Annotated in this window: 38 protein-coding genes and 1 pseudogene; 34 read left to right on the top strand and 5 right to left on the bottom strand. The window is 41.6% G+C overall.

Going from position 1 to position 43,323, the window contains the following annotated elements; genetic code table 11:
• The first annotated feature begins 724 nt into the window (after window positions 1-724).
• From RDS42_RS01140 to RDS42_RS01090, 11 genes are all read left to right on the top strand, one after another.
• Window positions 725-1,069 (top strand): fimbrial protein, encoded by a 345-nt coding sequence (locus RDS42_RS01140; protein ID WP_308781979.1) that lies wholly within the window; start codon window positions 725-727, stop codon window positions 1,067-1,069.
• 24 nt (window positions 1,070-1,093) lie between these two features.
• A complete protein-coding gene (locus RDS42_RS01135; protein WP_004223652.1) occupies window positions 1,094-1,804 on the top strand; it encodes a conjugal transfer protein TrbL family protein in 711 nt (236 codons plus the stop codon).
• A gap of 13 nt (window positions 1,805-1,817) precedes the next feature.
• Window positions 1,818-2,741, top strand: coding sequence for a hypothetical protein (locus RDS42_RS01130; RefSeq protein WP_015526852.1), 924 nt, complete (start codon window positions 1,818-1,820; stop codon window positions 2,739-2,741).
• Window positions 2,742-2,743: 2 nt separating this feature from the next.
• The gene (locus tag RDS42_RS01125) at window positions 2,744-4,567 is read left to right on the top strand and encodes a lysozyme family protein (protein WP_308781978.1); all 1,824 of its coding nucleotides are present in this window, start codon (window positions 2,744-2,746) and stop codon (window positions 4,565-4,567) included.
• Window positions 4,568-4,578: 11 nt separating this feature from the next.
• Window positions 4,579-5,202: a DUF5038 domain-containing protein gene (locus RDS42_RS01120; protein WP_308781976.1), complete on the top strand. Its 624-nt coding sequence runs from the start codon at window positions 4,579-4,581 to the stop codon at window positions 5,200-5,202.
• Window positions 5,199-8,381: an ATP-binding protein gene (locus RDS42_RS01115; RefSeq protein WP_308781975.1), complete on the top strand. Its 3,183-nt coding sequence runs from the start codon at window positions 5,199-5,201 to the stop codon at window positions 8,379-8,381. The genes RDS42_RS01120 and RDS42_RS01115 overlap by 4 nt, the downstream gene beginning before the upstream one ends.
• 54 nt (window positions 8,382-8,435) lie before the next feature.
• The gene (locus RDS42_RS01110) at window positions 8,436-12,419 is read left to right on the top strand and encodes a VaFE repeat-containing surface-anchored protein (RefSeq protein ID WP_308781974.1); all 3,984 of its coding nucleotides are present in this window, start codon (window positions 8,436-8,438) and stop codon (window positions 12,417-12,419) included.
• Window positions 12,420-13,289: 870 nt separating this feature from the next.
• Window positions 13,290-13,700, top strand: coding sequence for a zinc-finger-containing protein (locus tag RDS42_RS01105; protein WP_004223692.1), 411 nt, complete (start codon window positions 13,290-13,292; stop codon window positions 13,698-13,700).
• Between the two features lie 14 nt (window positions 13,701-13,714).
• Complete coding sequence (locus tag RDS42_RS01100; RefSeq protein WP_004223694.1) at window positions 13,715-14,284, top strand: sigma-70 family RNA polymerase sigma factor; 570 nt, start codon at window positions 13,715-13,717, stop codon at window positions 14,282-14,284.
• Between the two features lie 13 nt (window positions 14,285-14,297).
• Entirely contained in the window at window positions 14,298-14,984 is a 687-nt protein-coding gene (locus tag RDS42_RS01095; RefSeq protein WP_308781973.1) for a cell division protein, read from the top strand.
• A 13-nt stretch (window positions 14,985-14,997) separates the two neighbouring features.
• Window positions 14,998-15,441: a hypothetical protein gene (locus tag RDS42_RS01090; protein ID WP_308781972.1), complete on the top strand. Its 444-nt coding sequence runs from the start codon at window positions 14,998-15,000 to the stop codon at window positions 15,439-15,441.
• Between the two features lie 79 nt (window positions 15,442-15,520).
• Here the strand turns inward: RDS42_RS01090 and RDS42_RS01085 are convergent, their stop codons facing one another.
• Together RDS42_RS01085 and RDS42_RS01080 are read right to left on the bottom strand one after the other, a co-directional pair.
• Window positions 15,521-16,312: an Rpn family recombination-promoting nuclease/putative transposase gene (locus tag RDS42_RS01085; protein WP_308781971.1), complete on the bottom strand. Its 792-nt coding sequence runs from the start codon at window positions 16,310-16,312 to the stop codon at window positions 15,521-15,523.
• An 89-nt stretch (window positions 16,313-16,401) separates the two neighbouring features.
• A complete protein-coding gene (locus RDS42_RS01080) occupies window positions 16,402-16,587 on the bottom strand; it encodes a flagellar export protein FliJ (protein WP_308781970.1) in 186 nt (61 codons plus the stop codon).
• A 235-nt stretch (window positions 16,588-16,822) separates the two neighbouring features.
• Here RDS42_RS01080 and mgtA (RDS42_RS01075) point away from each other — a divergent pair, with 235 nt between their 5' ends.
• The 16 genes from mgtA (RDS42_RS01075) (at window position 16,823) to RDS42_RS01000 (ending at window position 34,358) form a co-directional block, all read left to right on the top strand.
• Window positions 16,823-19,486, top strand: coding sequence for a magnesium-translocating P-type ATPase (gene mgtA / locus RDS42_RS01075; RefSeq protein ID WP_308781969.1), 2,664 nt, complete (start codon window positions 16,823-16,825; stop codon window positions 19,484-19,486).
• A 14-nt stretch (window positions 19,487-19,500) separates the two neighbouring features.
• Window positions 19,501-20,004, top strand: coding sequence for a winged helix-turn-helix domain-containing protein (locus tag RDS42_RS01070; RefSeq protein ID WP_004223723.1), 504 nt, complete (start codon window positions 19,501-19,503; stop codon window positions 20,002-20,004).
• A gap of 167 nt (window positions 20,005-20,171) precedes the next feature.
• Window positions 20,172-20,411 (top strand): conjugal transfer protein, encoded by a 240-nt coding sequence (locus RDS42_RS01065; RefSeq protein ID WP_308781977.1) that lies wholly within the window; start codon window positions 20,172-20,174, stop codon window positions 20,409-20,411.
• 15 nt (window positions 20,412-20,426) lie between these two features.
• Window positions 20,427-20,738, top strand: a complete 312-nt coding sequence (locus tag RDS42_RS01060) for a DUF3784 domain-containing protein (protein ID WP_055151546.1) — start codon at window positions 20,427-20,429, stop codon at window positions 20,736-20,738.
• A 165-nt stretch (window positions 20,739-20,903) separates the two neighbouring features.
• Complete coding sequence (gene mgtA, locus RDS42_RS01055) at window positions 20,904-23,669, top strand: magnesium-translocating P-type ATPase (protein ID WP_308781968.1); 2,766 nt, start codon at window positions 20,904-20,906, stop codon at window positions 23,667-23,669.
• Between the two features lie 12 nt (window positions 23,670-23,681).
• Window positions 23,682-23,861: a hypothetical protein gene (locus tag RDS42_RS01050; protein WP_092072782.1), complete on the top strand. Its 180-nt coding sequence runs from the start codon at window positions 23,682-23,684 to the stop codon at window positions 23,859-23,861.
• A gap of 294 nt (window positions 23,862-24,155) precedes the next feature.
• Entirely contained in the window at window positions 24,156-24,800 is a 645-nt protein-coding gene (locus RDS42_RS01045) for a single-stranded DNA-binding protein (protein ID WP_308781967.1), read from the top strand.
• Between the two features lie 99 nt (window positions 24,801-24,899).
• A complete protein-coding gene (locus RDS42_RS01040; RefSeq protein WP_308781966.1) occupies window positions 24,900-25,685 on the top strand; it encodes a hypothetical protein in 786 nt (261 codons plus the stop codon).
• Window positions 25,686-25,696: 11 nt separating this feature from the next.
• The gene (locus RDS42_RS01035; protein ID WP_308781965.1) at window positions 25,697-27,514 is read left to right on the top strand and encodes an AAA family ATPase; all 1,818 of its coding nucleotides are present in this window, start codon (window positions 25,697-25,699) and stop codon (window positions 27,512-27,514) included.
• Window positions 27,402-27,779, top strand: coding sequence for a helix-turn-helix domain-containing protein (locus tag RDS42_RS01030; RefSeq protein WP_225084396.1), 378 nt, complete (start codon window positions 27,402-27,404; stop codon window positions 27,777-27,779). Before RDS42_RS01035 ends, RDS42_RS01030 begins: the two co-directional genes overlap by 113 nt.
• Window positions 27,776-29,905 (top strand): nitric oxide reductase activation protein NorD, encoded by a 2,130-nt coding sequence (locus RDS42_RS01025; RefSeq protein WP_308781964.1) that lies wholly within the window; start codon window positions 27,776-27,778, stop codon window positions 29,903-29,905. The genes RDS42_RS01030 and RDS42_RS01025 overlap by 4 nt, the downstream gene beginning before the upstream one ends.
• Window positions 29,906-29,922: 17 nt before the next feature.
• Window positions 29,923-30,666, top strand: coding sequence for a hypothetical protein (locus RDS42_RS01020; RefSeq protein ID WP_308781963.1), 744 nt, complete (start codon window positions 29,923-29,925; stop codon window positions 30,664-30,666).
• 62 nt (window positions 30,667-30,728) lie between these two features.
• Window positions 30,729-31,277, top strand: coding sequence for an AbrB/MazE/SpoVT family DNA-binding domain-containing protein (locus tag RDS42_RS01015; RefSeq protein WP_308781962.1), 549 nt, complete (start codon window positions 30,729-30,731; stop codon window positions 31,275-31,277).
• Between the two features lies 1 nt (window position 31,278).
• Entirely contained in the window at window positions 31,279-32,334 is a 1,056-nt protein-coding gene (locus RDS42_RS01010) for an SAM-dependent methyltransferase (RefSeq protein WP_308781961.1), read from the top strand.
• A gap of 294 nt (window positions 32,335-32,628) precedes the next feature.
• Entirely contained in the window at window positions 32,629-33,189 is a 561-nt protein-coding gene (locus RDS42_RS01005; RefSeq protein ID WP_308781960.1) for a hypothetical protein, read from the top strand.
• A 71-nt stretch (window positions 33,190-33,260) separates the two neighbouring features.
• Window positions 33,261-34,358, top strand: coding sequence for a hypothetical protein (locus RDS42_RS01000; RefSeq protein WP_227209925.1), 1,098 nt, complete (start codon window positions 33,261-33,263; stop codon window positions 34,356-34,358).
• Between the two features lie 72 nt (window positions 34,359-34,430).
• Here the strand turns inward: RDS42_RS01000 and RDS42_RS00995 are convergent, their stop codons facing one another.
• The 3 genes from RDS42_RS00995 to RDS42_RS00985 are packed head-to-tail and all read right to left on the bottom strand — an operon-like array spanning window position 34,431 to window position 36,658.
• Window positions 34,431-35,018: an SOS response-associated peptidase family protein gene (locus tag RDS42_RS00995; RefSeq protein ID WP_308781959.1), complete on the bottom strand. Its 588-nt coding sequence runs from the start codon at window positions 35,016-35,018 to the stop codon at window positions 34,431-34,433.
• Window positions 35,019-35,061: 43 nt separating this feature from the next.
• Window positions 35,062-35,370, bottom strand: a complete 309-nt coding sequence (locus RDS42_RS00990) for a hypothetical protein (RefSeq protein WP_227209924.1) — start codon at window positions 35,368-35,370, stop codon at window positions 35,062-35,064.
• 19 nt (window positions 35,371-35,389) lie between these two features.
• Window positions 35,390-36,658 (bottom strand): DNA polymerase IV, encoded by a 1,269-nt coding sequence (locus RDS42_RS00985; RefSeq protein WP_308781958.1) that lies wholly within the window; start codon window positions 36,656-36,658, stop codon window positions 35,390-35,392.
• Between the two features lie 411 nt (window positions 36,659-37,069).
• On the opposite strand from RDS42_RS00985, the gene ligA reads away from it, so the two are divergent.
• The 7 genes and pseudogenes from ligA to RDS42_RS00950 all read left to right on the top strand — a co-directional run.
• Window positions 37,070-39,085 (top strand): NAD-dependent DNA ligase LigA, encoded by a 2,016-nt coding sequence (ligA, locus tag RDS42_RS00980; protein WP_308781957.1) that lies wholly within the window; start codon window positions 37,070-37,072, stop codon window positions 39,083-39,085.
• Between the two features lie 10 nt (window positions 39,086-39,095).
• A complete protein-coding gene (locus RDS42_RS00975) occupies window positions 39,096-39,512 on the top strand; it encodes a hypothetical protein (RefSeq protein ID WP_004223763.1) in 417 nt (138 codons plus the stop codon).
• Between the two features lie 119 nt (window positions 39,513-39,631).
• On the top strand, window positions 39,632-40,318 hold the full coding sequence (locus RDS42_RS00970) for a DUF3990 domain-containing protein (RefSeq protein WP_308781956.1): 687 nt from the start codon (window positions 39,632-39,634) through the stop codon (window positions 40,316-40,318).
• A 3-nt stretch (window positions 40,319-40,321) separates the two neighbouring features.
• Window positions 40,322-40,567, top strand: coding sequence for a hypothetical protein (locus RDS42_RS00965; protein ID WP_308781955.1), 246 nt, complete (start codon window positions 40,322-40,324; stop codon window positions 40,565-40,567).
• Between the two features lie 76 nt (window positions 40,568-40,643).
• Complete coding sequence (locus RDS42_RS00960) at window positions 40,644-41,105, top strand: NADAR family protein (protein ID WP_308781954.1); 462 nt, start codon at window positions 40,644-40,646, stop codon at window positions 41,103-41,105.
• An 86-nt stretch (window positions 41,106-41,191) separates the two neighbouring features.
• Complete coding sequence (locus RDS42_RS00955; RefSeq protein ID WP_172538619.1) at window positions 41,192-42,550, top strand: ATP-binding protein; 1,359 nt, start codon at window positions 41,192-41,194, stop codon at window positions 42,548-42,550.
• Window positions 42,551-42,688: 138 nt separating this feature from the next.
• Window positions 42,689-43,323 (top strand): annotated as a pseudogene (locus tag RDS42_RS00950) (hypothetical protein); the annotation flags it as partial.

Below are 43,323 nucleotides of genomic sequence, written 5' to 3'. Positions count from 1 at the left end.
AATAATATTTTTTATACTCATTCTTTTTTCCTCTTTTTAATATTATTAAAGAGGAGGTCTTACCTCCGAAGAATGTAAGACCTCTTCTTTCTTACACCAAATCAATCTTTATCGCCAACAAACGGACTACACCACTCAGAATCACATGTTTGACAATGGTCTCTAACATCACATAAGTAGCAAACGTCTTTTGGATCGCAATTGTTGCATGCACATGTTAAAGTTTCTTTATTTTTGGCAGCATTATTTATAGCCTTCATACCGTATCCTCCTTTCTGATTTTTAACATTCTTCGAAGATGTTGCATATATCATATAATCCAATTAATTTCTTGTCTTTATTTATTGTATAAAATGCCCTTTTTTTTGACTAATTGGTATAATCGTGTCCCGTTTATTTCTGACTGATGACACATATTGGCACACTTCTGCGATTTACAGGAAAATCTACCCATGTTAAAATGATACTGTCAAAATTATATGTAGCGAAACGCAGCTTTCCAGGGAATGCCTCTTCTCTGGTGCAAGCTGCGTTTTTTAGTGCATGGAAAGGAGTATCACAACTAAATATGGAATAAGCGTTCCTCCGTATTGACCGGACTGAAGCTTTTATGAGGCAGGAAAACTATAAGCCAGGGCAAAGTGAAAGATCTCACTTTGCCCTCTTTTTATGAAGGAGGTTCATTTACTTGAAAAACCATGTACACAAAGAAGCCCCACCGGGCATGAAACATCATCTGAACTATGGAAAATATCTCTATACTGCCTTCCTTGTCTTCACTCTGATTGCCTGTAATGTACAACCAGTTATGGCTGCTACCATCTGGGACAAAGCTTCAGAAATCATGAAAGACGTATATAACCAGATTATCCTGATTTCCACCATTGCGGCTGTTGTAACTGCATCGGTTGCTTTGCTTTTGATGAATTTTTCCAAATCCGGAAAAACCGTGGATGAATCCAGGGCATGGCTCAAACGAATCATCATTACATGGGCTATTCTCAATGGTCTTGGATTTATCATGGCTTACATCACTCCGTTCTTTGCCGGCGGGCAGTGGAATGGATAATGCAGATAAGGAGGTGGCTCTGTCATGGGAATACTTGACGGAATTGTAGAATGGATTGCCGAACAAGTCATGAACATTCTGGATTTGATTACTACTTCTGTTCTGGGTGCACTGGGATGTTCCATGGATACTTTTCTCCGGTATTTTCCAGCAGCGGAAACAATGTACCAGATTTTTCTGGCATTGGCTATCGGACTCATCCTTTTAAACTGGGTTTGGCAGCTTTTTAAGAATTATTTTATGGGGACAGGGATTGACGCTGAAGATCCAATCAAATTATCACTGCGGACATTTATGTTCCTTTTCCTGACATTTTATGCCAAAGACATTGTGGATCTTCTATTGAATATTGCAGGAACACCGTATAGCTGGATTCTGACTGAAGATCTTCCGCCACTGGAATTTGCCAAATTCAATTCTGTGATCACAGTAATCCTGGGGGTATGTGCCAATGGTGCTGTCGCCATTGTTGCCCTCATACTGGTACTGATCCTTGCCTGGAATTACATCAAGCTGCTTTTTGAAGCTGCGGAACGTTACATACTGCTTGGAGTTCTGGTCTACACCGCACCTGTTGCGTTTTCCACGGGTGCTTCCCAGGCTACCGGAAATGTTTTTAAGAGCTGGTGCCGTATGCTCGGCGGACAGTTCTTTTTGCTTTTAATGAACGCCTGGTGTTTGCGGCTGTTTACTTCCATGGTCGGAACATTCCTTGCAAACCCTTTATCACTCTAGGAAGGAGGAGATTATGAAACATAAGAAAACACTGCTCTGTAGCCTGCTATTGATTTCTTGTCTGATTCTTGTAACTTCCATGCCGGTCTTTGCCGCTGAACTTACAGAAGCAGAGGTACAGCAAGCTGTAGATGCACAGGGAAAAGAAACGGTCACCGGTAATGTCTTTATCTGGTTTCTGTGTGCCATTGCTTTTTTGAAGGTTTCTCAAAAGATTGACAGCTTTATGGCAAGTCTGGGAGTCAATGTTGGAAATACTGGTGGAAATATGATGGCTGAACTTTTAATCGCCGGAAGAGGTCTTGCAAGTTCCTTTCGAGGGCATGGAGGTGGAAGCCATAGTAGTTCCCATTCTTCCTCTCCCGGAAGTGCTGCAGTACAAAGTTCTTTCCTTTCCGGAGGATTAGCCGGAGCCGTTGGAAGGCAGACAGAGCGTTCTGCGGTAAATGCAGCCACCGGATATACCGAAGGACCAAGTATCGGAAATGCACTCTATCAGTCTTCCCTTGAAAAAGGCGGAGATTTTGCCAATAACGTTATCAGCAATATTGCTCAAGGAAACTATGGCCAAGTTGGCTCGATCAAAGGTGATGGAGCTGTTTCTGCATTTCAATCTTACATGGGAATTCAAAATGAAGATAAAACAGATCATTCCTATACCAATGTTGAGATTGGCGGCGGCAGGATAACAGGAGTTGAGTCCGGTTCCAATGGGGACAGCCGGGAATTTGCTATGTACCATGCCGATCAGTATACGGCTCCTACCCAGGGAACCTATGAAACTGTTCAATCTGTAGACGGAGCTACCTGGTACAAACAGTATGCTGAAAATACGGTATCCAAAATTCCTTATGATGCTGGCGATGGAAAGATAGCCTACAACGAATCCATTGTCCAAAAGCTTCCTCCTACTCCTCCAAGAAAGGATCGGATTTAGTGATGGATACAGAACGCTCTGGACTTGACGAAGCAATGGATGTAGGCTCCAGTACCATTTCTCACCTAAAGTCCTTAAAAACAGCAGCCACTTTCTCCAAAGCAGGATATGGTGCAGCCCTTGGCGGGCCTTTTTCAGCAGCGATTGGAGCAGTCATAGCCAACCGGAATCAGCTCGCTAAAATTCTTCTTATTATTCTCGCCATACTGCTGCTTCCGGTTTTATTTATTGTGATGCTCCCTGGTCTGATCTTTGGAAGTCTGACCGACCAAAGCGATGTGCTAAACAGCAACTCTATGATCAGTGAAAACATCCGTGCTTCCCGTGATGCCATCGTTGAAGTGTTAGAAGAAAGCCATGAAGACATTCTGGCAGAGATCCATGCAGCAATTTCCCGTCTTCCACAAGGAGATACTGCATCCATCAATGATCCCTATACATACAGCATCTCCGTCAATGCCAATCTGCTGATTTCACAATTTTGTGCCAGCCAGGATGACTATAAAAACATCAACCTAAACCAATTAAAGAAACTCATCCGTGAAAACAAAGAAGGACTTTTTTCTTATGATGTAGCAACCGAAACAGTTACCATGGAAGTTACCGTTGATGGCGGTGCAGAAGGAGAAGCCGGCACAGAACAGGGACAGGCACAAACACAGACGGTTACTTTTACGAAACACACCTATACCGTTGTTTATGCTGGGGATTCCTATTTTGCAGACCATGTATTCCATCTTACAGACAAGCAGAAAGAACTTGCCAAAAACTATGCAGAAAATCTGACTGCTTTCTTTGGAACTGCTTCTTCCGGCATAGTAGCTGCTATCAATCTTAGTGATGAGGTATTGTCCTACCGCCCTGCTGTAGAAAGAGCCGCTGCGAAATATGGTATGAGTGATTATGTGGATTTAATCCTGGCAGTCATGATGCAGGAATCTGGCGGACGAGGGCTGGATGTTATGCAAGCAGCGGAAGGTGGATTTAATACCCGCTATCCCCATGTGCCAAATGGGATTACAGATCCAGAATACTCCATTGAATGCGGAGTACAGGAATTAAAATATGCCCTCGACAAAGCCGGCTGTACCGGACCTACGGACTTAGACCGGATTAAACTGGCTCTTCAGGGTTACAACTACGGTTCTGCATACATTGACTGGGCAATGGAGCGTGACGGTGGATATACCAAAGAAAATGCGATTGCCTACTCTGATATGATGTGTGCAAGACCAAGCTGGCCTTATGACCGGTATGGTGATAAAGAATATGTGGATCATGTCCTTCGGTATTACCAAATTACTGCCAGTGGCGGCAGCTATCCCGCAAACGGCATGCAGATTCCACACTATCTCCAGACAGACTATGGAAACATTCCATACGGCGGCGGTTCGATTGCATCCAGCGGTTGTGGACCTACCAGTTTTGCCATGATTGCCAGTTATCTTACAGGCACTACCATTACACCTATTGATGCAATATCCTGGTGCGGAAATTCCTATTACAAACCAGGAGTCGGCACTTACTGGTCTTATTTCCAGGCAGCGTCCGATCATTTTGGGTGTGGGGCTGTCACACAGACCAGTGATCCCAACCAGGTACTTCAGGCTTTATCTGAAGGTCATCCGGTCATCAGTTCCCAAAGAGCTGGGCTTTTTACCAGTGGCGGACATTTTATTGTCCTTCGTGGTGTAACGGCTGGAGGTAAAGTATTAGTCAATGATCCCAATGACAGTTCCTCCAAAAACTACATCAACCGGGAATTCGATATGATGACGGAAGTGCATGCAACCGCAAATGCCTATTGGATCTTCGCTAAAAAATAAAGGAGACTCTTATGAACAGAAAAAAAGCAATTCTGGCTATCTTTATGATGGCCTTTTTAATTATCATCGGATTTGTCTTTCCCTCCATCTGGAAATCTCAAAAAGGAAACAAAGAATCCGAAACCGAAAATACGCAGCACGATAATAATGAAAATGCCGAGACAGAACAAGCAGAAAATAACGAATCCATAAGCTTTCAGGATTTTGAAGCTTTGGAATACTTTTTCTCCAAGGAACAGGTGAAACTTTTTCAGGAAGAACTGACCTCCTATCTTAAAAACGTAAAACAGATGTCTCTAACTTCCATCCGTTTCCTTGCTGATGATACTACCTATCCCAATGCTTCTGATATTAATTTTTTGTTCCAGCTTCCGGATAAGTCCGTTCTTCCTGTGTACTACACTTCCTCTACTGGAAGATTCTTTTTCGGTGAGGAACGTACCCCTGATTCTGGAAAAGAAATCATCTATGAACGTCCGACAGATGACAAACTTCCTTCCATCACAACAGAGGAAATTGAACAGTTGCAAGAAGGAGGTTATGACGATACCTCCGTGAATTCGGAAAAAGCTGCCCCTGTCACAGAAGTTCCTGAAACTCCTTCCATGGAAGAACCAAAGGAGGTGCAGCCATGAACAATACTGAAGAACAACATCCTGTCTTCATCCCTCGCAATTTTATAGAAAAAGGGACCTTTATGGGCGGAATGTTTAAAATCCGTAATGCCATCGAAGGCGGTGTCCTGGCAATCCTGATCACCATTCCTGTTATCAATCTGCCTCTGACACTCACTGTCAGGATTATTATTCTCTGTATGACTGCTCTTCCTGCTGCTATGATTTCTTTAATTGGAATCGGTGGGGAAAGCATTACTGCATTTTTAATGAACGCTTTGCGTTTTCTGAAAAACCGCCGGGTTATTTACCGTATGGATGTGCATCCGGAACCGAAAAAAAAGTACCGGATTAAAAAACCCCGCAACAAAGAACCCAAAACCAGAAAACGAAAACGTCATCCAAAGCAACCTGCAGAAGCTTCTTCTGAAGAGAACTGCTCTCAGATGTCTTCCGAAGAGGAGACAAAAGAATCCTCTGCTATTAAAAAAAAAGAACGCCGGCAGTTTGACACTTCTACAAAACGTGGAATACGCAAACAGGCTCGTGAAGACATCCGGATTCTTAAATTTGAGTCCCGACAATTAAAAAAAGAACAAAACGCTACACGTAAAAGTGCGAAAAGGCAGGCAAAACTTGAAAAACAACAGATAAAGCAGCAACTTTTGGAGGAACGAAAAAAAGAAAGAACTGCGAATAAAGCTTCCAACCAGTCATCTGCTGCTTCCGGGAAAAGCAAAAAGAAAAAACGAAAAGAAATCACCTTAGAAGATTATCTTCCTATTGATAAAATTGCCAATGGTGTTATCTACACGACAGACCATCGTTATGTAAAAATCCTGGAGATTGAACCGATCAATTTCCTCTTACGCAGTGCTAGGGAACAACAGGGGATCATTTTCAGCTTCATCTCCTACCTAAAAATCAGTCCTGTGAAACTGCAGATTAAGATGATCTCCAAAAAAGCGGATATCAACAAACATCTGGAACAGTCCCGTTTGGAAATGGAACGGGAATCAGATCCTAACTGCCGGCAGTTACAAAAAGACTATATCCAATTTGTCCGGCAGCTAAGTTCCAGAGAAGCGGTTTCCAGACGTTTTTTCCTAATCTTTGAATACGAACCTTTCAATGTGAATCGGAAGGTGGAGGAAAAGGAAATCCTGGCAGCCTTGGAAACTGCTGCACAGACCGCAAAAACCTTTCTATATCAATGCGGCAACGATGTGCTGGTTCATGACAATGAAGATGAGTTTACAACCGATGTACTCTACACTTTACTGAACCGTACCAAATGTACCGAAACACCTTTGCCAAAACGGATTAACCAGGTACTTACCCGCTATATGGAATCTGGCCGTGAGCAGGAAGTGGATAACATCCATATCAATGAATTCATTACACCAGAGTCTTTGGACTTTAAGCACAGCAACTATGTGCTGGTAAATGGCATCTACCATTCTTACCTGCTGGTGCCGTGCGATGGTTACAAAGCAAAAGTAATGCCAGGCTGGCTGTCCCTGCTTATCAATGCTGGCGAAGGAATTGACATTGACTTTTTTCTGCATAAACAGCCCAAAGATAAGATCCAGCAACGTCTTGGACAGCAAATCCGGATCAACCGTTCAAAGATCAAAGATGCCTCTGATACCAATGCGGATTTTGATGATCTGGATTCTGCCATCCGTTCCGGCTATTTCCTCAAACAGGGACTTGCTAATAATGAAGATTTCTATTACATGAATCTTTTGATTACGATTACGGCAGGTGATCTGGAAGAATTGCAATGGCGGATTCAGGAGATGAAAAAACTTCTCATCTCACAGGATATGGATCTGCGGTCTTGTTACTTCCTGCAAGAACAGGGATTTTTATCTTCCCTTCCTCTTGTAAACCTGGATAAGAAGCTCTATGAACTCTCAAAACGAAATGTCTTAACCACCGGAGCTGCCAGTTGCTATCCTTTCGTCAGCTACAGCATTTGCGATGACAACGGCATCCTATTTGGAGTAAATAAGCATAACAACTCTTTAGTGATTGCTGATATTTTTGACTCCAAACAATATAAAAACTCCAATATTGCGATTCTTGGCACTTCCGGATCCGGAAAAACCTTTACCATGCAGACTATGGCACTTCGTATGCGGCGTAAAGGAATCCAGGTATTTATCATCGCACCGCTAAAAGGTCATGAGTTTTATCGGGCTGCCAGAAATGTAGGCGGAACCTTTATCCAGATTTCTCCTGCCAGCCAAAACTGCATCAATGTCATGGAAATCCGAAAAGTAGATAACTCTGTCAATGAGCTGCTGGACGGTCCAACTTTAGACGCATCTGCCTTAGCCAGTAAGATTCAACGTCTGCACGTTTTCTTTTCTCTGCTCATTCCAGATATGAGCCATGAGGAAAAACAGCTTTTGGACGAAGCACTAATTAAAACCTATGCAAGAAAGGGAATCACCCATAAGAATGAATCCCTCATTGATCCCAAACACCCGGATCATTATAAAGCGATGCCAATTCTTGGCGATGTATATGATGTTTTGATGGAAACCGAAGATACCAAACGACTGGCTCACATCCTGAACCGTCTTGTCCATGGCTCTGCTTCCTCTTTTAACCAGCAGACCAATGTAGATCTGACCAATAAATATACCGTTTTGGACATTTCAGAGCTGACTGGTTCCAGTGATCTCTTAACGGTAGGGATGTTTGTTGCTCTGGACTATGTATGGGATAAAGCCAAAGAAAATCGTACCGAAGAAAAAGCCATTTTCGTAGATGAAGTATGGCAGCTCATCGGTGCCTCCAGTAACCGCCTGGCCGCTGAATTTGTTTTGGAGATTGCCAAGATCATCCGGGCATACTCTGGTGCCGGCATTTTTGCAACCCAGGACCTCAACGACTTTTTTGCTCTGGATGACGGAAAATATGGAAAAGGCATTATCAATAACTGTAAAACCAAAATTATTCTTAACATGGAAGATGAAGAGGCACAACGTGTAAAAACCATTCTTCGTCTTTCCGAAACCGAAGTTATGAATATCACCCATTTCCAACGTGGAAACGGGCTGATTTCAACAAACAACAATAATATCACTGTGGAATTTAAAGCTTCCAACCTGGAAAAAGAATTAATTACCACAGACCGACAGGAACTCCTGGAAATCTTGAAACGCCAGGATAAAAAAGTCGGTTAATGTTACCTGCAGCCCGAATGTGGCTGCTTTTCTTTTTAACAAAGGAGGAGATTTATGTTAAAACCAGCAAAACAACCTCATATCCGGCTAACCGCCCTTTTTCTTTGTGTCACGATGTTTCTTAGCACACTCTTTTTCAATGCCCATACCGCTTATGCTGCAGATGGAACCATTGATTATAAGGCAGGAGCCAAAATTCCATACGGGGACTATTATACTTCCCGCATGAGCTTTGATGGCAATAACACGGCTTATTGCGTAGAACCATTAAAGAAAACACCGGCTTCCGGAAAGTATCCTTATAACCTTTTGGGAAAAAATTCCCCACTCAGAAAAGCTCTTTACTACTTAAACGGTGGATATGGTTATGAAAAGGTAATAAAAGATCAATATTTCCAAGGATGGTCCGATGACAATTCTTATGTCATTGGTCATCTGGTCGTTTCCTATATCCATGCAGGAAATAATGGGGACTCCGGCGCCTTTCATGGTGCACCTCAAAATTATATTGACAAAGCATTGGAAGTTGCCAACGCCATTGAAGGGCTTCCTGCCCCACCAGAATCCTTCCGTGCTTTTATCGTTCCTGGCGATGCTTCCCAAACTTTTGCAGGAAGCTGGTATCAGGTTCCAAACGGCTTTATCGAACTGCAGAAATCCTCTGCCAATACCGATATTTCCGATAAAAATGGCAATTACTCTTTAGAAGGAGCCAAATACGGAATCTACAAAGGGGAAGAACTGGTAGAAACTCTTGTTACCGATAAAAAAGGATATGCAAAATCCAAAGAACTGGCTGAAGGAAGTTACACCGTTAAAGAAATCAGTGCCCCAGAAGGGTTTGCTATAGATGCTTCCGCCCATAATGTTACGGTAAAAGCAGAAGGAACATCTACCGTAAAAGTAAAGGATATTCCTCAAAATAATCCCGTAAAACTGCTCCTTAAAAAGCTGGATGCTGACACCCAGCAAAATTCAGCACAGGGAACCGGCTCTCTCGCCAATGCCGAATTTGCAATAAAATTCTATACAGAGCAGTCAGCTACCGATCCCGGAGCAAATGGTAAGAAACCGGTTCGCACCTGGATATTGAAAACAGATGCCTCTGGAGAAATCCATTTTACAAAAGATTATTTGGTATCCGGGGATGAATTTTTCTATGCCAGTGATGGAAAGACCGTCTGCTTCCCACTGGGTACAGTAACCGTACAGGAAACCAAAGCCCCTGCCGGCTATCTTCCAAACGAATCTGTTTTCGTGCAGCAAATCACCAGTACCGGTACGGAAGAAACTATCTCTATTTATAACGCTTCTTCTGTCGAAGAACAGGTCTTCCGAGGCGGCGTCAAAATTCAGAAGCGGGATCTGGAAACTCAGGGAACACAAGCACAAGGAACCGCATCGCTTGCAGATGCCGAATTTACCATTACCACTTTGAACAAACAGCCGGTATGGGTAGGTGGAAAGCTCTATGAAAATGGTCAGGCAGTACTTACAATTAAATCGGATGCACATGGTATTGCTGCAAGTGCCGCTGATGCCCTGCCCCTTGGACATTACCGGATAGAAGAAACCAAAGCGCCTTCCGGATACCTAACCGATGGTGCAAAGGCTCTTGAATTTGACATCACCCAAAATGGAGAAATCGTAGATTTAACAACAGAAGAGACTTCTGTTTCTAACCAGATTATCCGTGGCGGTGTCAAAATCCAAAAACGGGATCTGGAAACAGGAGAAGCCAAACCACAGGGAAATGCTTCTTTAAAGGATGCAGAATTTACAATCACCAATCTTGGTCCCAATCCTGTTCTTGTGGATGGAACCCTTTACGAAAAAGATCAAGTAGTTCTCACTTTGAAGACAGATGAAAAAGGGCTTGCTTCCACCAAAAAAGATACGCTCCCTTATGGTCATTACCGGATTGATGAAACAAAAGCACCGGAAGGTTATTTGAACGAGGGAAAACTCTCTCAGGAGTTTCATATCACAGAAAATGGGAAAATTTTGGATTTAACTGCAAAAGAAACAGCGATTTCCAATCAGGTAATCCGTGGCGATTTAGAATTCGTAAAGGTCTCTGACGGAGATTTAAACCGGCTGGCAAATGTCCCATTTTCCATTACCTCCAAAACTACAGGAGAAAGTCATACCATTGTAACAGACAAAAATGGCTATGCCAGTACTTCCTCAGAATGGAATAAGCACACTACAAATACCAATCGTGGGGAAACTTCTGAAGACGGAATCTGGTTTGGCTCTTCTAAACCTGATGATGCCAAAGGAGCCCTGATTTATGATACCTATATTTTGGAAGAACAACGCTGCGATTCCAATGAAGGTATGAACCTCTTAAAAATTGAGGTCTCTGTATATAAAAATCACGTAGTCGTGGATATGGGAACTTTAACGGATGATCAGATTACCATTGGAACTACTGCCCTTGACAAAGACAGCAACTCCCACTTTGCCAAACCAGAAGAAAAAATCACCCTGGTTGATACCGTAGAATACGAAGGCTTAAAGAAGGGACAGTCTTATAAACTCATCGGCACACTGATGGATCAGGAATCCGGAAAGCCAATTGAAATAGATGGAAAACCTGTCACAGCAGAAACCACCTTCAAACCAAAAAAATCTTCTGGTTCTGCAAAAGTGACCTTTATGTTCAATGCCTCTTCTCTGAAGGGCAAAACAATCGTAGTATTTGAGGAACTGTACCAGGAGGATTTAAAATTGGCTGTTCATGCGGACATTACAGATCAGGATCAGACTATCTATTTCCCAGAAATCGGGACCACTGCAAAAGATAAGGAAACAGATATGAATCTTTCCCAAGCAGATAAAGAAGTTACCCTTGTAGATACGGTAGCTTACAAAAATCTTCTGCCCGGCGAAGAATATGTTATGACTGGAACCCTTATGGATAAAGAAACCGGAAAGCCTGTCGAAATAGATAAGAAAGAGGTTACTGCCGAAACCATATTTACTCCTAAAGAATCCTCTGGAACGGTAGATGTGATCTTTTCTTTTGATGGAACCTCCCTTGCCGGAAAAACCGTAGTTGTTTTTGAATCTGCTACTTATGATGGCAAAGAATTTGCAACACACGCAGATCTTGAAGATAATGGGCAGACCATCTACTTCCCAGAAATCGCTACTACTGCAAAAGACAAAGCAGACGGAGATCATTTTGCCAAAACCGATAAAGAGATTACTATTGTTGATACGGTTAAATATAGTAACCTAATTCCAGGAAAAGAGTATGCACTTACCGGTACCTTGATGGACAAAGAGACAAAAGAACCTCTTCAGGCAGATGGTAAACCGATTACTGCCACTACGACCTTTACTCCTGAAGATGCCTCTGGCAGTATTGAACTTACCTTTACATTTGATGGCAGCATCCTGTCCGGCAAAACAATTGTTGTCTTTGAGTCTTTAACGTATCAGGAAAAAGAGATTGCTGTTCACGCCGATATAGAAGACCATGAACAGTCTATCTACTTCCCGGGAATTGGAACTACTGCGAAGGACAAAGCGGATGGGGATCAGGAAGCCGTTGCTACGAAAGAAGTAACCATCATTGACACCGTATCCTACCAAAATCTGATTCCGGATACTCCATACAAACTGGTCGGCACACTGATGGACAAAACAACCCAAAAGGAAGTTCTGATTGATGGAAAACCTGTCACGGCAGAAACAGAATTTACACCAAAGGATTCCAATGGTTCTGTCGATGTCATCTTCACTTTTGATGGAAGCACATTGGCTGGACATGATGTAGTCGTTTTTGAAAAACTTTTTTCCCTTGAAGGAGAAACAGCACTTGAAATTGCTTCCCATGAGGATCTGGACGATAAAGGACAGACGATAAAACTTACGGAAGTTCCAAAAGACACACCTGAACCTTCCAAACCAGTCAAGACCGGAGATGAAACAACCATTCTTCCTTATCTTTTACTGGCAGGTGCCGCACTCCTCTTTGCTGCCGGATTTGGTATCTTATATATCCGTAAGCGGAAAAAAGATAAGTAACTATCAATAGATATGCTCACAGGCAGCTTATTACGGCTGCCTGTTATAAAAGGTGATGAATATGGATCAATCTCGTTGTAATGCCGATGCCAAACACATCCGGCATTTTTTAGATATTTGTGATGGAAATTGGCATTCCTGTATTTATGTTCGCTGCGTTTCCTGTAAAACCCCAGGTTATTGTAATGGCCCACACTTCTTATATCATCCAGATGAAAACGGCAGTCCTTGTGTCCTGCCCATGGCAGATGCCCGTATGCTCTTCTCCCGCATACCGGAACCAACGGAATGTCTGTCCGCCATAACACTGGAACAGTTTCAGTCCTTATATGGACTCTACTTTGCAAAAGAAGCATTGACCGATAAGCCATGTCCTTGTTTTGCTTTACTGCGGCATCAGGAAGCATCCCATTATCACTGGTAAAAGGTTGCACTTTTGGCACTTTCTGCGTACAGGATAAGAAAGGAGGCGATTTTATGTTGAATTTCACTGCTATGATTCAAGGAATCGATACAATATTTACGAACTTTATTTTTATTCCTGCACTTTTAATCCTGTACCTGAAGTTTCGTCCTAGAAAGCCCTGGAGCAGACGCACCAGAAATCTGTATCGGCTATGTATAGCTCTGATTTCTGTTTATGTCATCCGGATTTTCTGTGTAGGGTTCATCTTTACACCAGTAAATTATCCACGTTTTGCAGACAGCGGTTTCTTTCCGCTTATCAAGGCACTGTTCTATTCTTAGATTTTCTGCCATTTTGTGCCATTTAGTCCGAATCTGGGAGTAGTTTCTATGCCCATCCTATGGGAATTCATCACCTGCTTTCTTACAATATACGTATAAAACACGTAAGCGAGGTGAATCTTTATGAAACAGAAACAAATCCGCTGCCCGTACTGCGGCAGCATCGCAATTTTAAGGGATGCGTCCTATGTATATGGAAATAAAGCGAAAGATGGAAAACTCTATGTGTGCAGTCACTTCCCACAGTGTAATTCTTATGTAGGAGTTCATCCTGGCACTACCAATGCCAAAGGAAAACTGGCAAACAAAGAACTTCGGCAAAAAAGGATCCAAGCACACCGGGTGTTTGACCAGATATGGCTAAACCACATCTTTACGAAATCGGAGGCTTATCGCTGGATTGCTGATAAATTCTGTCTGACTGCCAAGGAAGCACACATCGGAGAATTTAGCACTTATATGTGTGATCAACTAATTCTGGAATCCATGAAGATTCTGGAGAATAACCATATCCCTCTCAGGGCCATCGGTTGAAAGGGGGGATATGTATGATCATCCCGATGACAGATGATGAACGCCGATTGACAGAGGAGTACTTGTATTTGGTACCTGAAATGGTAAAAAAATTGACTACCCGTTGTGCTTATGTCTCATACGATGAGCAGCAAGACCTTCTGCAAGCCGGAAACTTAGCTTTATGCAAAGCCGCCATGAACTATGACAACACCCGTCCCTTTGCAGTTTACGCCAGAGTTGCCATACGAAATGCCATTTACAGTTATTGGAGAAAACTGCAAAAAGAACGAAAATACACCTGTTCCATGTATGCATCTTCCGAGTTTGACATGGAACCCCTGCTTGTAGACCAAAAAACCGAACTATGGCAGGAACAATGTATGAACCAGGAACCCATTTATAAGCACCTGCAGTCCTTAGAAGCGGGAAGCTGCAATACACTCAGAAAAGGAATACATGCCCTGCTCCTGCAGCAAAAAGGATATACCAACCAAGAAATTTCCAAACATTATGGTGTCCCAATGAATCATGTCCGGGCATGGCAAAGCAAAGCCCGGAAATACTTACAGCAGGATACCAAATTATATACTCTTTTATCTTGAAGGGAGAACGATTATGCTGACACTTTATACTGCAGTCGGAATCCTACGATTCCAGGATTCCATAAAGGAACATAAAACACCGACAGTTATCAATAACCGGCAGGAATACGGACTGACAGAAGAAGAATTCTTTCTGTGGAGCAGCCTCGCATTTCAAATCCGACAGATCCATGAATTGCAGTCTGCTTTTTCTGAACGCTTGAAAAAACATCACCGTTCGGAAAATATCCCCATTGAACCTTACCTGAATCGCCTGCAACTTCGGGGACTAATTGTAAAAGGGGATGGTTTAACTGGTGTGGATGCCCTGTACCGCCTCTTAGGAGAACTTTATATCAGCCCATTGCAGGACAGTTTTTCAGTACGGCTTTTTACCTGCATCTATCTCTGCATGAAGAAAAAACTGCACACAAAGGAACTGATCCATTATCTAAAAAAGCCGGCACGGACTGCTATAGAGGACACGGTACTCCAAATAGCAAAAAAAGTACAGATTTCTACGGCAGAGCTTGTAACCTGTGTAGAACAGGGCATCCATCCACAAAATACAGAGCAACTTTTGACGCAGCTCTATGAAACCTCGGATGCAACATTCCGTACCCTGGCACAGGATATCCAATTCACCCATGCCGGTTATCCTGTACTGGAAGCCATCAGTAATTTGTACCTCAATAAACAGATTGCATTTGAAAAATTATAGGAAGGAGCAAATTATGCCAAAACCATTTCTTAATAAGCTGATTGTCCATGGGGCAATCGGCTTTTTCTGTGTCTTATTTGGATGTATTTACGGATTTGTAACAGATGACCAGATATTTCTCCTCATGAGTCTTTGCATCGGTGTTGGAACTGCCATACGAATTGTGAGTCTGCTACATACCATCAAGATGCATGACTATACCGAATTAACTGGAACCTGTACAAAACGTGAAGTCAGTCCACTTACCAAGAAACAGAAAATTATTTTTCGATCCACTGACCAGAAAGAATATCACTTTACATTCGATAATAATATCCGCCTTTTATCTGGACATTATTATCGCCTATATTTCCGGAATCTAGCAAAACTTTCGGGTGAAGAAAAGGTTACTCCGGATTTACTTGCGTATGAGGAATTATCCTCCCTAAACAAAAATATTTCCTCGAAGAACCCTTAAATTTTTTCTAAATATATCAGAAGCGGATATGCTATTTTCACATATCCGCTTCTATTATACTTTTTATCTACTCACACTTTTACACTGTTCGTTTTTCTTTTAGTTTTTTTACTTCTTCAAGAGAAAGGCCGGAAATGTTTGCAATTTCTTCTAAAGCATATTTCCCAGCTGCCAGCATACGAAGTGCTACTTCTTTTAAAGAATCTTTTCTCATATCTTCCATTACTTTACACATAACTGCAATTCCCTCCTTACTTTCTTTGAAAAACCTTACTCGATCTGCCAAAACATCATAATACATATCTGATGGATTTGTACAAGAAAAATCATGCATTAATCTTCCGATAGGTGATTCATCACGATACGCACCATTTACATATAAAATATGCGAACCATCATCAAAGCTTTCTCCCGTTTCTAAAAAACAACGTTCAATACGATATAACGGTTGTCCTTTCCCTATAACATCATTCTCTGTAATAAAAACCACAAATGTCTCAGGAAGAACCTCAAAATCCTCACCCTTTTCAAGAAGATTTGCATCCATCATACTACTGTTGTAACGTGCCCTTTTTCTTCCTGCCCCTTTGTCAGCACGTTGAATTTCTATATTAAATTTATGTCCAACACTATTCGTTGCTAATACATCCAACCTTACAGAACGGTTCAATAAATTCTCCACAAATACCTGTGTACGGACATCTACAACCTTTAGATCTTGCTTATCCAATACAATCTGCAATATCAATTCAATACATTCTGTATCGCCCTCAAAACATTTTGTAAAAAAGTCATCATCCAGCAAGCGAAAACCTCTAAGCCGCTGCAAATCTTCTTGGTGTTTTCGATCTATCTCTTCCGTTACAGTCAAACCTATCACCTGCTTTCTTCACTATCTTTATATGTTCATACTACCATAAGTGTTCCTTCTTTTCAAGTTGGTGAGTCATGGATAAAAATTTATACCTTAATTATCTCTTTATCTGTTTTCAAATATCTCATAACTTCATCAATGGTTTTCCCAGATGCTATCAAAGCCTTAAACAATTCATCTTTCTGCTTCTCTTCTATCTTTTTTCGAATCTCTTTTGCTTTATGACGCAATTCCTTCAAATCGGACTCTTTTGTACGAATCTCCTGTTCCACATACTCCAGTTACTCTTCCAAAGATGTGTTTTCCAGTTTTTTTCGTCTTGCCATAATGCATCCTCCTAATAATTTTTCCTCATTCTACCACATTTTACCGATTCTGAAAAGGTCGTAGCGTTTAGAATAAATCCCTCCATTGAATCGCAAGAAAAAAGCAAGAATATAAATCTGTTATTTTCACAACTCTATGTTAAAATGTTCTTACTCATACTACGAAAGGAGGAACCTATTTTTGTCGAAAGCAACACTATTTGACAGCCGTATCAAAAAATACGCTTACTGTAAGCCGCCAGAAATCTGCCGGGATCTTGGTACATCTGCCCTTGGACTATCCAAAGAACAAGTCGATACAATGCGGGAAAAGTATGGTAAAAACAGTTTTCAGGAACGTAAAACAGATACCACTATCCAGCGATTGCGGCGAGCGTTTATTAATCCATTTCATGTGATCCTATTTATTTTAGGTATTGTTTCTCTTGTCACCGATGTTTTTATGGCCTCTAATTTTACACGGAACGCTACTACTGCCCTTATCATTTTTTCCATGATCGGAATCAGCGGTATCATCCGTTTGATTCAGGAGCTGCGGGCGAAAAGCACCGCCGCACAGCTTGACCGTTTGATTCACGAAAAGGTTACTGTAAGACGGAATGGGGAACTACGGGAAATCCCCGGTGAAGAATTAGTGGTAGGCGATCTGGTTCTGTTTTCTGCTGGTGATCGTGTTCCAGCGGACATCCGGCTGACAAAGGTAACCGATTTATTCATTTCCCAGGCCGCTATCACTGGAGAAAGCGCCATTTTGGAAAAAAGCTGCCGTACACTTTGTTACAAAGAACAGGAACCCATAACACAATTGGAAAATCTTGCGTTTATGGCAACCACAGTTATCAGCGGAAAAGGGGAAGGCATTGTGTTAGCTGTAGGAACGGATACACTGTACGGAGGATTTACCAAACCGGATTCCGAAGATAAAAATGCTTTTCAAAAAGGAGCCAATTCCATTGCCTGGGTCATGATCCGGTTTATGGCAGTTCTGGTTCCCATTGTATTTCTTATATTGGGAATCACAGGTGGAAAGTGGCTGGAATCCTTTGCATTCGCACTGTCTGTAGCGGTAGGGCTGATGCCGGAAATGCTCCCCATGGTCATCACTGCCTGCCTTGCAAAAGGAAGCCTTGCTATGGGTAAAAAACAGACCATCATCAAAGATCTGAACGCCATGCAGAGCTTTGGAAGCATGGATGTGCTTTGTATGGATAAAACAGGAACACTGACCAATGAAAGTATCCTGCTGGAATATTATATGGATATCCTGGGCAATGAAAATACTGAGGTCCTGGATCTGGCTTATCTGAACAGCTCCTATCATTCCGGCGTCCGTAATCCCATTGACAATGCCATTCTTGCCTGTAAATCCATGCCAGGCAGGGAAATCCATTATGCCAAGCTTCTAACAGAATATCAGAAGGAAGATGAAATTCCCTTTGACTATACCCGTAAGTTTGTCAGTACCCTTGTGCAGGACAGTACCGGAAACAGTCATCTGATTATGAAAGGGGATATTGCACACATCCTTTCCCGATGCAGTCATGTAGAATATCGGGGAACACGACTTCCCATGGAGAAAGATGCCAGACAAAGCGTATTTTCTGTGGTAGGGGAAATGCTGCAAGATGGGATGAAGGTTATTGCTGTGGCTCGGAAACATCTGGGAACACGAAAGGAAATCACACCTGACGACGAAAAGGATATGACTTTGGTTGGTTATCTGTCTTTCTTTGATGCCCCAAAACAGACGGCAAGCGAATCCGTAACAGCACTGAAGAGATTAAAAGTAATCCCGAAGATCCTGACCGGAGACCAGGCAGCCATTGCACTCTCCGTCTGCCGCAGGGTTGGAATCTCGGCGGAACATATCCTGACCGGCACTCAACTTGATGAGATGACAGACTGTGAACTGAAAAAGGTGGTAGAAGAAACCCATGTTTTTGCAGAGCTTACTCCCGGTCAGAAAGTGCGTCTGGTTTCTGCACTCAAAGAGAATGGTCATACCGTTGGCTTTCTTGGAGATGGGGTCAACGACATCCCGGCACTAAATGAGGCAAATGTGGGGATTTCTGTAGATACAGCAGTGGACGCTGCAAAAGATGCTGCTGATGTTGTATTGCTGCAAAAAGACTTAAATGTATTGGAGCAGGGTGTCCTGGAAGGGCGAAAAACTTTTACCAATATGCTGAAGTATATTAAAATCACTGCAAGTTCCAACTTTGGAAATATTTTTTCCATCATTTGTGCCAGTGCATTTTTACCGTTTCTTCCTATGACCTCCATCCAGATCCTGCTTCTGAATCTGTTATATGATACGCTGTGTATCGTACTTCCCTGGGACAATGTAGATGAGGAAGAAATACTGTCCCCAAGAGACTGGTCCGGCAAGACACTGAAACAGTTTATGCTTTCTTTCGGACCGATCAGTTCCCTGTTTGATATTGTGACTTTCCTGTTTTTGTATTATTTCCTATGTCCTGCACTGTGCGGAGGGACAACTTACCTGCAGCTTACTGATCCTTCCCTGAAACTTCAGTACGCTGCTTTATTCCAAACAGGCTGGTTTTTGGAGTCCATGTGGACACAGGTTTTGATCTTGCATTTCCTTCGTACTGCCAAAATTCCGTTTCTCCAAAGCAGGGCATCTGCACCGGTCATCTCTATCACTCTGGTAGGGATTCTTGCTTTTACAGCCCTTACGTTTACCAGCGGGGCATCACTGTTTGGACTGACAAAATTACCGCTTTGGTATTTTGCCTTTTTGCTGCTTGTGGCATTTTTCTATATGCTGCTAAGTTCCGTAACCAAATATTTTTATAAGAACAAATATCAAGAGTTGATTTAAAGGAGGCGTTCATGATGAAAAAGAATATCAGTTATATTCCCATGGATCATGCCCTTGAAATCTGGCTCTTGGAAAAATTATTAAGGGAACCGCCGGAAAGTGCTTATACAAAAGAGCTGATTTCCGGTATTCAGGACATGATAAGCGGTGAAGTATCCTCGCTGTTATTAGGAGCCTTAGAAGATACAGAGGTGGCTATTGGTGTACACTCGGATGAACTTCTGATCGGTGATCTGGAAATTCATCCAAGGAGCCGGAAAGTCCTGATGAAAGGTTCTGAAATCAGCCTGACACCAAAGGAATTCGATATTTTATATTTTCTTGCTAAGAATCGTGGAGAAGTATTTACAAAAGAACAGATTTATCGTGCAGTATGGGAGGAGGATTATCTTCTGGATAACAGTAACATCATGGCTTTTATCCGGAAACTGCGAAAAAAGATTGAACCTGCCCCGGATTCTCCCACATACATTTTAACGATCTGGGGGATTGGTTACAAATTTAATGATGAGTTATGAAAAAGGCGGACTGAGACCATTTTAGGTTCCAGCCCGTCTATTTTCTTGCCAAATCGCAAGAAAATCGCAAGACTTTAGCCATAGGATTCCCCTGCTGTTTTTTATATACTTTTCGTGGTCAAAGAAACGTATCCACAAATACGGTAATGATTCATACCAATTGGGAGGTGTTGCAATTGAAGCGAAAACGAAAAGATTTGAAAGGAGCAATCCTTTTTGCTCCCTACCCCATATTTACAGTCCTATGCAGCTATCTGGGCTGGCATTTCTCTGGATATAGAATGATTATCTTTCAGTTTTGGTATCAGGTAAGTGCTGTGGTCTGGGTTATTCTTGCTACCACCATGATTGTACTTATCACCAAACTTTTGAAACTGACAAAACGAAGCAACCGCTTCTATCACTAAAAGGAGGATCAGACAATGGACTTTACCTGCATTTTTTTTGGAATCCTATTTACCCTTGCCGGTCTTTGGTTTGCCTTTGGAAAAGGCTACCTTCATCTTTCCCTATGGAAAAATATGCCGCAAAAAGAGAAGGATAAACTCCGAATTATCCCTCTTTGCCGCAATATCGGAGGAATCATTACCTTAAACGGTGTCATCTTTCTGGTAAAAGGATTTTTGCCCTTATTTTCAAACCACTGGTTTGTATCTGCAATGATTGTATGGATGATACTTGCCGGCTTAGATGTCTGGTATATCGAAAAAAGCAACCGATACCGCAGACCGTAATTCCCATTGCGGTTTTACATAGATAGCTTTTAAAGATTGTGAGGTGAAAGACATGGACTCTGAAGGCAGTCCACGAAGGAAGAGAATATTGTATGAGTGTCCACAGATTCCGTGTCCCTCATATAATCTTCCTTGCCCCTACAAAAATTCAAGGAGGTAAGACCAATGAACAAAAAAGAAAATCGTATGGCTGTTCGCCAGACTGTAGAAAAGGCAGTCATCCGTGACGAACAGAACCGTCGCATCCAATCTGCAGCAACCAACCCGGTAAAAGAGGTTTTGAAAATCCTTCATACCACACTTAGGGGGTTAGAAGCAGATACCGTATCCGTAAACCGTTCCAAATACGGTACGAACAAAGTCACCCATGAAAAAAAGAAATCCCTGGCAAAACGTGTGGCGGGTGCATTTATCAACCCTTTTACTGCTATTTTATTTTGCCTTGCTTTTGTTTCCACGATTACGGATATGATTTTCCCGTATTTTTCACTCTTTGGAAGCGTACCGGAGGACTTTAATTTTTTGACAGTCGTTATCATTTTAACTATGGTATTTATTTCCGGTACCCTTCGCTTTGTGCAGGAATCCCGCAGCGGAAATGCGGCGGAAAAGCTGCTTGCAATGATCACAACGACCTGTACCGTCACCCGCATAGGGCAGGAAAAAACAGAGATACCCATGGATGACTTGGTGGTAGGTGATATTGTCCACTTATCTGCTGGGGACATGATTCCGGCGGATGTCCGTATCCTGGATGCAAAAGATCTATTTGTCAGCCAGGCAAGCCTTACCGGAGAAAGTGAACCGGTTGAAAAGCTCCCTCATGTAAGCCCACATAAGGACAGTGTAACGGATTACACCAATATTGCATTTATGGGCAGCAATGTAATCTCCGGAAGTGCAACGGCTGTCGTTATCTGTGTCGGTGATCATACGCTTTTTGGCTCTATGGCCGCTGCTGTTGCCGGAGAAGCTGTGGAAACCAGTTTTACGAAAGGTGTCAATGCTGTGTCATGGGTACTGATCCGTTTTATGCTGGTTATGGTTCCGCTGGTATTCTTTGTGAATGGCATTACAAAGGGGGATTGGCTGGAGGCTTTCCTATTTGGGATTTCCATTGCAGTAGGACTCACACCGGAAATGCTTCCGATGATTGTAACCACCTGCCTTGCAAAAGGCGCTGTTTCCATGAGTAAAAAGCAAACCATTGTAAAAAACCTCAATTCCATTCAGAATTTTGGTGCTATGGATATCCTCTGCACAGACAAGACAGGGACACTGACACAGGATAAGGTGGTATTGGAATATCATCTCAATGTAAATGGAGAAGATGATACCAGAATCCTTCGCCATGCCTATCTGAACAGTTATTTTCAGACAGGATATAAAAATCTCATGGATCTGGCTATTATCCATAAAACAGAGGAGATGGAAGCGGCAGATAAACGTCTGATTGACCTGTCCGAAACCTACGTCAAGGTGGATGAGATTCCCTTTGACTTTAAACGCCGCCGTTTATCCACTGTGGTACAGGATAAAAACGGAAAGACACAGATGGTAACAAAAGGTGCTGTGGAAGAAATGCTTTCGATCTGTAGCTTTGCAGAATGTGACGGGCATGTACAACCTCTGCGTGATGAAGTGCGGAGCCGGATTTTGAAAACTGTAGATGGATTAAATGAAAAAGGCTTTCGTGTTTTGGCTATCGCCCAAAAGAGCAATCCATCTCCAGTGGGAGCTTTTGGTGTCAAAGATGAATGCGATATGGTGCTGATTGGTTATCTGGCATTTTTAGATCCGCCGAAAGAATCTACTGCCGATGCTATCCAGGCATTGAAAAACCATGGGGTCCTTACCAAAATCCTCACAGGCGATAATGAAAAAGTAACCCGGACCATCTGTAAACAGGTCGGGCTGAAGGTCCGCAATATGCTCCTGGGTTCTGATCTGGAACACATGAATGATGCGGAACTTGCCAGGGCGGCAGAAACCACCGATGTCTTTGCGAAACTGACACCGGAGCAGAAAGCCCGTATTGTTTCTGTTCTTCGTGAGAATGGTCATACCGTTGGATTTATGGGTGATGGAATCAATGATGCTGCTGCCATGAAGTCTGCGGACATCGGCATCTCCGTAGATACAGCGGTAGACGTGGCAAAAGAATCGGCAGACATCATTCTTTTAGAAAAAGATCTGATGGTTTTGGAACAGGGTATCATTGAAGGACGGAAAACCTATGCCAATATGATCAAATACATCAAAATGACGGCTTCTTCCAATTTTGGAAATATGTTTTCTGTGCTGGCTGCTTCTGCTCTTCTGCCATTCCTGCCAATGGAAAGTGTACATTTGATTTTCCTGAACCTGATCTACGACCTGTCCTGTACAGCAATCCCATGGGACAATGTAGATGAAGAGTTTATTGCCAAACCACGGAAATGGGATGCCTCCAGTGTAGGCAGTTTTATGATCTGGATCGGACCAACCAGCTCCATCTTTGACTTTACCACTTACATTTTCATGTACTTTGTATTCTGCCCGTTCTTTGTATCCAAGGGTATCCTGTTCAATGACCTGCCGGCTCATTTTAGTGGAGCAGAGCTGACGGCGATGCAGACACAGTATATCGGAATGTTCCAGGCTGGCTGGTTTGTAGAATCTATGTGGAGCCAGACATTAGTAATCCACATGATCCGTACACCGAAGCTCCCATTTATCCAGAGCCGGGCATCTGCTCCTGTGACATTGCTTACAATGACAGGGATTACGATTCTAACCGTCATACCATTTACGATATTTGGAAAACTTCTTGGGTTTGTGGCACTGCCAGCAGCATACTTTGCATATCTGCTTCCGTGTATCTTATTGTATATGGTTTTGGCAACAAGCTTGAAAAAGGCTTATGTCCGTCACTTTGGCGAATTGCTTTAAGGGGGTGTAACAATGAACTGGAAAGAACTTTGGATGACACTTTTTGGAACTACAGAATGGCTTGGCCTGAACATAGGATTCTGGGTGGCTTTAGCTGCCGTATTACTGATTGTAATTCTTATGAACGTCCTATTTTGGTCTATGAAGCCGAAAACAGACACCAAAAACTGTCCTAATAAAAAAGAGGCATAAAAAAAGCAGGGGAGATACACAAATTTTCGTGGAGTCTCCCCTCATGTATTTTCTTTCAGTGCAACACAATATACTGTATTTTTATTATTGACCTTCACTATATCTTGTGTTACTATAATATTGTATTTAAGTTTTGTGTTATCCCTTTATAGGGTGTCTGGATACTATCTCCAGTACACATGCAGTTTAAGTTGGAAAATCGTGTCATTATAATGCCGTTTTATACGGTGCTATAATGGCACTTTTTTTATTTATCACTATTTTATCGCCCAAAGGGCAGAAAGGAGAATTTTTATGTCATCTATTATCATTGTAACAGGAAGGGTAACTGCCGATCCGGTTATGCAACAAGCAAAGAACTCCGGAACTGAATACATCAGTCTGGGTCTTGCTACCAACCAGAGAGGTCAAAACGGAAAGGAAGAACCCATCTTCTATCAGTGTTACTGCAACAAGTTTCTTGCAGATCGACTGATAAAAGCCGGTGTCAAAAAATCAACGTGTCTCATGGTCTACGGAGATTTAGAACTCCATCCGTATATTCACCAGAAAGGCAATAATGCAGGTCAAGCAGCTATCACGCCGCAAATTATGGTAAAGGACTGGCAGTTCTTACCTGCGAATCGTAATGATACCAATGCAGCAACACCTGTACCGGGTAATCCAATGGTCGGAAATCCGAATGTTCCACCAGTACCAGCAAACGGTGCTACTTATAATGGAAACCCGGCAATGGGAATGAATCCTTCCGGTACCATGCCTACTGGCGCAATGCCAGTCAATAACAATATGATGCCACAAGCCGCACAACAGATGTCTTATGCTCCGGCAGGGGGATCGGCTTATGCACCACAGGGATTTACGGCTGGCAATGTGTCTGGTGATGGGTTTACCAATATTCTGGAAAACACACCACCACAGCAGCTTCCATTCCCGTAAATGATCAAAGGATCCCTAAAATGAAGGAATTGCCACTTTCCAGTATCTACTGGTCTGCTGCAATTCCTTTTTCTATTAAACAAACATGGAGGAAACAAAATGAATACACAAAAAAAATTTCTTAAAGTTCTAAGTATCATCACAATAGTTTTATTAATTGCAACGATATTTATACCAGGAAATGGAAATCGTAATGCAGTCGCAGGCATTGGAATTCTTGGTATCCTGCTGCTATTCCTTTCCACACTTCTTCCAAAAATCCAGAAGCTGACTCTAAACCGACTCAAAGACCAGGGCAAAACAAGCTCTTGTTCTTCTTTGAAATCCTCTGAGCCGGTTTCTGAAACAGAAGAATTGCTCTGGAGACAAATCAGCTATCAAATTACAGACAAACTACAGTCCGCATTTCCAGATGCGACATGGGAATTCCAGAAACAGCCTTCCATGAAGTACCTTCTTTCTGGAAATCCTATACGCCTGAGAACCTTTCATACAGGGGACTACAACTTTGCCGAAGCACGTATGAACCAATATGGATATCTGGAACTTCAAATGCTGACCATTGCCAGCCTTAAAAAGGCTGTCACAGCTACCGATGAGGAAGATGTTCCTTCTGCTGATCCGGAATCATGGTATTCTTTAATCGGCAAGAAAAAGCTTGAGAACCTTATCGGTCAGCTCCATGCAAAAGGACACCATAAACTCTATATTAATGAAAACGGACAAATTTACATCCAAAATGGTGATACAGCGGAAATCAAGGATTGCTTTGATTATTTCCCGCCACGAAACTATTGGGATGTTCTCATTTCCATCTTCCAAAAAGATGAATTGACTGCAAAAGAAAAGGATCATGCTCTCGAATTATCCTGGGTGAAAGAATAGGAGGAAATCTTATGGCAAATGTAAATTTTTTTCCAAAATGGGCTTTTGAACGGCCACTGCCAAAACCTTTTGATTGTTATTCCGGACGTGATGCCATTTTTAAAGGCATTTCTTCCAAATACTGCATTCAGCCAAGAAAGCAAGCTACTCTCCATTCTGCTACTTTACAGGCAGTTTTTTCCTATATGGATTTGGAAAATCCACCTGCTGGAAAAGCAGAGGAAGAACTCGGAGCCATTGGAAGCCAAGCAAACAATTTTACAATCGCAGAATATCCAAGCCGTACCGGGTTGCTGCATGTAGTGGTCTACAACCGTATGACTGGGAAATTTATAGCCGGAAAATATGAAAAACCTTTGGATCTGGACAGTAAACCAGAGCCATATCAGTTTAAAAAAGATGAAGATTCCGGAAGTGCTCTTTATTTTGCTTTAATGCCTACGTTTCTTTCTGATGACGAATTCAATGAAAAATATCAGGAATTAAAGCAACACCGTGATGACGGTTTTCCTGACCTGCCCAAAGCTGCAGAAACGGCTGCGGTTCTTTGTGATAACGTGTACCGCAGGATCCGTTATGGTGATTCCCTTCCTATCGGGAACATCAAAGTTGACACTCCTGCAAATGGCGTGCTCCAAAGACTTACACCACTGAACATCCAAAAAGGTGTTTATGCACCAACGGAAATTATCCAGGGTGCCTTTCAGGTATTAAAAGGTGGACATCACTATACTGCTTCCGCCGTTTCAATTCCCAAAGAAGATTTTGTCGATAAATACATCCTGTCCAATTCTCGGACATTAACTCCCCAAGAAGAATCAACCGTTCCTATTCTCGAAGATTGGTATGTAATCCCAAAAGAAATCCAAAGAATATGCGAACATGCCAAATTAACAACTGACAGCAAGCATCCTATGCGGAATTTTATGCTCCGTGGGCCTGCTGGAACGGGGAAGACCGAAGGTGCCAAAGCTATTGCTGCAGGACTTCACCTGCCTTACCGATGCATCACCTGCTCGGCAAATACAGAAATTTTTGACCTTCTTGGACAGATTTTACCTGATGTAGATGAAAAACAGCTTTCTTTGGTAGGGGAACTTCCCTCCTTTCAAGACATTACCCTCGATCCGGCTACTGCCTATGAAAAATTAACGGGTACTTATGATGAAAAGGTATCAGAAAATACAGTTTATGAAGAATTGATCCATCATATATCTGAGGAAATGAAGCAGAAACAAGCTGCTACCTCCAGCAGCCAACAGTTCCGCTATGTGGATACACCACTGGTTGAAGCCATCCGAAACGGCTATCTGGTAGAAATACAGGAGCCTACGGTGATTGCCAATCCTGGTGTACTGGTAGGGCTTAATTCCCTGTTGGACCGTTGTAACAGCGTATTTCTGCCAAACGGGGAAGTCATCCATCGGCATCCGGATACTACCATTGTAGTCACAACTAATCATGACTATGCCGGCTGTCGTCCCATGAACCAGTCTGTCATTTCAAGGATGAATATGGTCATAGATATGGATGAACCGGATGAAGAGACCATGGTAGAGCGTGTTCTTGCTATTACCGGATGTTCCGATAAAAAATCAGTACGTACCATGACACAGATTGTACGTTCCATCGCACAGTATTGTCAGGATAACCTGATAACAGATGGCTGCTGTGGAGTCCGGGAATTAATAGCCTGGGTTCAGTCTTTTATGGTATGTGGCGATATACAGGAAGCTGCTCATTATACCATTTTATCTTCCGTCACTGCCGATTCTGAAAGCCGTATCGAAATTGAAGGTTCTTGCTTGGATACAGTTCTTGCATCATAACACACTATTGAGGAACACCTTTTATACCGAAGCCGAACTACGCAAAACTCTGGCAGAAAATCTCGTTTATTTAAGAAAATCCAAGCAGACGAAACTCTCTCAGAAAGCCGTAGCAAGACTTCTGCATCTACCGGAAAAAACAATTATGAACTATGAAAATGGGCATACGCTTCCATCTGCTTACGCCGTCTTTCGGTTAGCCCAGTATTACGGCTGTACAATGGAAGATCTCCTAACCCAAAATATGAAAAAGAAAGAAAGGTGAAGAAATTGAATAACACTCAAAAAGCTTTAAAAAGAATGATCCGGGATACGGAGTCAAAAATCACTGATGAAGAACTCTTTCTTTCATCGGCTTTCCAAAAATACCAAACATCTCTGGCGAAAGCGGCTACTGGCCGTTCTCGCTATGGACTTCAGGTTCTTATGGAATGGGACAGTTCTGAAAATGCAGACATCGCTTATACAGATAATTATAGAATTCACTGTAACGCTGCAAACCCGATAACCCAAAGCTTTCCTTCCCGATTTCTACGTTCACAAAGCCTGACAGGATTGACCGGACATGAAATCGGACATCTGCGTTACTCTGATTTTGCATCACTACAGCTTTATCTGGCCAATATGGAAAATGGTTCCTTCTATCCAGAAGCACCAGACAATCTGCCTTCTGGATACAAGGCAAATCTGCAGGACATCTTAGATGCCATGGAGGAAAAAGATAACGCAACGTGTCTGACGCTATCCCGCTGTGCTGCACAGTTTAATAATATACTGGAGGACATCTACATTGAAGCCCGGATGTGTGAAGAATATCCCGGAACTTTCAAGCAGGGAATACAGATCAATAACCTGCGGATGTCTGAATTGATTCCTTCTATACAGGAACAAATTGATTGTGGCTATCAGCCGTTTTCCATCATGAGTAATTTAATTTTGTCTTATTGCCGGACTGGTAATATAAATAACCGCACGAATTATTCTGGAGAATACACAGACACACTTTCAGACTGTATGGATTATATTGACGATGCCTTAATTGCCACACAGGGGAAAGAACGCTTCCGTGCTTCCAACTATCTTTTAGTACTTTGTTGGAACTATATTCAGCCTATAGTAGAGCAAACCAGAGAGTCTTTAAAAAAGCAGGATAGTACCCAAGTTAGCGACGCTCTGGAAAATCTGCTGCGGAAAGAATCAGGTAGCGGATCTCCTCTTCCAACTGGTAAAAACGGAGGAATCCCCAAAAACATTCCAGGTCCTACAGAAAAATCAAAAACTCCTATAACCTGTGACTTATCTGGTCTTGATCCGAATTACAGGCAAGATGCGATTAACCAGGCAGAAAAAGTACTGCAGGAAGAAGGAGGCAGAATTGATCTTGCTAAGACTACAGCAATATTAGATGGAAATAATCCAGGAATCACATACGCATCACAGTATGTCGGTTCCGGTTATGAAAATGCAGCGAATGATCTTGCACGCATCCTAAATGATGTTGCTACGGAAAAAGCCCAAAATGATTATGAACAGGAATTAACAGAATACTTGCAAAAATCGGCGGATGAAATACATTATGGAAATGCCCATGCAGGCATCCATGTAACAATCCACCGCATCAATCCAGTTTCCGACTTTTTTATCAAATCTTATCAAACAGTTGCTTCCCCTCTTTTGCGGACCTCCAAACGGCTGCAAAGCTCCATTCTTCCTTTATTAAAAGAAGAAGCAGAAGGCGGGAAACAAAAAAACCTGTTATTTGGTAAAAGGCTGGATATGCGGGCTTTACACCGAAAGGACGGCGGTATCTTTACCAGAACCAGGCTTCCGGATGAAGAACAAAAACTTTCCGTGGGACTTTTGGTTGATGAAAGTGGTTCTATGGGCTGGGGAGATCGTATTACCCATGCCCGGAAAACTGCAATCGTACTATATGATTTCTGTACGAGCCTTGGAATTCCTATTACCATTTATGGGCATTCTACAGATTCCAAGGGTGTTGCTTTGTATTCCTATGCTGAATTTGATTCTCTGGATGCCTCTGACCGTTACCGGCTGATGGATATGTCTGCCCGTAATGGCAACCGGGATGGAGCTGCACTTCGTTATGTTGCGGAACACCTGGCAAAGCGTCCAGAATCACAAAAACTCCTCATCATAATCTCTGACGGACAGCCCGCAGATTGTGGGTACAGTGGTACGGAAGCAGAAGCAGATCTTCGTGGCATCAAGAATGAATATCGTAAACGTGGCATTGTAATCTTTGCTGCAGCAATTGGTGATGACAAAGAAAACATCCGCAGAATCTATCAGGATGTTTTTTTAGATATTACCAAATTAGAAGATTTACCCAAAAATATGACACAGCTTGTAAAACAATATTTGAAATAGAAAGAAGGAAAACATACATGAGTGAAAATTATCAAAACTCAATTACAGATCAGATATGCAAAGTACAGACCAGTAAAAAATTAATTGCACTGTATGACCGCCTCCGCTACACAAGTTATAACAGCTATGCACAGCTTCATGCAAAAGGAGAATTTGAAGAAAATGGTCATAAAGTTCACTCCCTTATTGGAATCTCCATACAGGATTACTCTAGTGGTACCGGTGATAAAAATATTATCACCCGTTTTCATCTGGCACCCGAACAAATTCAATTTCTGCTGTCCAGAGTTACCGCTGGCTTTCCTGAATTTGAATGGTCACAAAGTAAAATATTTGGTGTGCCGGATGGTAATGGCTATTCTACTGCACAACAGTTTTTTATTTCCCGCCACGTATATAACAACCAGCAGGAAATACTGACCAGCCCATGGAGAATTCAAATTAATAACGGAAAAGGTATCAAAAAAAAGAATCATAACGGCGGCACTTATATGCAGGCTCAAAGTTTTATCTCTGAAAAAAGTGCTTTTATACAATTGACAGATATGGATTTTTATATGCTGTTAAAACGTGCTGATTCCTATATCGTAAATTGGGAAAACTACGTTGCATCCTTCCTGATTCAAAACGGCAAACAACAATTTAAAAAGCAACAGGAAGCAAGAATGGCACAAAATATACAGCCACAGCCAGATGAAATGACTTCCTATATACAGGGACAGCCACAAGAGCAATATCTGAATGGTATGTATGTCGCTTAAAGAATTTCAACAAAGAAGCAGCCGAAAAGACTGCTTCTTTTTATAAAGGAAAGGAGATTTCTATGGATTATGCCACAACACTAAATATTGACCAACAAGGGCGGATCATTATTCCTGCCAAAGTAAGAAAAGCCCTACAGCTTCATACAGGCGATGTATTGATGCTGGAAGCTGACACACGCAACATCTGTCTTCGTAAATGCGACTCCCATATCCCTATGGATATCCGGTTAGACAGTTTTCTGGATATTTTACATAGTAATGTCCCTTGCCGGATCCTGTTATGTAATCATTCCAAAATCATTGCTTCCAAGAATTATCATACAGCACTTAATATGCCTGTAACAGAAAGTATTCAAAGGCTTCTGCAACAGGGAAAGATGAAATTATTCTCTGAAAAGGAACGCATATACCCTACTATGACAGGAAAATATCCCATATCAGCCTTTTTCCCTATTTCTAAAAAAGACGAATTGGGGGAAGCCCTGGGACTTTTACTATGTGCAAAAAATCAACAGCCTTTCAGCGAAATGGATCTAGGCTGTGCCAAAATGACTGCGGCGGCGATTTCCCGCTATCTCCAACAAAATTATGAAAGGACGGTGATATAAAATGAATGACTTAATGCTGCATCGGGCAGCACAATTATTAGAAGCTGAATTTGGTTCCCAATGGCGTACTGTCGCTGACATGCTTGGAACGGAAGGATTGCGAAAACGTGTAGGAAAGGAACTGACTTCTTTCATGGCATACCCAGAACGGGGAGAAGGCGGTAACAGCCAGTGGCGTGGTAACTGCTCCCCCGAAGTGGTTGCAGCACTTCTACGCTATTGCCTGGACGATAAGCGGTATTACGGAAAAGATACCAGCACCTTTACCCTCTTAGATCCTATGAGTGGCTCTGGGACTTCAAAGGCGGCGGCTGACCGTTATCAGGTACGTTCCCTGCTCTATGATCTAAATCCGGCACCTGCTTATGGAAAAGGTAACTGGAATGCCCTAAAAGATGAAGTGGAGGATTCCGCTGATCTCATCTTTTTCCATCCACCTTACCATAATATGATCCAGTATTCCGGAAATATCTGGGGAAACCCTCACCCGGACGACCTATCCCGCTGTGAAAACTATTCGGATTTTCTAGAAAAACTAAATCACTGTATCCGGAAATTTTTCCTGGCACTTCGGAAAGGTGGCAGGCTTGCCATACTGGTAGGCGATATGCGGCTCCATGGTAAATTCTATAGTATGCAGCATGATTTAATGCGGATGGGTGATTTTGAATCCTTTCTGGTAAAGGGCCAGTTTAATTGTGTTTCCGACAATCGGACGTACAAAAAGCCTTTCATTCCCATTGTGACAGAATATGCTCTGTTGCTGAAAAAAGCGGATTCTTTCATTATCCCCTTCAGCATCCGACAAGAAGGTGTGTTTTCTGTACAAAATACAGATATTCTTGCACTGACTTGGCATCATCTAATCCGGCTGACAATGGAGAGTATTGGAGGAAGAGGGGCTTTAAAAGACCTGTACGATTTATTAAAGGAACACCCAAAAGTGAAAAAGAATCCGCATTATCAGGAACGTATCCGTGCCACTTTATATGAACACCCAGACGAATATATACCTGTATCGAAAGGATATTTTCGTTTGAGTTACTCGGTTACATAAAAACGAGCCATGAAAAACAGATTTTCTATGACGCTACAAAAGGAGTGTGAACACTATGACAAATCGAAAGCACCATGTGAAAGATAAACAAATAACGACACTCTCTGGATGGTTTTATTCTCCGCTACGGGTTGGGGAACGTGCTATTATTTCCGGGGTCAATGGTTTCTCTATTCTAACATCTCCTATCCTAACGATTTTGGAGGTATCAAGTGACAGTATCGTTTTCGAAACAGAAAATACCATTTACCATTTGGTTCATACACCAGAGACCGTATCGGAAGTGATGTGTGCTTGAATAACATATATGAATTGGGAAGCAGGCTTTGTGAATTGCTTTCAACTTTAAAGAGAAACCGGGAATACGTTCCACTTGAAATTTTACAGACACAGTATCGGGTTCCTTATGAAACCCTAAAAAAGCAAATTGGTGATACAGCAACAGCTTTTGTAAAAGAAATTACATTATCAAAGCTTATGATAAATCCAGATGTATCTCTGGAAGAGCAGATTTCTGTTATCCAACAGGCCATTACAACATCTGGGATGCTCAAAGAAATGAGCTATACCTTATCAAAACTGTATGATGTGGAACTACTGCACAGGCAGGCATTAAAATTAAGGACATATATTGAAGATGCTTTATATCCATATATTGCCCTTCAGGATTGCCTTGTCGTTGATATGCAACGTGTAGAGGATACGCCAATTATCTACAATACAATTACCCAAAAGGTTTATGAGAATGGGCAATGGAGTAAACAGGATTTGGATCTGCATGGGAAACTATTAATCTATGTAAAATCCAGTCCTCCTATGCCTGCAGCAACAGAACAAATAAACAATGGATTCTAAATTCAAAAATTTTTATGTCAAAAAGGGAAACTTTTTATGGGTTTCCCTTCTTTGATAGAAAGGACGATTTTATGCATTTTTTATCATTAGTAACGCTGGAAATCCCAGAGATTATCGAAGACGAGAATACAAATAAAGAGATTGAAGAACAAATAGAAAAAGAGAAGGAAGTGCAAAACCATATTTTGCGTGAACTTATGTTAGGGAAATTACGCAGCTTAAAAACCACTTTTTCCAGAGAGGTCACATCATGCATCAATGACATTATGGAACCATACAGCGAAACTACAACGGATCAACGCTATCTAGAATTTATCGACCATACACAAGAGCTGGAGTATGATTATGAAAAGGGGACGACAGATTGCATCCGATTACCAAATGGTACTTTGGTAACGGAAAATCATCCCTCTTTCTTTAAAAAATATATCCTGCAGCAAGGAAAAGTTTTTCAACGTGATGCAGGACCATTGCATCACATAAAACGTACCAAGCGTGCAAAAAGGATGCGGGCAATGCTCTGTTATCCTAACAAAAAACTGTATCCTGATTTCCAATCATTTGCCGATGATGGATGGATTCCATTTAATGAAGAAGTACAAAAATATGGCTATTTTTGCAATCCAAATGCTATGTGGGACTGGTACTCAATCGGAGGCCGATGGGCAGATATGCTTTTAGTGAAAACCACCTGTAAAGATTATGTTCTTGGTGAACCAAGCTGGGCTATAGCAGATAAGACATGCCCGGCACCAGATGGTTATATGTGGGTTTCAGCGGCACGAAAAAAAGACATTGCTTGGCAATGTATGCACGACTGGGAAATACATACGGCAAAAGAACACTATCAAAAACTAAAACATATCTTTGAAACAGGAATCTGTGAAAAAGATTTCTACGGAAAAATGAACGATATTGGTATTTCCGTATATGGTGAGTATGTCTATCAAAAAGGGCAGTCTCTTTCTTCCTATCTAAAAAAGAATACCATTTCCCCAAAAGTAAAATATCCACTCCCACTTCATGACATCATTGATGAATCCATGTGGAGATCCCGTGATGATATTGTGATTGGGAAAGAAAGTTCTGATTGGTCTGAAGAAATTGACGGATATATTGATGGTTTATCAGAAGATACCGTATTAGCCTGTGTTGATTATCATATATAACTCTTTTCTATGTTTACAATCACCAAAAATGAAATGTTACAAAATTATCTGAGCCGCACTATGCGGCTCTTCTTATGAAAATAATTTCAGTTGTTCATATTCTGCTGTCCGATTCAACAGTATGGGATTCTTAGCAAGAATAAATTCTACCGCTGCATCCTCCATAATCCAATCTTCCAGTTCTTGTCGTTCCAAAAGCAATGGCATCCGTTCATGCACCGGTGCTACGGAAGCATTTGCCTGTGTAGTCAGAATAACAAAACGATTTTGACCATTATAGATTTGATAACACCCTGCCATAAATAATATGGTATCCTGCTTTTGGCTTTGAAAAGTATATTTTTCTTTGTTTTTATTCCATTCGTAAAAATGACGGGCGGGAATCACACATCTGCGATGTAGCACACTTTCTCGAAAGGTCTTCTTGTCCAGTATCGCCTCTGCCCTTGCATTGATAAGCAGCCCCTTTCCCTGGAACCCCGGAAAGCCCCACTGCATCTGCCTCGCAGCCACTTCCCTACACTCCTTTGTAAGTATAACTGCAGATTCAGACGGGTGGATGTCCTGTCCATGCTCTATCTTTAAACGCTGGTCCAGTTTCTTTACAATCTTCTCAATCTCCCGTGAAGTTTCATCATCCACATAATATCTTCCGCACATTTTCTGTCCTCCTTCATTCATATTTTACTTCATCCTGGGTATCTTATACAACCAGTTTCCATGCACAATCCTCCGGACAAAATAGAAGCACAAAATTGATTTGTTTTCCCAAAAGTACCGCCTGACATCTATACTTCCAGTTCACAATCCCCGCATACCACTGTTTTTCTACAGTCAGAACCTGAATATGATTGATCTGGATAATCTCTTCATCCTCCCCTTTTACCTTCAACATCAACGGCAAAGATTTTCCGGTAGCTGTGAACCAGCACTGGACTGCCACCTCATGATAGGTTCCGGATAAAGCCTCCTGCTCTGTATGCTCTGTATTTATTCCGATTCCAAATGCCACCGTTTCTTCCCCCTTCCCGCTATTCTGTCTTTAATTTCTCATAGTCCACAGAACGTTTTTCCCGTGAAATGCCACCACTCATGTGATCAATACACCCACCTAAAAAAGCCGCACGTATTACCGAGTCATTCCCATACCGTTTTCTGATCTGATCTATCGTTTCATCCATTTTTTCCAGCTTCTCATAATCATTCGTATCAAATAGATCCAATTGCCTCATATTCACCTGATCCTTGATGCGGCTGGTATGGATTCCCAAATGCCGGATGGGTGTCCCATCCCAGAGCTGGTCAAATAACTGGCAGGCACACTGATGAATCTCTTTCGTAATATTGGTTGCATTCTGAAGCGTCATCTGGTGACTGGCATAACTGAGATCATAATTCTTGATCCCTACTGCAATCACTTCTGCCCTGACTCCTGCTCCACGAAGTCTGCTTCCTACTGTCTCTGCCAAAGCCAACAGCACCAATTTTGCTGTAGATGCATCTGTCACATCAAAAGGAATCGTTGTAGAATTGCCGTATCCCTTATTGGCAGGCGGGGCAGACTGAACTACAGACACATCAATCCCATTTGCAAACCCCCAGACAACTTCCCCATGTTTCTTCAAATGTTTTTTTAAGTAACTCGGATCACTCTTTGCCAAATCTCCTATGGTACGAATTCCCAACTTGAAAAGTGTCTTTGTTGTTGCCCGTCCTACAAAAAACAAGTCGCTTACCGGCAATGGCCACATCTTTTTCTGTAACTCAGACTTCCATAGCGTGTGCACTCTGTCGGGCTTCTGAAAATCACTTGCCATCTTAGCTAACAGTTTATTCTCTGAAATACCGATATTCACTGTAAATCCAAGCCGTTCCTTAATCTGTCTCCGCATCTTCTCCGCTGCTTCCACTGGTGTCCCCCAAAGCAATTCCGTTCCAGTCATATCTACAAACGCCTCATCTATCGAGTATTGTTCCACTGCGGGAGAATACTCTTGCAAAATTCCCATAAAAGCTTTGGAACACCTCTCATACAGTCCATAATTCGGAGGCACTAAGATAAGATTTGGACATTTCTGTTTTGCTTCCAAGATTGATTCACCTGCCTGTATCCGATATTTCTTTGCTGGAATGGATTTTGCCAAAATGATTCCATGACGCATCGCCATATCCCCACCTACCGCTGACACCTGTTCTCTTAAATCGCCTTTCCATCCCAAATGATGCAGCCGATATACCGCTTCCCAGGACAAAAAGGCAGAATTTACATCTATATGAAAAATCACGTTTCCCAAACTCACGTTCCCCTCCTTTATATCTCATTATATAGAACATACGTTCTGAAATCAAGAGATAATATTTTCCATATCCATGCTTCCTCTATATATAGTAATTTTTCTCTCAGGATAAACAATATATAGCGTTTTTATATTGACACATACTACATATAGTGTTACACTTACTATGTAATTATTATTTGTGTCATCCGGAAAGGATATACGCACGCAGTTTAGGTTTGTAAAAGTGTCAGAAGTATACCACGCTACTAGCAGGGACTTCTGGCTTTTTTTATTTTGCAGGAAACTGCACGCATTAGAGAATGAACATCCGTGTCATTCTCTTTTTTTATGCCTGAACGCAAAGAAAGGAGGAAGAAAAACCGGAACAGATAAGAATTACAACTATACCATAAAAAAGGAGACAAGAATAAAATGAACCACTCTAATGAATTATCAAACGTGGAAAAAATCAAACAACTGGTGGACTATCTGAATTTACAGCGTAACGCTTATTATAATGAGAACAGTCCGAATATCAGTGATGCGGAATATGACCGAATCTTCGATGAATTAGTGGAATTAGAAAAGCAGACAGGCTTTGTCTTATCCAATTCACCGACACAAACCGTAGGCTATACTCCCATCAGTGAACTTCCCAAAGTAAAGCATCCGGTTCCTTTGCTCTCTTTAGATAAGACAAAGCAGGTACAGGACTTGATAAGTTTTGCCGGTAAGCAGCCAGTTCTGTTTATGCTGAAGTTGGACGGATTAACGACTAAATTGGTCTACGAAAATGGAACACTTGTAGAGGCTTCCACGCGTGGCGACGGAGAAATTGGGGAACTTATCACCCATAACATCCCTGCATACGTTGATGTCCCTCTCTCAATTCCATATAAAGGCCGGCTGGTGATTGTTGGAGAATCCTTCATCCCAACCAATGACTTTGAGCGTTTAAAAGAAACCCTCCGAGATGGAAAAGGAGAACCTTACAAAAATGGGCGAAATCTGGCTTCTGGCTCTGTGCGAAGTCTTGATCCGGCAAATTGTGCAGGGCGCTGTCTGCACTTTATGCCTTTTAATGTTCTGGAAGGTCTGGACTCTCCATTTCTCTTTCCAGACAGCAGATCTATAAAGGTTTCCAGCCTGTTTGACTATGGCTTCCAGCCTTGTCCTTATATTGTTGCAACCCAGCCTTTAACCTTGGATCTTGTAAACCAGTATATTGAAAATCTGACTGTTCTGGCAGGCAAAAAACATCTGCCTATTGACGGAATTGTAATGATTTTCGACAGTCTGGACTATTCCAAAAGCTGTGGGCGTACCGGACATCATTATAAAGATGGACTGGCTTTTAAGTTTGAAGACGAAACTTACGAAACCACTCTTCGCAATATAGAATGGACACCCACCCGTTTCGGAGAAATTGCACCTGTGGGAGTTTTTGACTCTGTGGAAATTGACGGATGCTCTGTTTCCAGAGCAACCCTGCACAATCTGACCTTTATCAAAGAATTAGAATTGGTGCCAGGTTGTAGAATTTCTGTATCAAAACGCAATATGATCATTCCTCATATTGAGGAAAACATGGAACGTGGTCATTATGTAAATGCAGTTCCTCCTGCATGTCCATGCTGTGGTTCTCAGACTCGTATCTATCAAAGAAAAGGAAATGATGGGCGTCTCATTGAAACAGTGCATTGTGACAATCCCAACTGTGATAGCCAGATCCGAAAACGCTTTACACATTTCGTTGGAAAAAAAGCAATGAACATCGAGGGACTCTCCGAAACTACCTTGGAAAAATTCCTGACTTTGGGTTATCTCCAGACATTTCCGGATATTTACCATCTAAATGAACATCAGGAAGAAATCTTACAGTTGGAAGGTTTCGGTAAAAAATCCTTTGAAAGATTATGGAATTCCATTACTTCCAGCCGGAATACTACCTTTGTCCGATTCCTGGTTTCCATGGATATTCCTATGGTCGGACGAACCAAAAGCAGGATTTTGGATACAGTATTCCACGGCAGTCTGCAGGAATTTTTTGACGCTGCCTCTGGTGACTATGATTTCACCCAGTTAGATGACTTTGGTGATACTCTGAATCAGAATATCCATGACTGGTTCTCTGATGAAAACAATCTAATTCTCTGGCACGAACTCCAAAAAGAACTTATATTTGAAGAAAGAAAGGAAATGAACACTATGATGAAAGAAAATGTATTTACAGGATGTACTATCGTTGCAACAGGAAAACTTGCTCATTTTACAAGGGATGAAATCAACTCCAAGATCATTGAGCTTGGAGCAAAAGCCGGCAGTTCTGTCACAAAAAAGACAGATTATCTGATTTGTGGGGAAAAAGCTGGAAGTAAATTAGCAAAAGCCCAGTCTCTCGGCATTAAGATTTTATCTGAAGATGAGTTTCTTGAAATGATTGCGTAAGGAGAAATCTATGAGTATCATTACATCCGTTTTTCATATCTATGGATTTCTTATTACAGAAGAGGCTGCTAATCTTATCCTTCGATATACAGAGGAAGTTTTTCCTGATTTATACAAAGAGTTCTCTGATCCAGAATCACTCTTAGCCTTTCAGGAATATCTTTGTGAGAAACTTGATGGCTGTCGTTATGGCACTGCCGAGTCTATGACGGTATGGAGGATCAAAGATCAGGAAGAACTGGACTTAAATCCAGGAGAAGAATTTTATATCATTGAACTTAAAAATTCTTCCCACTTATTTTCACAGGCGTATTCTTCTTATACGGAAGTTATCCAAGAAATTCAAGAAACGTTTGGTGAATTACTTCCTCCCGATTTTCCATTAGATGATTTTCTTGTGGAAATCATGGGCGAAGTATGGGGATAGTGAAATGGGGTGAATGCCCCATTTCAAACATCTTTTGCGACTTTTTATTTATAATTATTTTACCGTTGGAAAGCACCTTCTTTTTTGATATAATGAAAGCAAATGGAGGGATAACGTATATGAGTATTCAATCAGATATAGAGATGCTATCAATTGAAGCACTGGAATATTATGCTAAAAAGCACCAACTATCGGAAGACGATGCCTTTAATATTTTCTACAAACATCAAGTATTTGAAAAAATACTGGTACAACACGAAACGTTGCACCAATTAGATATTCATGATACTTTTCAATACGTAGAAGATATTATAGAAGAAGATACGCCCACGCTTGTTCTTTTCCATGGCTCCAATATTGCATTTGATAAAATCGATTTGAACAAATCACATAACCGTCGTGATTTTGGTCGTGGATTTTATTGCACAGTTCTCGAACAGCAGGCAAATGAATGGGCGAACCGCCTGTACTTGCGTACTCATACTGGCGGCAAATATGTGTATCGGTATATCTTCCAGCAATCCGGGGAACTAAAAATCAAACATTTTGCCACCTTGGACAAGGAATGGTTGGAGTTTGTCAAACTCAACCGTACTGTCGGCGGTATCCAGCATCACTATGATGTTGTAATTGGGCCTGTTGCGGATGATAATACCATGGAAACTGTACAACTTTATTTGTCCGGTATCTTGAGCGTGGATGAAGCGGTTACAAGGCTTCGGTATAATAAGGTTAATAATCAGGTTTCCTTTCACACCCCACTTGCTCTTGAACATCTGGTATTGGAATCTCGAAAGGATGTGTAAAACATGGAAGGTAAATATTTTTTTAACGGAAAAGATATTTCAATGAATCTGTATATTCAGATCCGGGATGTTGTCGATATTATTATGGAAAAGAGTAATCTTTCCTTTCCGGATGCCATGGGCAAATTTTATCACTCAAAAACTTACAAAGCCTTGCAAAATACAGAAAATACTCTTTGGGCGGAATCTGCTGGCTATATTGCAGACCGCTATTACGAAGAACAACAAGAAGCACAAATAAACAAATAACAAACAAAAAAATATGTTTAAGAAGGAACTGCTTACCATAAGCGGTTCCTTTTTTGTATAAGAAAGAAGGGATTACATGTATATTAATACCTATTCGAATCATTACCAGCAAACAATTGACCACTTTCATGGAGCATACGCTTTTCTTAGTAACTTCTATCCTTCCCGGATATATTACCGGGGCTACTGGTATGCAAATAATGAGGCTGCTTTCCAGGCACAAAAGACTATTTCCCCTAAAGAGCAGCTTCAATTTACCAAATTAAGGAATCCAAAAGATGCAAAAAAACTGGGAAGAGAAGTGCAGCTACGTTCAGACTGGGAAAGTGTAAAGCTTATGTACATGTATGAAATTTGTATGTGCAAATTCATGCAGAATCCTACCCTATATAAAGCATTACTTGCTACTGGTAATTGTCACCTTGTTGAAGGAAACAACTGGGGAGATTACTTTTGGGGTTCTGTAAATGGTCATGGCGAAAATCATCTGGGCAAAATTCTTATGGATATACGTGCAAAGCTTCAATTTGAATGTTAAAACATAATTTATCCAATTTGGCACTGTATGAACTGCAAATATTTTGCTATAATGAAAGATAGATTTTAAAGAAAGGATTTGTGCTTATGTATCTGAAGCGTTTTGTCTATGACCGTCTTCTGGATTGGAAAAATGAAGGAGGTCATAGTACCCTGGAAGTCGGTGGAGCCCGTCAGGTTGGAAAAACCTACCTGATACAGAAATTCGCTGACGAAAACTACAAACACAAAATTTATATTAACCTGTTTGAATTAAGCGGTAAACAGTTTATGGAATGTTATAAACAGGCAACCGACTGGACACCTGGAACAAAACGGCGGGAGCATCCTCTCCACGATGCCTTCCAGTTATATGAACCGGACTTTATTGATTCTGAAGATACCGTCATCATTATTGACGAAATCCAGGAGTCTTCCGAAATTTATAACCGTATCCGGGAGTTTACACGTCACTTTAAAGCCCATTTCATCATCACTGGAAGCTATCTTGGACGGATTTATGATCCAGAATTTCGTTATTCCAGTGGTGATGTCACAAAGCTTACTATCTACACACTTTCTTTTGAGGAATTTTTGATGGCCTATGACCAAAACCTGTATGAAGATTATAAAAAAATACCTTTTGTTCCTTCTAGGGCAGAGGTCTATGATCGCTTAAAGGAAACCTATGAGCTGTACTGCCAGATTGGTGGCTATCCCAAAGTGGTCGAAAACTATCTGGAAAACCGGAACATCGTAAAAGCTCAAGGCGAACTCGTAAAAATCATTGATACCTTTACCAATGAATCCATTCGCTATTTTACGGATATTTTGGATACCAAAGTGTTTACCCATATTTTCTTTTCCATCTGCCGTATTTTAAATCGTGAAAAGAAAGGATTTTCAGAAGACAGCATCAGTGAAGAATTGCAAAAACTGGTAACCAAAGACTACTCCAGCAATATTTCAAAGGCTACCTGCAACCGTGCCATTAGCTGGCTGTACTTTTCCGGAATCATCGGATTCTGTGCCAAAATAACAGAAATGGATATTCTGGATTTTAAGTCCGCAAGCCGCTGCTACTTCATGGATATGGGGCTGGCAAACTATTATCTAACACGTACCGGTACCGATTCCCGTGTACTTGCAGGCACATTAAATGAAAATTATGTCTATATCAACCTGAAGAAACGCCAAGATTTTCCACAGGAAATTTCCTTTGAAACCCCTGCTTTTGCTACCTACCGTGGCGGAGAAATTGACTTTGTAGCACAAAGCCTATCCTCTTCCACCCGCTATTTAATAGAAGTCAAAGCTGGAAAAGGTACTGCTTCTACTGCCCAGAAAGCTCTGGCTCAAGGAAAAGCAGATAAGCTTCTTTATTTAAAGGGAGCAACCAAAGGTGGTATAGACGGTAAAACAGAAACATTGCCTATTTATTTACTGGAGCAATACAAATTTAATTAAATTTATGTTTACGAAGAGACTGCTTTTGAGTGGTCTCTTTTTTATTTCGAAGGATTACTATGAACAATAGAAATGAATTACTGGAAAATTATGAATCTATGAGAATTGGCACGGATAAAACGTTACTTATAAGGGGGCATGGATTTATCCTGTGCCTCTTTTGCAAATGCCGATTCCATGCAAGAAAGGAATGGTATCATGAAGAATACAACGACTGAATTAAAATGGGGTAATGTCATCCTCAAGCCCGGACAACGTGTGCGGACAAGCGATGACAGCGATTATGCAGGATTAGAAGGTATCATTTTGGAAATTCATACTGGTGAAGATAAAGAAACCGACAATCTGACACCTGATATTCACTGCTGTTTTGATTATCCTGAGTCTGACGTACAAGTTCAGAAGCTAGAGGAACGATTCTCTTCCCTCTACAATATGTCCAAAAAACTGGATGCGCTTGCTTTAGATGAAGTAATCATGTCCCCGAATGAACTGATTCTTATTCCGGAAGAACCCACTCGTCTTCTTCATTATATTGGTACGGATGAATGGGCTCGCCCAGTATATCAAGATCAGTATGGAAAGTTGTGGAAAGATGTAGAACTTGGTGACTTTGAAATTCCTCATCTGCACTCTGCAGTCGGAAATGAATTTGATGGAGAACCGGATATGCCTATCCGGAAACCATTTAAAATTCTAACAGATAAACCGAAAAATCTGATATTGTCAATATTGGTTGACACATTCATCTCAAAGATATCACTGCCTATGCA

The organism is uncultured Blautia sp. (assembly GCF_902497045.1).
Lineage (GTDB): Bacteria > Bacillota > Clostridia > Lachnospirales > Lachnospiraceae > Blautia_A.
This window is presented reverse-complemented; position numbering and strand designations above follow the sequence as displayed.

Excerpts from the sequence above, each read along its gene's own strand:
- RDS42_RS01105 (WP_004223692.1), top strand. The coding sequence starts at position 13,290 with ATGAAACAGAAACAAATCCGCTGCCCGTACTGCGGCAGCATCGCAATT.
- RDS42_RS01000 (WP_227209925.1), top strand. The coding sequence starts at position 33,261 with ATGCATTTTTTATCATTAGTAACGCTGGAAATCCCAGAGATTATCGAA.
- RDS42_RS01090 (WP_308781972.1), top strand. The coding sequence starts at position 14,998 with ATGCCAAAACCATTTCTTAATAAGCTGATTGTCCATGGGGCAATCGGC.
- RDS42_RS01100 (WP_004223694.1), top strand. The coding sequence starts at position 13,715 with ATGATCATCCCGATGACAGATGATGAACGCCGATTGACAGAGGAGTAC.
- RDS42_RS00970 (WP_308781956.1), top strand. The coding sequence starts at position 39,632 with ATGAGTATTCAATCAGATATAGAGATGCTATCAATTGAAGCACTGGAA.
- RDS42_RS01010 (WP_308781961.1), top strand. The coding sequence starts at position 31,279 with ATGAATGACTTAATGCTGCATCGGGCAGCACAATTATTAGAAGCTGAA.
- RDS42_RS00965 (WP_308781955.1), top strand. The coding sequence starts at position 40,322 with ATGGAAGGTAAATATTTTTTTAACGGAAAAGATATTTCAATGAATCTG.
- ligA (WP_308781957.1), top strand. The coding sequence starts at position 37,070 with ATGAACCACTCTAATGAATTATCAAACGTGGAAAAAATCAAACAACTG.
- RDS42_RS01050 (WP_092072782.1), top strand. The coding sequence starts at position 23,682 with ATGAACTGGAAAGAACTTTGGATGACACTTTTTGGAACTACAGAATGG.
- RDS42_RS01120 (WP_308781976.1), top strand. The coding sequence starts at position 4,579 with ATGAACAGAAAAAAAGCAATTCTGGCTATCTTTATGATGGCCTTTTTA.
- RDS42_RS00975 (WP_004223763.1), top strand. The coding sequence starts at position 39,096 with ATGAGTATCATTACATCCGTTTTTCATATCTATGGATTTCTTATTACA.
- RDS42_RS00960 (WP_308781954.1), top strand. The coding sequence starts at position 40,644 with ATGTATATTAATACCTATTCGAATCATTACCAGCAAACAATTGACCAC.
- RDS42_RS01060 (WP_055151546.1), top strand. The coding sequence starts at position 20,427 with ATGGACTTTACCTGCATTTTTTTTGGAATCCTATTTACCCTTGCCGGT.
- RDS42_RS01125 (WP_308781978.1), top strand. The coding sequence starts at position 2,744 with ATGGATACAGAACGCTCTGGACTTGACGAAGCAATGGATGTAGGCTCC.
- RDS42_RS01035 (WP_308781965.1), top strand. The coding sequence starts at position 25,697 with ATGGCAAATGTAAATTTTTTTCCAAAATGGGCTTTTGAACGGCCACTG.
- RDS42_RS01040 (WP_308781966.1), top strand. The coding sequence starts at position 24,900 with ATGAATACACAAAAAAAATTTCTTAAAGTTCTAAGTATCATCACAATA.
- mgtA (WP_308781968.1), top strand. The coding sequence starts at position 20,904 with ATGAACAAAAAAGAAAATCGTATGGCTGTTCGCCAGACTGTAGAAAAG.
- RDS42_RS01110 (WP_308781974.1), top strand. The coding sequence starts at position 8,436 with ATGTTAAAACCAGCAAAACAACCTCATATCCGGCTAACCGCCCTTTTT.
- RDS42_RS00955 (WP_172538619.1), top strand. The coding sequence starts at position 41,192 with ATGTATCTGAAGCGTTTTGTCTATGACCGTCTTCTGGATTGGAAAAAT.
- RDS42_RS00995 (WP_308781959.1), bottom strand. The coding sequence starts at position 35,018 with ATGTGCGGAAGATATTATGTGGATGATGAAACTTCACGGGAGATTGAG.
- RDS42_RS01020 (WP_308781963.1), top strand. The coding sequence starts at position 29,923 with ATGAGTGAAAATTATCAAAACTCAATTACAGATCAGATATGCAAAGTA.
- RDS42_RS01070 (WP_004223723.1), top strand. The coding sequence starts at position 19,501 with ATGAAAAAGAATATCAGTTATATTCCCATGGATCATGCCCTTGAAATC.
- RDS42_RS01115 (WP_308781975.1), top strand. The coding sequence starts at position 5,199 with ATGAACAATACTGAAGAACAACATCCTGTCTTCATCCCTCGCAATTTT.
- RDS42_RS01135 (WP_004223652.1), top strand. The coding sequence starts at position 1,094 with ATGGGAATACTTGACGGAATTGTAGAATGGATTGCCGAACAAGTCATG.
- RDS42_RS01140 (WP_308781979.1), top strand. The coding sequence starts at position 725 with ATGAAACATCATCTGAACTATGGAAAATATCTCTATACTGCCTTCCTT.
- RDS42_RS01045 (WP_308781967.1), top strand. The coding sequence starts at position 24,156 with ATGTCATCTATTATCATTGTAACAGGAAGGGTAACTGCCGATCCGGTT.
- RDS42_RS01015 (WP_308781962.1), top strand. The coding sequence starts at position 30,729 with ATGGATTATGCCACAACACTAAATATTGACCAACAAGGGCGGATCATT.
- RDS42_RS01130 (WP_015526852.1), top strand. The coding sequence starts at position 1,818 with ATGAAACATAAGAAAACACTGCTCTGTAGCCTGCTATTGATTTCTTGT.
- RDS42_RS01095 (WP_308781973.1), top strand. The coding sequence starts at position 14,298 with ATGCTGACACTTTATACTGCAGTCGGAATCCTACGATTCCAGGATTCC.